Here is a 57671-nt window from a genome sequence, read left to right as displayed (position 1 = left end):
TGGAGCGCGTCCGCCTCGTCAACTCGGGCACCGAGGCGACGATGTCGGCCATCCGATTGGCCCGCGGGTACACCGGCCGGTCCAAGATCATCAAGTTCGCCGGGTGTTATCACGGCCACGTCGACGCACTGCTGGCCGACGCCGGGTCCGGCGTCGCGACCCTGGGTCTGCCGACGTCGCCGGGCGTGACCGGCGCCTCCGCCCACGACACGCTGGTGCTGCCCTACAACGATCTGACGGCCGTCGCGAAGGCCTTTGAGGAGCACGGCGCGGACATCGCCGCCGTCATCACCGAGGCGGCCGCCGGCAACATGGGAGCCATCGCGCCGGTCGACGGTTTCAACGCCGGTCTGCGGGAGATCACCCGACGCCACGGCGCGCTGCTGATCATGGATGAGGTCATGACCGGTTTCCGCGTCAGCCCGTCGGGGTGGTACGGCCTTGAGGGTGTCGCCGGCGACCTCTACACCTTCGGCAAGGTGATGAGCGGCGGACTGCCCGCCGCCGCCTTCGGCGGTCGCCGCGACATCATGGAACGCCTCGCGCCGGTCGGCCCCGTCTATCAGGCCGGCACCCTGTCCGGAAACCCCGTCGCCGTGGCGGCCGGCCTGGCCACGCTGCGTCACGCCGACGCCGCGGTCTACGCCGCACTCGACGCCAACGCCGACCGGCTCGCCGGTCTCATCACCGATGCCCTCACCGTCGAGGGAGTGGGGCACCGGGTGCAGAAGGCGGGCAACCTGATCAGCGTCTTCTTCGTCGATCCGGCCGACGCGGGAACGCCCGTCGTCGACTATGCCGGCGTCAAGGCAACGCAGACCGACCGCTTCGCGCCGTTCTTCCACGCGCTGCTCGAGCGTGGCGTGTATCCGCCACCGAGCGCCTTTGAGGCATGGTTCGTCTCCGCCGCACTCGACGACGACGCCTTCGCACGGATCGCCGACGCCCTGCCCGCCGCGGCCGCGGCTGCTGCAGCCGGAAAGTAAAGGGGGACAAGGACATGCACACGATCGTGCACATGATGCGCCACGGCGAGGTCTACAACCCGGAGGGTGTGCTCTACGGCCGTCTGCCCGGCTATCACCTCTCCGACACCGGAAAGGCGCAGGCGCGCAAGGTCGCCGGCGCACTCGCCGATCACGACATCGTCGCCGTATTCGCCTCGCCGCTGCAGCGCGCACAGGAAACGGCGACCCCGATCGCGGCCGCGCACTCGCTGCCGATCATCACCAACGACGAGCTCATCGAGGCCGACAACATCTTCGAGGGACTCAAGGTATCCGTCGGTGACGGTGCCCTCTCCAAGCCGCGTCACTGGCCCAAGCTGCGCGATCCGTTCACGCCGTCCTGGGGTGAGCCCTACATCCAGCTCGCGCACCGAATGTTGGCCGCCGCCAACACCGCTCGCGACGCCGCGCGTGGCCACGAGGCCATCTGCGTCAGTCATCAGCTGCCCGTCTACACGCTGCGGCGTTTCCTCGAAGGGCAGCGCCTGTGGCACGACCCGCGTCGTCGGCAGTGCTCGCTGGCGTCACTGACCAGCCTCATCTACGACGACGATGCGCTCGTCGACATCGTGTACTCCGAACCGGCCGGCGCCTCCGATCCGCTGGCCACGGGAGCCTGAGCGACACGATCATGGCAGTTCGGAAGGTAAGCAAGGCCGCGGTGGTGGCGAGCGCGCTGATCATTGCGCTCGCCGGTTGCGGTACCGGCGACGACGCGGTCTCGCAGGGCAACACCTTCCAGTTCGTCTCACCCGGCGGCCAGACCGTCATCTCCTACGACGCCGCGGACCGCAAGCCCGTGGCGCCGCTGTCCGGACCGGATCTCGTCACCGATCAGCAACTCTCGCTGGATGATCCGCGGTTCCAGGACAAGGTCGTCGTCGTCAATGTCTGGGGTTCGTGGTGTGGGCCGTGCCGTGGTGAGGCCGCCGCGCTGGAGCAGACCTACGAGAAGACGAAGGCCGACGGCGTCGAGTTCCTCGGCATCAACCTGCGCGACGATCGTGCCAGCGCCAAGGACTTCGTCGCCGACCGTAACGTCGGCTTCCCCTCCATCTACGACTTCGACGGCGCGACCCTGGCCGCCCTGACGACGCCCACCTCGGTCGTCCCGACGACGATCATCCTCGACCGTCAACATCGCCCGGCGGCGGTCTTCCTCAAGGCGATCACCGCCGACGAGCTCACCGCGAAGGTGACGCAGGTGGCCGGCGAGCAGCAGGTCGCCAAGTGAGCTCAGCCGCCCTCGCGCCGTCGGTCGCCACCCTCGCCTCCGTCGGCGACACCTTCCAGAACACGGTGCTCTCCGGTCCGCTGCTGCTCGCGATGGGTGCGTGCCTGGTGGCCGGACTCGTCTCGTTCGCCTCACCCTGTGTCGTCCCCCTGGTGCCGGGATATCTCTCGTATCTCGCCGGGCTCGTCGGTGCGGAAGCGCCCGCGGTCAGCGTCGGCGAATCCCCGAAGAAGGGACGGTCACGCGTCGCTCTCGCGGCGTTCCTGTTCGTCCTCGGCTTCACCGTCGTCTTCGTCGCGGCGGTCGCCACGGTCTTTGGGGTCACCAGCACGGTGACCCTGAATCATCAACTGCTGCAACGGATCGGTGGGGTCGTCACCATCGTGATGGGCCTGGTCTTCATCGGCCTGGTGCCGATGATGCAGCGCGAGGTCCGGTTCGCCCCGATCCGCGTATCCAACCTCGTCGGCGCCCCGCTGCTCGGGGGTGTCTTCGCGTTGGGCTGGACGCCGTGCCTCGGTCCCACCCTCACCGGTGTGATGGCCACCGTCACCGGGACCGAGGGCGCAACCGCGGCCAAGGGCGTCGCGCTGGTGATCGCCTACTGCATCGGGCTGGGCATCCCGTTCATCATTCTCGCGTTCTCCTCGGCGTGGGCGCTGCGCAGCCTCGGCTGGCTGCGACGCAACGCCCGGGTCATCCAGGTCTTCGGCGGCATCATGCTGATCGCCGTCGGCGTCGCGCTGCTCACCGGCCTGTGGGATCAGTTCATCGTGTGGGTCCGCAACGCCTTCATCAGTAACACGGAGTTACCCGTATGACCGACCTGCAGGACGCCCCGGCAAACAACAACGCGAACGACGCCGACGCCGCGTCCGTCCACCGTCAGCACCCGCTGATGCGCTACGTCGTGGCCCCGCTGCGCAATGTGTGGCGCTCGCTGACCTCGATGCGCACCGCGCTGGTCCTGCTGTTCCTGCTCGCCCTGGCCGCCATCCCCGGCGCCCTGCTACCGCAGCGTGAGCTGAACGAGCAGAAGACCCTGCAGTACATCGCCGACAAGGGCACCGTCGGCGAGTGGATGGACAAGCTGCAGATGTTCGACGTCTTCAGCTCCGTGTGGTTCACCGCCATCTACGTCCTGCTGTTCATCTCGCTGGTGGGCTGCCTCACCCCGCGCATGATCGAGCACGCCAAGAGTCTGCGGGCCAAACCCGTTGCCGCGCCGCGTAATCTCAAGCGTCTGCCCCGGCACCGCGAGATCACCGTCGACGGCACGCCCGAGCAGATCGCCGAGCGCATCAGCTCGCGTCTCTCCGGCTGGCGGCGGCGCACCGTCGTCAAGGACAACGGTGTCGTCGAGGTGTCCGCGGAGAAGGGATACCTGCGCGAGTTCGGCAATCTCGTGTTCCACTTCGCGCTGCTCGCGCTGCTCGTCTCGATCGCGGTCGGCAAGCTCTACGGCTACGAGGGCACCCGCAGTCTCGTCGCCGACGGCGAGCAGGGACTGTGCAACAGCTCGACCGCCGTCTACGACTCGTTCCGCGCCGGCAGCATGGTCGACGGCACCGATCTCTCGCCGTTCTGCATCCGCATCGACGACTTCTCGGCCACCTATCTGGCCAACGGTCAGCCCGACATGTACGACGCCACGATGAGCTACGCCGTCGGTGGCCGACCGTCGTCGAACGATGGTTGGCAGACGACGTCGGTCAAGGTCAACGAGCCCCTGCGCGTCGCCGGCGATCGCGTCTATGTCCTGGGCAACGGCTACGCGCCGACGTTCTCGGTGACTTTCCCCAACGGCCAGACCCGCACCCAGACGGCCCTGTTCATCCCCGACGAGATGGCCACCATGCTCTCCTCGGGTGCCGCCCGCTTCGACACGCCCGCGGGCCTCTATCCCGACGAGGACGTGCGCCGTAACAACCAGATCGCCCTCGAGGGACTCTTCGCGCCGACCGCCGAATATCAGGGCACGCTGCTCACGTCGTCGTCGCCGGATGCCAAGCGGCCCGCCGTCGCGATCCGCATCTACAAGGGCGATACCGGCCTGGACACCGGCCTGCCGCAGAACGTCTACCAACTCGACGTCGACCTCATCCATCAGGGCCGCCTCAACCGCGAAGCGCAGGTCAATCTGGAGCAGGGGCAGTCGCATACCCTCGCCGACGGCACGACCGTGCGGTTCGACGGCTACAAGCGCTGGGTATCGGTGCAGGTCAGCCACGATCCCGCGCAGAAGTGGGTGTTGGGCTCGGCGATCGCCATGCTCGCCGGGCTGCTCGTGTCGCTGCTCGTGCGTCGTCGACGGATCTGGGCGCGGCTGGTTCCCGTCACCGGCGGGTCGTCGGCCCCCGGCGCGTCACCCGCCGACAGTGAACGACGTACTGTAGTAGAGATTGCCGGGCTCGCGCGGACCGATCAGGCGGGCTGGGGCGAAGGCTTCGACGAGCAGGCGGCCGCGCTGGTCGACGAGTCCGACGCCCGTCCCGCCACACGACGACTGCGGAGACTGTGAGGAGATTGCGATGAACCCCGAGGGCACCACCGAGGTTGTCGGGCACGTCGACGAGACGCTCGCCCGCTACTCCGACCTGCTGTTCGGCACCGCGATCACGGTGTACGTGCTCGCGATGGCCCTGTTCCTCGCCGCGCTCGCCGGCGCCCGCACCCGTCGGCTGGCCGCGAAGGCCGAGCTCGTCGGCGCCGGCGTCACCGTGTCGTCGGACACCCGCGCACCCGGCAAGATCGACGACGCCCGGCCGCGCCGCACCCTCGGCGAGCGACTCGGCGACATGGCGTACCCGGTGGTCGTCGTCGGACTGCTCGCCCACATCGCGTCGATCGTCACCCGCGGCCTGGCCACCGATCGGGCCCCGTGGGGCAACATGTACGAGTTCATCTCGCTGACCTGCGCCGCCTGCGTCGTCGCCGGTCTCGTGGTGCTGCGCAAGCGTGAGTACCGTCCGCTGCTGGCGTTCGTCCTGCTGCCCGTCACGCTGCTGATGTTCATCGCCGGCCGCTGGCTCTACACGCAGGCCGCGCCCGTGGTGCCCGCCCTGAAGTCGTACTGGCTGGCCATCCACGTATCGATCATCTCGATCAGCTCCGGTGTGCTACTCGTGTCCGGCGTCGCGAGCATCCTCTACCTGATCAAGATGCGGTGGGGTGTCACCTCCACCGCCGTCGACGACGACGCGCAGCGCACCGGTCGGCTGGCGCCGCTCGGGCGCATCGTCGATCACATCCCGAGCGCCGACACCCTTGATCGTCTGGCGTACAAATGCGTCGTCTTCGGGTTCCCGCTGTTCGGTCTGGGCGTGATCTGCGGCGCCATCTGGGCCGAAGCCGCGTGGGGCCGATTCTGGGGCTGGGATCCGAAAGAAACCGTGTCGTTCATCGCGTGGGTGATCTACGCGGCGTACCTGCATGCCCGGGCGACGGCCGGCTGGCGCAACACCTCGGCGGCGTGGATCAACGTCGCCGGATTCGTGGCGCTGCTGTTCAACCTGTTCATCATCAATCTGGTGGTGTCAGGTCTGCATTCCTACGCCGGGCTCTGATTGCGCCGAGCGTCGGTTTTCACCTGCGTCTGTTTTCGCCGGCGTCGGTTTGCACCAGGTTGTCGGTTTGCACTAGGTGTCGGTCGACCTGGCGGCAACCTCGGACTTGATCATCCGTAAGACGTCGATCATGACGTCGATGGTGTCCGGGCACAGCTTCGATACGTCGACGCCGGCGAGTTGACTGCGCGTCTGCGCCACCAGATCGACATAGTCCTGCTGGCGTTGGGCGCGGTCGGAGTCCTCGTCCGGATCGGTGAGGAAGAATGTGACGCTCACCCCGAAAGCGCGGGCGATGGCCTCGACGGTGCGAAACGACGGCGTGCGCGCCTTTCCGGTGCGCAGTTGGGAGATATACGCGTCGCTCAGTGAATAGCCCAGCGAATTGGCGCGTTCGGCAATGCGCTTTCCGGTGTACAGGCCGCCGGTATTGTCCCGGGTGGTCTCGAACAGCTGTCCCAGTTTGGTGGCGAAATCGGCGTCGCCACGAGTGACCGGTGCGCGACCGGAATCAGTTGCCACAGGCAAGATACCCCCGAAATGGAATGACTTACACCGACGCGGATAAGGATAACCCGCGCATTCATTCTGATCAGGGGCGGAGTCGATTCTTCTGCCTCGCGGCTAATTCACGAGCGAAAAGAAAATTGCGTTTCTGACTTTATTTCAGGTCGTCGGTATCGGGACCGTTTGTCCCCGAACCATTGGGACCGCGGGTACGGCGATCGAGATCATGGAGAAATTCCGGATCATCGTCGGGGCCGCGGGGCGCCGCACGGCCACCGGTGCGCGGAGCCGACGGACCGTCGTCGGAATTCAGTGAAGGTCCGAATGCGCGCCAGAGCAGAAAACCGATGGCCACGATGCCGATGAGTGCGAACAGGTACGCCACGACACCCTCCCTTCACGTCACTTCCAGCGTACGTGAGTCCGGCGTTCACGGGGGCGGTGTCGGCTGCTGAGTCGGCCCGATCGGCGTCGACGACCCCGCGGGCCGACGCCGACCTCCGCGATTACGGGGTACGGCGGTTGAGCAGCTCCACGACGTCGCTCTCGCGGAAGCGACGGTGGCCGCCGGGAGTGCGGATCGAGCCGAGCACGCCCGCGCTGGCCCAGCGCGCGACGGTCTTGGGATTCACGTTGAACATCGCCGCGACCTGGCCGGGGGTCAGGGTGTGCTGGCTGGCGATGCCCGGCGTGATGAAACCAGTCGGGGTCTCGAGAGTGGTCACGGTGTGTTCCCTTCGTGAGGTGCGGAGTTTGCGTCTCCGCTACGGGACATGAATACACGCAAATCGCCCAGGTACTCGAACCGTCAGTACTTGGTAAAGGGAGTGCAAAATGCCTCGGGACGTACTCTGGAGACCGTGAACGACGAGCAGAAACAGCCCGCTGACCAGACTCCGGAGACCCCCGCCCGTGCGGGCAGTGCGGCCGGGCTGACCGGAGCGCTGGCGATCTACACCATTGCGCGCCTTGCGCTTGTGGCGCTAATCACACTTTTGATCATGTTCGTGCCTCGAATCTTCGGTGTCGAGCCCCCGCTGATCGTCGCGCTGGCCTTCGGTGTGCTCATCGCGATGCCGCTGGGCATGTTCCTGTTCAAGTCCATGCGCAACCGCGTCAACGACCAGATCACCGCCGTCGACGACGAGCGTCGCCGCAAGCACGACGACCTGCAGTCCCGGCTCCGCGGCAACAACTCCTGACCCGATGACTCACTCCACATCGAGTTGGCCGGGCGCGGCCGATGTCGATCACCGCTCCGACCGTGCCTGGTCGGAGAACGCGGTCCGCATCATCGAGGCCGACGCCCGGCGCAGCGCCGATACCCACCTGCTGCGCTTCGAACTCCCCGACTGGGCACGCTGGACGGATTCCTCCGGTGCCGAGACCGGCGTCGAGCTGTATTTGAAGGACGAGAGCACCCATCCCACCGGGTCACTGAAGCATCGGTTGGCGCGGTCGTTGTTCCTGTACGCGATCTGCAACGGGTGGGTGCGCGAGGGGACGACCGTCATCGAGGCGTCGTCGGGGTCCACGGCGGTCAGCGAGGCGTACTTCGCGAACCTCATCGGGGTGCCCTTCATCGCGGTGATGACGAGGTCCACCTCACCGTCGAAGACGGCGTTGATCGAGCGGCAGGGCGGCCGCTGCCACTTCGTGGATCGGCCGGCTGATGTCTATGACGAGGCGCTCCGGCTGGAAGCCGAACTCGGCGGGCACTTCATCGATCAGTTCACCATGGCCGAGCGGGCCACCGACTGGCGCGGCAACAACAACATCGCCGAGTCGATCTTCGCCCAGATGGGCGCCGAGGAGCATCCGATCCCGACCTGGATCGTCGTCGGCGCGGGCACCGGCGGCACGTCGGCAACGCTCGGCCGGTATCTGCGCTACCGACGTCACCCCACCTGGCTGGCCGTCGTCGATCCGGAGAACTCGGTCTTCCTCCCCGCCTACGAATCCGGGGACGGCACAATCACTTCCGCGGTCGGCTCGCGGATCGAGGGCATCGGCCGACCCCGCGTCGAGCCGTCGTTCGTGTCGCAGGTCATCGACCGCATGATCGGCGTTCCCGACGTCGCCTCCATCGCCACGGCACGGTGTGTGTCGGAGCGATTGGGCCGCCCCGTCGGCGGCTCCACCGGCACCAACATGTGGGGCGCACTGCAACTGGTCGCCGAGATGGTCGACCAGCGCCGGGCCGGCAGCCTCGTCACCCTCCTGTGCGATTCCGGCGAGCGCTACGCCGGAACCTACTTCTCCGACGACTGGGTGGTGGCCCAGGGCTTCGACCTCACCCCGGCCACCGAGGTGCTTGACGGGTTCTTCGAGTCGGGGGTGTGGGGCGAATAGAACTGCGGTGAATAGTGCTCGCCGCGTCAATTATTGACGTCGTGATCGCTATAGACCGCAGTTCTTCCGGTACCCCCCGGAACTACAGGTCGTCAAGCTCAGGGACGGCCGTCAGCTCGGTTGGCTGCAGCTTCTTGAGGTGCTCGCGTCGGCCGATCAGCTCGAGGATCTTCTTCTCGACCACATCCCAGCCGTACACGACCTGGTCATAGGTGATGCGCACCACGATGTACCCGAGACGCACCAACTCCAGATCGCGCTCGCGGTCCCTGCGGTAGTTCTCTTCTCCGGTGTGATGCGCTTTGCTGTCCACTTCGATCACCAGTCTGCGTCCGACCAGGAAGTCCACGCGCCCCACCCCCGCGATCGTGACCTGTGGCTCGAGCTTGACGCCCTTGGCTCGCAGGCGCAGGCGAACCATCGTCTCTGTACCCGATTCTGCTCGCGCACAACGACATATCAGCCGGCGGATACGGCGGGGTGCGGCCGACAGGGCCTCCTTGATCTCGGTGATGGTCATGAGCTTGTGGTGCTGAAGTGAATCCAGCACCACCACAATGCCTTCGGGGTCCAGGCACCGCACCGCATGGCGCAGAGCGATGGGGAGTTCGTCGACGGCGGCCCCTTCCGCCTCGGGATCGCCGTGCTGACGGCAGAACTCGAAGTTGCCGCGCCGGTGGGCGGATTCATTCCCGCGCACATGGACCCGCTCAGCGGTGCGCAGCTCTCGGATCCACCGCGTAGCGCCGCCCTTGAGCTTCTTCGTCTTCCACTGGTAGGTCGTAGACGGTGTCCACACGCCGCGCCATTTCAGGGCGGAGACGCAACTCAAGACGCCGCCGGCTTTGACTGCCGACACCACGTCCCGATCGGCCGAGCCCGTCGCGTACCAGCCGCGCCGGAGGCGCAGCAGGTCCCCGGCAGCGACGAGCTTGTCCGCCTGCCGCGGCGTGACGCCGAATTCCTGCAGGTCAGCCCAGCGGTACACCCCGGATTTTGTGGTCATGGCAGTCAGGGTTACCCAGATCCGGGTAGTCGCCGGATTTCTGTCCACAGGGGAAGAAGTGCGGTGAATAGTGCTCGCCGCGTCAATAATTGACGCGGCGGTTGCTATAGACCGCACTTCTTCCCTGACCCGGTCCGTGAGCTGAGACGTCCTGAGCTATCCGTCTCATTCTCGGTCCGATACGATCCGACCGTGGGAGACAACACGACGGCGCTGGTCGTCGCACAGGATCTGGTCCGTGAGTATCGGATGGGGGATCAGACGGTCCGGGCCCTCGACGGCCTGAACCTGACGATCGACGGCGGCCAGTTCGCCTCGGTTGTCGGGCCGTCGGGGGCAGGCAAGTCCACCCTCCTGCACGTCCTCGGGGCGCTCGATACCCCGACCTCGGGCACCATCACCGTCGACGGCTCCGACATCGGCAACCTCGACGACCGCGCCGCCTCCGAGTTCCGCCGCACCAAGGTCGGCTTCATCTTCCAGTTCTTCAACCTCGTCCCGACCATGTCGGCGTGGGAAAATGTCGCTCTGCCAAGGCTTCTCGACAATCAGTCGCTGCGCAAGGCGAAACCCCGCGCCATCGAACTGCTCGAGCGGGTCGGCCTCGGCGGCCGAGTCGATCACCGACCATCGGAACTGTCCGGCGGCCAGATGCAGCGCGTCGCGATCGCGCGTTCCCTCATCATGAACCCGACGATCCTCCTGGCCGACGAACCCACCGGTAACCTCGATTCGAAGACCGGGCAGTCGGTCCTCGAACTGCTCGCCGAGGTCGCCCACGACGCCCCGGACCGGCTCGTCGTCATGGTCACCCACGATCCCAATGCCGCGGCCTTCGCCGACACCACCATCACGGTGCGTGACGGGAAGGTTGCCTGAGCGATGCGCTCCTTCCTGTCCGGCCTGACTCGGATCCGCATCCTGAACCTGCGGGAGATCCGCACCCACCGCCTGCGCATCCTCACGTCGCTCTCGGTGGTCATCGTGTCGTCGGCGTTGCTGATCGCCGTCCTCGGCACCTACGGATCGATGACGGAATCGGTGCGCGCGTTCAACGCCGCCATCACCGGGGCCGCGCAGATCGAGGTCGCCGCCATCGCGGATTCCGGCCTCGACGACGGCCTCGCCGGGCAACTCCGCGCAGGACTGCCCGACGCCAAGTCCGTCGTGCCGATGGTCCGCACCGCAGTCATGGTCGACGGAAAGCCGGTGCCGCTCATCGGCTCCGACTATCGCGTCACCTCCCTCTCCAGCGGCCTACGCGACGCCGTCAACAGCACCAGCGACACCGGCGACAACACCACCGGCAACAACGACGCCGGTCTCACCCGGGAAGATCTCACCGACGGCGTGATCGCGGGTGCCGCAACCGGACTCACCGCCGGGCAGCAGGTCACGATCAACAACATCCCGGTGCGCGTCCTGCGGGTCGTCGACGACGCGGACGGTGGTGCCCTCAACAACGGGCGCTTCCTCTTCGCGTATCTCGATCTGGCGCAGCGACTTTCCTCGCAGGAGGGAAAGCTCGACTCGATTCTCATCGTGGCGAAACCCGGTGCCGATCTCGACGCCCTGCGCGCCGAGACGGCCCGGCTCGTCGACGGGCGCGCCGTCGTGGTGAATCCCGATTTCCGGGCCAAGCAGGCCGAGGTCTCGACGTCGGTCACGCGCGACGCCACGCTGTTGGTGTCGTTGATCTCGTTGGTCATCGCCGGCTTCCTGGTGTTCAACACCATGAACATGGCCGTCGCCTCCCGCCGCCAGTCATTGGCGATGCTGCGTGCGCTCGGGGCCCGGCGCGGCTATCTCGTCGGTGATCTCCTCGGTGAGGCCGCGATCTTCGGTCTGGTGGGCGGACTCATCGGCATCCCGTTGGGCATCGTCGCGGGTCGCTGGGCGATCGGCCGGATTCCGGAGGCCTCCCAAGACACCTTCGCCATCGACTATCACCTGCCCGGCTATGCGCCGGTCGTCGCGGTCATCGCCTGCGTGATCGCCTGTGTCGCAGCCACATCACTGGCCGCGCGATCGGTGTTCGCGGTGTCACCGGTCGAGGCGATGGCGCCCGGCGAGGTCGCCGACGGACGGTCCCGCCGTGGAGCGGTGGTGATCGTGGCCGCGATCGTCGGGATCATCCTGATGATCGCCGCGTACCTCGTCGCGACGCGCATCCCGGACCGCCCGGCAATCGCCGCGGGCGCCATCTATGCCGTCGGTATTCTGCTGTTCTGCTTCGCGCTGACCGGCCCGCTCGTGTGGATCGTGGTGCGTGTCGCCCGGCTCTTCGGCGGGCCGGGGCAGCTCGCCGCCGTCAACACCGACCGCGCGCCGCGTCGCGCGTGGGCCACCCTGATGACCGTCGCCGTCGCCATCTCGGTGGGCATGGGGACCTCCGGCGCACTCAGCAACCTCGTCGACTCGATCTCCGATTCCCTTGACGGACTGGGTGATCCGGACTTCTACGTCTCCTCGCAACCCAACGGTCAGGTGCCGACCGCACCGCTGTTGGCTCCCACCATCGCCGACGACGCCGCGCGGGTACCGGGCGTCGCGAGTGTCGTACCGGGCCAGTGGGCGTCGGTGAACGTGGGGGAGGCGCGCATCCTGCTGCAGGGACTCACCGACCGCTCGATGGCACCGTTCACGAAGAAGGCGAGCCCGGAGGCATTACGAGAAATGCTCGCGGGCAACGGGATTCTGCTGTCGAATGTGCTCGCCCGCACCATCGGTGTCCAGACCGGGGACACGCTCCGGCTGGCCACTCCGACCGGTTTTCACGACGCCAAGATCCTCGACACCGTCGACTATGTCGCCATCGACTCGGGTACCGCCGCGATCTCGTTGCCGGTGCTCGAGGACTGGTTCGACCGTCACGGTGCGACCTACCTGCAGATCACGCTCGATCCCGGCGCCGACCCCGCGCAGGTGCGTTCCGAACTCACCGCCATCGTCGAGCGCACTCCGCTGCCCGGCGGCCGGACCGGCGATGTGCACAGCGGCGCCGAAGCGCTGAAATCCGCTCAGGCACTTGCCGAACAGTCGGGCGCGTTCACCGTCGCGATCCAATGGATCGTCGCGGGGGCGGCCGCGATCGCCCTGCTCAACACGTTGCTGCTGTCGGTGATCGAGCGTCGTCGAGAGCTCGGCGTGCTCCGCGCCATGGGTGCGTCGCGGCGCTTCATCTCCCGCATGGTGCTCGCCGAGGCCGCGGCCGTCGCCATCGTCGGATCGGTCGTCGGCGTGATCATCGGTGGTGTCCTGCATTGGCTGAGCGACAAGATCCTCACCGCGACGACGTCGGTGCAGGTGGAGTTCGCGATGCAGTGGAACACCCTGATCTTCGTCGTCGTGGCGTGCGGCCTGTGTCTGGTGGGCGCGCTCGTTCCCGCCGTGCGCGCGGCCCGCATGAACATCAGCGAGTCGATCCTGACCGAATAGCCGATGGCCCTACTGCGCCCCTACTGCGCCGCAGGCCGCGGCTCGTCGGGCGTATCCGGCGTCGACGCGGGGCGGTTGTCCCGCCGCACGAACGGAATGGCCGCGGGAATCTCGTCGACGACCCGATCGCGCTGCCACCATCGTCGTGCCGCATATCGGGGGCAGCCGCACAGGGCGCAGTCGGTGCCGCTGCGATGATGCTCGTGCGCACGCCGTGTGTGCTGGCAATGCCGACATCCGCGATCCCGCATACCGCGGAGTCTAGCCGCTGATAACCGAGGAAACGAGCGATTGCGACCGGTTCATCCGTGAGGCGCGACCGCCGATTCCGGTGCCGCGGACTCGGTACGGCAGGTTCCGTCGGCGAGGAACTCGACGCGTGTGGGTATCGCGTCGGTCGGGTCGATGACGACGGTGGCTGTCAGGCTGCGATCCGGCGGCAGGACGCGCACGACGATCGACCCGCCGGTCGTGGCGTCGAGGCATTGGGCGAGCCCGTCGAGCACGTGCTCGCAGACCTCGGGTGCGGCGTCGTCCAGCGCATGCCCGTCGACCATGATCACCTCCACCCCCCGATCGCGCGCCCGGGCAGCGGCGTCGGCGGTGATGCGGGTGCCGGCCAGGATCGGCGCACGCAGCGAATCTCGGAGTTGCGCTTCGAGTTTGCGGCATTCATCGCGCTCGTCGTCGGTGAGCGGGGTGCTCTGCGCGATCCGCTCGAGGGTCGGCCGCACCAGCGTGTTGAGACGGTCGATCTGTACGTCGCGCTCCTGCAGCGCGGCGACGGCGGCCGCCCGCGAGGCGTTCTGATCCACCGACCGCTGCCTGATCTGATAGATGTTCTTGGCCGCCGGGCGGATGCTGGCCGCGAACAGCGTCGACATCAGCAGTGGTCCGAGATTGACCGAGCTCCTGGCAAACCCGACGAGTGGACCCTGCCCGGTCTGCGTTGCCCACAGCATCGTGGCGCCGATGATCAGCACCATGGCGGCCCACGCCCACCCGACGCGCCCGCGCACGCACATATACGTGCACACCATCGTGTACCCGCCGTAGAACCACATCTGTCCGGCCGACGGTTCCTGACCCGGAGCCGCGTGCAGGCCGCCGAACACCGCCAGGGGCATGGCGACGACCATCGCGATGGTCACGCCGAGCGGCAACGGGTCGGGGCTGACGGTGAGCAGCGCAAAACCGCACAGCGCCAACAGAATCAGTCCGAGGATGCCCGGCCACAGCGACGTGAGCCCGGCGCTGGACATGGCGAACTGCGTCGTCTGGGCGATGATGAAGAACGCCACCAACGCGTAGGCGATGCGGGTGTTCATGCCCAGCAGCGAGCGGACGTCGCCGGTTTCCTGGTTCAACCGGAAGTCGAGGAATCGGCTCATGACGACACCGTCCAGCGCAATTCGATTGTGGTGCCCTGTCCCGGCGTCGACGTCGCACTGGCCCAACCGCCGGGCAGTGATCGCACCCGCGAGAGGATGCTGACGGCCAATCCGAGGCGGTGCGGTGGGACGGCGGCGATGTCGAAACCGACTCCGTCATCGGCGATCGTGATGTCGATGGCGTCCGCGGTGACAGCTATCGCAACGGTGCGCGTGGCGGCGTCACCGGCGTGGAGCAGGCTGTTGCGCAGGGCCTCGGAGATCGCGGCGTCGAGGACATCGATCGCCTCGACGGGGAACCGGACGTCGGCGGCGTCGTCGGACATCGACGACGACACGGGCTGTGTCACGTCGACGGCGAGCACCGCGGCACGCAGCCGGGTCAATGCGGATGCCGCCGACATCGTCGTGATCTCCGGTGGCGGGGAGTCGAGCTTGTCCATTGTCGTGAGTGCCTGTTGCTGAACGGTTTCCGTATTTCCCTGCCGGGCGGCGGCGAGCAGGGTGGAGATCACCCAGTCGTGGAGCAGCGCGTCGATGTGGCTGCGCTGGCTGCGTCGGGCATCGACCTCGGCGGCGGCCGCGGCGTCGGCGTAGGCGTCGGCCTGGGTGGCGTCGAGCAGGCGGCCCGTCCGCATCGCCATCAGCGCCGCCCCGACATACAGGATGATGAAGGCAAGGGCGAACAGGATGGCGGGCAGGAGATGCTCGTAGTACGACGAGGGCGGCCGCGCGATCTGCACGGCCAGCACCGCCACGACCATGACGGCGAGCGTGGCGCGCGTGGACATCGTGATGGCGGCGGCGAGCGCGGCGAGCCCGGGGATGATGCTGAACCAGATGGCGTTGCGGCCGGGGAGCGGATCACCGGTCCAGGCCGGCCACCAGGTCACCGCGGCGATGATGAACCCGAAAGCGCATGCGCGCGTTGCCCACCGCATGATTCGTCGTCGACGTGCCAGCGCTGCCACCATGAGCACGGCGGCAGGGCCGAAGATCAGCAGCAACGACCCGTAACTCCACCACGCCGCGGTGAGTTCCCACTGCTCGGCAATCGTCGGTTCCAGGACGAAGGCGTAGCCGATGTACCCCGCGGCGACGAAGATCGAGAACAGACGCTCGATGCGGATCTCGGCGCTGTTCTCGCTGATCGTCGCGTGGGCGGGCGACGACGGTGACGTCAGTGACGCTTGCGCCGGGGAAAGGGTAGCCATCCGTCTTCCAATGCTCGTTGGTAGAGATCGGTCTTGGTGGGTGCGGGTCGCCCGGATTCCGCGTACTTCTGCCGGATACGGGCGAGATAGGCGTTGACGGTGTCGGTGGACAGATGCGACAGCGACGCCACGCGCGCCGCCGATTCGCCCGACGCATAAAGACTGAGGACCTCGCGCTGCCGCGGACTCAGGTGGACCGCGGCGAAATCGGGGTCACTGTCGATGGCGATGGCCCAATCCATCGTGCCGACCATGCCGCCGCCCAGCGCCGTGCGAATGGCGTCGACGACGACGACGTCGTGCTCGGATTTGCGGACCACCCCGAGTACACCGGCCTTGGCCGCGGTCCGGACGAGGTAGGGCTCCTCGCCGGAGGTGAACACCAGGATGTTCGCGATACCTGCCGCCTGCAGGTCGGCGACATTCGCGGCCGGCGACGACCCGTCGGGAAGCCGCAGGTCCAGGATCGCGAGGTCGAGATCAGACGTGATCGCGAGCAATTCGGCGACGGTGGGCGCCGCGGCGACGATCTCCACGTCGGGATGTGGCTCGAGTATGCCGCGCAGCCCGACGATCGTCACCGCATGGTCCTCCACGATCCCGATCCGGCTGGGGACGCTCACGTTTGGCCTTCCTGTCGCAGGTCAGGAGATCAGAATAGGTCACACCCCCGACATCCGGAGAGGTTGGTCCGACGAGTTTGTCAATTTTTCTTGACCATGATTCGTCAACATAACCTGACAACATGCACGACGACCAGAAGCCCACAGACACCGAGGCCACCGGCGATGAGCTCGCCCGAGAGGCAGCCGCCGACGACCCGGCCCGTGGACTGGCCGCAGTGCGTGCGTTGCGAACACTGGCCGACCGACTCGAGGAGGTCCAGGTCGCCAACGCGCGCACCAAGGGCTGGAGCTGGCAGGCGATCGCAGACGTATTGCAGATCAGCCGGCAGGCCGTGCATCAGAAGCATTCACCACGTGAGACCCGATGATTCGGGTCAGAAGGAGAAGAACTCATGTTTGAGCGATTCGCACGCGAAGACCGCACACTGCTCGTCTTCGCCACACAGGAAGCAGCCGATCTCGGACACCGACGACTCGGCAACGATCATCTGGTCCTCGGGATGCTGTGCAACGCACGCACTCCGATCTTCACCCTCCTGGGTGAGAACGGGCTGAAGCTGGACACCGCACGCGCCGCCGCGGCCGCCTATCACGACGAGCACGCCGACGATGTCGACGCCGACGTCGAGGAGAGTGCGGCCGCACGGTACGAGGAGGATCGAGAAGCATTGCGCAGCATCGGCATCGACCTGGACAAGGTCCGAGCAGCCGTGCACGACCGGTTCGGCGACGACCTCTCCGAGGGATGGGGCGATCGCCCCGGACCTCGGCGCGGTGGCCGCGACTGCGGCCCCGAGGGGCGCGCCGCGCGTGGCCGGGGACGCGGGCATGGCCGCAGTGGTCATGGGCGTGGCCGCGGTCGCGGGTTCGGTCCCGAAGGATTCGGACCCGAAGGATTCGGACCCGAAGGATTCGGACCCGGCGGCCCCGGTTCGTGGGGCGAGCGCGGCGAGGGTCCGTGGGAGCAGGGTCGCGGCCGACGCGGCCCGCGCGGGCGAGGCACCAAGCCGCGCTTCGCATCCGACACCCGCGACGCCCTCGGCACCGCGGTCGAGATCGCGCGCGAGCGCGGTGACCGCCAGCTGCGCCCCGAGTATCTCCTGCTGGGGATCATCGAGGTGGCCGACGACGCGTCGACGGCGGTCCTGGCCTCCGGCACGGCGTCGATCGATGACCTGAAGGCAGCAGTCCTCGCCTCGCTCCCCGAGATCGAGGTCGAAGCCTAGGCTGCCGGTGTCATCCCGACGCGGCGTCGGCCGGCGCCACGATCGGGTGCGGGAACGGCAACCCGAACCGTTCCCGCAGGGTCGGGGCCGGGTACCCGCGATGAAACAGACCGCGGTCCTGCAGGATGGGTACGACGAGGCGCGCGAAGTTCTCGAGGTCGACCGACGTGTCGGCGGGCATGATCGTGAAGCCGTCGGCCGTACCCGCCTCGAACCACGCCTGCAGGTCGTCGGCGATCTGCTCCGGTGAACCAACCAGCAGCCGATGCCCCGATCCACCCGCACCCCGCTGCACCAATTCTCTTGGTGTACGCGGGGTTTCGGCTATCAGTGCCCGGGTGGAGACGCTGAATCCGGTGGAGAAGGCGGTGCCGGGAATGACGTCGGGAAGGTCGTCGGCAGAAATCGGATCATCCGGGCCGAACGATCCGGGCGCCAGACCGAGGTTCGTCACCAACTCGGCGGTGAGCCGCTCGATGGGGAGCGTCGCATACAGCGCCTCGGCGCGGGCCACCGTATCGGCCTCATCCCGTCCGACCAGCACGACGACGCCGAGCGAGATCTTCACATGATCGGGATGGCGACCCGCGACGGCGGCCCGTCGTCGGATCTCGTCACGGAAAGCGATTGCCTTGGACTGGGTTTGGGCAACCGTGAACACGACGTCGGCGAAATCGCCGGCCAGCTTCAGGCCCCCCTCCGAACCGCCCGCCTGCACGATGATCGGGCGGCCCTGGGGGCCGGGTGCCACCGGGAGTGGTCCGGCGACGGAGAAGAACTCGCCGTCATGATCGATCGACTCGATCCGTGCCGGATCGGCGTAGCGCCCGGACGTCTTGTCCGCGATGAGCCACCCCGGCCGCCAGCTGTCCCACAGCCGGGTGACGACGTCGAGAAACTCCCACGCGCGGCGATACCGTGACTCCTTGTCGGGGTGCGCGGGCAGCCCGAAATTGGCTGCGGCAGCGGGTGTTCCCGTGGTCACGATGTTGACCGCCGCGCGGCCCTTCGTCACATGATCCAGCGCCTGGAATCGGCGGGCGAGGTTATAGGGCGAGTTGTAGGTCGTGGAACTCGTGATCACGATCCCCAGGTTGTCGGTGATCGCCGCGATGTTGCCCAGCAGCACCGCCGGATCCAGCCCGGTTCCGGGAGCCTCCTCGATCTCGCCGCGCAGCGCCGGGCCGTCGCCCAGGAACACGGCGTCGATGGAGGCCTCCTCGGCGATCCGCGCCAACCGCTGGAAGTAGTCGATGTCGAGGTAGGCGAGCGGATCGGCGTGCGGTAACCGCCACGCCTGCCGGAAGTGGCCAGGCGTCATCAGGGACAGATTCAGGTGAAAACTGGTCATCATCAACTTCTTTCGTGCGGGCGCCACCCCAGCAGTGGTGCCAACTGCTGCGCGGTCGATTCGAGTAGACGGATGTGCTCGTCGAGATCCGGGACTCCAGGGACGAAGCTGACGAGCAGATCGGTTGCCAATCCGACGGCCGGATCGGCGGACAACTGTTCGGCGATGAGTTCGGCAGGCCCGAGTAATGCGCGGTCCGCGGCGAGATATTCCTCGACACTCTCGATGGGTTTCGGAGCGCCCGATGTGCTCCAAGTACGCCACCGATGCACACCCGGCGTCACCAGGCGGACCGCTTCGGCCCGATCCGGATGCGGATACACCGCGCGCGACACCTGAACGCGTGGAGGCCGTTGCGTGTCCTGCCAGGCCGCGAGGTACGACTCGATCCACGACGCCTGCGCGGCCTGCGCATCGTCGACGGTGCCGCCGCCCCACACATTCGCCCGCGACAACTGCAGTCCGTCACCCGCCAGCGCCGCCGCGGCAGCGGAGGCATGTGCGAAGTCGGGATTGCTGGTCGTCGCCTGCCATAGTCGACGACGCACCCCGGCACCCGATGGATGCAGGGATTCGCCGCCGGAGTTCAGCGGGCCGCCGTCGAGCACCTCGTGGAGTCGTGTGACCGCTTCACCGAAGATCCGTTGCCGGTCGGTGAGATCTTTCCCGAACGCCTCCCAGGCGCCCGGGAAGGGACCCGACCCGACCCCCAGCTCCAGGCGGCCACCGCTGAGCGCATCGACGGTGGCCGCATCCTCGGCGACCCGCAACGGATCCTCCAGCGGCAGCACCAGTACTCCGGTACCCAACCCGATGCGGGTGGTGTGCTGGGCGATCGCCGCCAGCACCGGCAACGGCGAGGACACATGCTCCCTGCCCTGCCGGAAATGCCGCTGGATCACCCACCCCGAGTCATAACCCAGATCCTCGGCGACTCGGAACAACTCGATGGCGTCGGAGTAGGCCTGCTCGACCGGCTGATCGCGGTCGAGGTGGAGCAGGAAGTTCAGCCGTGGCGGACTCGGAGACCCGGGGTGAGATCCGCTCATCTCAGAGATTCAGCCCGGTGCCGTGCACGCCGTGCTCGTCGATGAGCGCCAACTCGTCGGCGGTGAAATCCGGGAACTGCAGTGCCTGCACGTTGTGATCGAGCTGCCAGGTGGAGCTCGCACCGATCAGCGCCGAACTCACGGCCGGCTGCCGCAGCACCCACTGCAACGCCAACTGCGCCAACGACTGCCCCCGCGCCTCCGCCAGCTTGTTGAGCTCGTTGGCGCGCTGACGGTAGGTCTCGTCGATGACGTCCGGTGACAGGAACGTGCTGTTCACGGCACGTGCGCCGTCCGGGATCGACTCCAGGTACTTGTTCGTCAACAAGCCTTGCGCCAGAGGTGAATACACGATCAATCCGAAGCCATCCTGCTCGGCGAGATCGAGCAGCCCGTTCTGCTCCACCCGTCGATCGAAGATCGAGTAGCGCGGCTGATGGATGAGCAGCGGAACGCCGGCCTCACGCAGCAACTCGGCGATCTGATGGGCGCGGTCCGGCTGATAATTCGAGATGCCGACGTACAGCGCCTTGCCCTGCTGCACAGCGGAGGCGAGTCCGCTGACGGTCTCCTCGAGCGGCGTCGACTCATCCGGGCTGTGGTGATAGAAGATGTCGACGTAGTCGGTGTCGAGGTCCCGCAGACTGTGCTCGAGCGACGCCAACAGCGACTTGCGCGAACCGCCCTTCTGGTAGGGGCTCGGGCCGATCGCGTTGCCCGCCTTGGTCGACAGGATGATCTCGTCGCGGTAGGGCGCGAGGTCCTTGGCCAACACCCGACCGAAATTCTTCTGCGCGGCGCGGTGCGGCGGACCGTAGCGGTCGGCGTTGTCGAAGTGGGTGATCCCCAGATCGAAGGCGTGCAGGATGATGTCGCGCTGCGTCTCGAACGGGTAATCGGTGCCGAACTTCTGCCAGAGCCCGAAGGAGAACGACGGCAGGTCCAGTCCGGAGCGGCCGGTGCGGCGATAGGGGAGCTTCTCGTAGCGCGACGGCTCCGCGGTGTAGGTGAGTTCGGTGGGTCCATAGTTTGCCATGGGGGACAGCGCCTTTCGGTAGGAGATCGAAGATCGGTGAGTGGATGAGGGGGTGAAAGCAGAAGACCTACGACGCCCGACGCAGCGCCGCGGGCTGCAGTGACGGGGTATCACGACCGGTATCGCGGTCGTGGAATTGCGTTCCGGGTTCGACGATGCCGTCGATCCGATCGAGGATGGCATCGTCGAGACGTACGTCGACGGCCTTGAGGTAGGTCTCCAGGTGCTCCTGCGTGCGCGGGCCGATGATCACCGAGCTGACCGCGGGATGATCAGCGCGAACGCGATCGAGAGCTCGATCAACGACAGGCCGTTCTCCTCGGCCAGCGCGGCCAGGGCATCCGCCGCCTGCAGCTTGCGCTGATTCTGCGCCGCCGCGACGTCGAACCGACCCGGGATGAGATCGGCACGCGCCGACGCCGGCTGATCGCCGCCGACCCGATACTTCCCGGACAGCCACCCCGCGGCCAACGGTCCGTAGGAGAGCACTCCGACGCCGTAACGCCGGACGACCGGGAACACCTCGCGCTCGACCCCGCGCACCAACAGCGAGTACGGCAGTTGCTCGGTGTGCGGCGCGATCAATCCGTGCTTCTCGGCCAGCCAGTGCGCTTCCACCTGCTGATGCGCGGGGAAGACCGAGGTGCCGTAGTACAGGATCTTGCCCTGCGTGATCAGACCGTTGAGCGTCTGAAGTGTTTCCAGCAGTGACGTGTGCGGGTCCGGCCGGTGGGCCTGATACAGATCGATCCGGTCTGTGCCGAGGCGCCGCAGACTGTCGTCGACGGCCCGGGTGATCCAGCGTCGGGAGTTGCCCGCCCGGCGCGGGTCGTCGCCGATCTGCCCGTGGAACTTGGTCGCGAGGAACACCTCGTCGCGGCGTCCCGCGAGCGCCTTCCCGACGATCTCCTCGGAGGTGCCCTGCGCGTAGACGTCGGCGGTGTCGACGGAGGTTATGCCGGCGTCGAGCGCGGCATGGATGATTCGGATGCTCTCATCCTCCTGCTGCCACCGCCCGAAGTTCATGGTGCCCAACGTCAATGGGGTGATGGGCACTCCGGTGCGCCCCAGGGTGCGGGTGACCTCGATGGTCATGACTTCCTCTCGATGGTGCCACGGGTCCCGATGGGACCGGGATAGGTCGGGTTCAGAACAGCCCACTCGTGGGTGGTTCCTCGCCGGTGAGGTGATACGCCCCGGCGACCGCGGCCTTCCACTGCCGCGGATTGTGATTGGCCGCGGTCCGGGCGTTGCGCCAGTGCCGATCGAATCCGAGATCACGGTTGGTGATGGACCCGCCACCCACGTCGAACAGCAATTCCGATGCGCGCAAGGCGGATTCGATCGCGACGACCCCGGCCTGAGCGACCACGACGGCGGCCTCCGCACCCGCCCGCCGAGCGTCGTCACCGGTCAGCCCGCGCACCGTCTGCAATGCCTCCGCACCGAGCAACACGACGGCCCGTGCCGCCTGCGCCCGCGCGGCGATCTCCCCGACGGTCTGGCGGACATACGGATCGTCGACGCTGCTCTGCGCGCTGCTGTGCTTGATCGGTCGCGCCTTCTCCCGGGTGAACCACACCGCGTCGTCGAGAGCCCGCGCCGCGATACCCGCCTGCACCGCGGCCAGATACAGCTGCGCGAACGATCCGAGCCAAGGGTTGTCCGGGGTGGCCTCGCCGACGATCACGACCTCGTCGTCGGAGACCCGCACATCGGTCAGCCGCGTCGAACCGCTCTGCGTGAGCCGTTGACCGATGGCGTCGAAATCATCGAGCCGTTCGACGCCGCTGCGATCGGTGGGGAGGGTGAAGCGGATCGTCGTGCCGTCGTCGGTGATGGCCTGCGCCGAGAAGTACGACGCGTAGAGCCCGCCCGTCGAATAGTACTTGCGGCCGTTGATCACATATCCGCCGTCGATCCGACGCGCCGTCGTGGACACACTGCCGCTCGCACCGCCATTGCGTTCGTTACCGGTGCCCGCGAACAGTGCCCCGGTACGCAGGCGCGCCAGGTTGATCTCACGCAGCGGCAGATCCGAGCGCCCCGCGATCTGGTTGGCCAGCAAGAATGACGCGCGAAGAGACTGTGCCACATTGGAATCCGCGCGTGCGATGTCGATGATCACCTCCACCACGTCGCGGATGCTGCCGCCCGCACCACCGTCGTCGACGGCGATCCCGGTCAGCACGACACCGGACGCGCCGAGCGAGCGGACATCGTCGAAGGCGTAATCCCGGCTGTCTTCCCGTACGCGGGCCGATGCGGCGATCCGCTCCAGTGCCGGGGCGATCGCTGATCGTATTCCGTTGACGGACAGAATGGTTGGTGTGTCGATGTCGACTGCGGTCATCGCAGTACCTCCTCGTGGCGGGGAAGGCCAGGGGCCTCGTCGGGAACGCGCAGACCCAATGCCTGCCGCAGATGCCGGGGTGTCTCGCGCCCGATGCGGGTCACGATGTTGCGGAGCACCGCGATGGTGTCCTCGGGCCGATCGCGATGCACGAGGACGACGCCGTCGACGGTCGTCGAGGCCAGCGCCTGCAGGAGTGGATCGGCGTCGTCCACATCGAGACGAGCCAGCAACGCGACCTCTCGGCGGTGACGTCCGATTCGGTCCAGCGCCGCCGACAGCGCGACATCCGCGCCGTCGATCTCGGTGTGATCGACGATCACCGCATCCGCGATGGCCGCCGGCCGATCCCAGTGAAGTGTCGGTACATCGGTCGCGACGAGCACCGGCCGGCCCTGCGGCGATGACGGTCCATCGAGAGGTCCTGCGACGGAATAGAATTCACCGACATGATCGATCGGCTGGATGAGCGCGTCATCGGCCACGATCGCCGCGTCCTGATCGCCGAGGAGCGCCTGGACCGGGAACGACTCCCACAACTCGGTGAGGACACCGGCATACTCCGACCACCTGCGCGCCGACGCCGAGTCGGAGTCGGCCCCGCCGCCGTCCGAGCCGACCTCGCCGGTGACCTCATCGCCCGCCCCGGGACGCAGGGCGAGCCCGACGAAGCCGCCGGTGGCCCGGTGGAAAGACAGGATGCGGCGCGCCAGGTTGAACGGCGCGTTACCAGTGGTGGGTACGTCGACGATGTAGCCGATCCCGCCGTATGCGCCGGCGAGATACGCGCCGACCGTCGACGGATCGAGGGTGGGCGGGTGTCCGGGTCCGCGGTCGACGAGGCGGATCGCGGTCACCCCTGCGTCGCGGGCGGCATCGACGAGGCGTTCGGCGTCGGTCACGGTCACCTGATCCGGCGAATCACCCACGGCCAGTTCGAGAACAACGGTCATGTACAGGGTTCCTTAGCGTGCGCTGACGAGGGTTGCGGCCGGTGTGGAACGCAGCTGCGGCACCGGGAGTCCCAGATGGCCGCGCAGCGTCGTGCCGTCGTAGTCGGTGCGGAACAATCCGCGCCGCTGGAGTTCGGGGACGAGCTGCTCGGCGAAGTCGTCGAAGCCGGAGGGCAGCACGTCGGGCATCACGTTGAAGCCGTCGGCCGCCTCCGCGCGGAACCAGCGTTCGATGTCGTCGGCAACCTGCTCCGGCGTACCCACGACGATCCGGTGCCCACCGCCCCCGGACAGCTTCTTGAGCAGCTGCCCGAGTGTCGGATTCTCGCGGTCGATGATCTCGCGCACCACCCGGTAGAAGGTCTGCGATCCGCCCGCCTCGTCGGGATCGACGAGAAGGTCACGCGGCAGCGGCTCGGCATCGTCGAGGCCGTCGAGGGAGAAGCCGAGTTGTCCGGAGAGTCGTTGTCGGGCATAGGCATCGGGTAGTAGCGCGTCGAGCTGCTCGCGCCGCTCCCACGCTTGCGCCTCCGTACTGCCGAGCACCGTCGACAATCCGGGCAGCACCACGATCTCATCCGGATCGCGCCCGAACGACGCCGCGCCGTCGCGTAGTTCGGTGCGGAACGCGCGGGCGCGGTCGAGCTCCTGATCCGCGGAGAAGATCACCTCGCCGACTCGTGCGGCAAGTCTCTTGCCGTCGCTGGAGCCGCCGGCCTGCACCACCACCGGGCGGCCCTGTGGCGAGATATGCGACGTCCGCGCATCCCAGGACGCGACGACGCGGTCGACGAGATCGGCGGCTCGCCGGTAGCGCAGGGCGTGATCGGGTTCGCGGTCGCGGCCGAAGTTCCGGGCGGCGATCGGCCCGGCGGTCGTCACCACATTCCACCCGAAGCGGCCGCCGCTCAGATAGTCGAGATCGCCGAGGCGGCGGGCGAGTTCGTCGGGATCGTTGTACGACGAGGACAACGTGCCGATCAGCCCGATGTTCTCCGTCTGCGCGGCGATCCGGGCCAGCACCGACGTCGGCTCGAGATTGTTCCCGGTCCGGTGGCGGATGCTCGGGTCGAGGAGCGGCCCGTCGGCGAGGAACACCGCGTCGAGGCGAGCCTGCTCGGCCTTGCGCGCGATCGACGTGTAGTGCTCGATGCGATAGCTCGCCAGCCCGTCGGTCCCGGGGAACCGCCACGATCCACCGAACACCCCGGCGTTGAGGATGTTGACGTTGAGATGCAGCTGCCGGCTCATCGCGTGATCCCCTCGGCATCGACCCCGCCGGCATCGGCCCCGCCGGCCCCGACCGACGGCTTCCCGGCGTAATACCCGGACTCCGGGCCGACGCCGTTGACCACGTAATCGCCGACGACGCGTGGCTTGTAGATCACCGGATTGTGGGAGGCCAACGTCCGCGCGTTGCGCCAATGCCGGTCGAGGTGAACACCGTTGCGGGCCGTCGACGATCCGCCCGCGTCGAACGCGGCGCTCGCCGCGTCGAGAACGGCGTCGATCACCGCGATCTGCGCCGCCGACGTCGTGATGTAGGCGTCGACGAAATCCTCCTCGGTGCCCGCCGCGTGTGCACCCTGCAGTGCCGTCGCCGCGGTGCGCAGCAACGATTCCGCAGTGACCGCCCGAGCCTGCAACCGGCCGATCACCGCCAGCACGTCCGGATCGGTGCTCGCGTCCTGGGTCAGCGCGTGACGACTGGTGCGGGTGCGCCCCCGGACGATCGCGGTGGTCTCGGCGACGATCGAGCGCGCGATGCCGGTGAGGTTGGCCAGATGCACGATCTGCACGAACGAGTCCAGGCCGCGCAGCGACTCGCGGTAGGCGCCCACGTCGCCGAACGGTTCCACCGGCACATCGGTGAGGACGGTTGTTCCACTGCCGGTCTGCCGTTGCCCGATCCCGTCCCAGTCGTCGACGTGCTCCACGCCGGGATGCCGGGCGGGCAGCACCGCGAAACCGCGGGTGCCGTCGTCGTCGAGGACGGCGGTGCGGATGTAATCGGCGAAGCGCGATCCCGTCGAGTAGAACTTGGTTCCCGAGACGACGCGGACACTGTCGTCGTCGAGCCGGATGCGCGTCGTGATGGTGCCCCAACCGGCGCCGTCGCCGACGCCGGCGACCTGTGCCGACGGCTCGGACTGCGCGTTGCCGAACACGGCTCCTGCGGCGACCTTTGTCAGCCAGTGGCGTCGGATCTCCGGATCGGCCTCCTGACGCAGGATCTCGGTGGTGGTGAAGTGACCCCGCCAGATCTGCGGCACATTCGAATCCGCCTGTCCCGCTTCGGCAAGCAGGTCGAACAGGGTGGGCAGATCGACGTCGAATCCACCGAACTCGCGGGGTACGCGCAGCGTGCCGAAGCCTGCGTCGGCCAGTTTCCGGATCAACGCGTCGGGGTGCTCGTGATGCAGATCGCGCTCGCCGGCACCGACGGCCAACTCGGCGAACACCTCCCGGATGCGCACCAGCGCGTCGTCGAATGTGGCGGGGTGTGCGGTCATGACGGGGACCTTCCATCGAGGGCGACCAGATCGCGTCCGGCGATCGCGGAGAGGAGTCCGACGGTGTAGTCGTCGGTGGGGGAGGAGAAGACCTGATCGACGCTGCCCTGCTCGACGATGCGTCCCTGCCGCATGACGACGACCCGGTCGGAGATCGCGGCCACCGCGGACAGATCGTGCGAGATGAACACGTACGTCAGGCCGCGCTCACGCTGCAGCCGCTCCAGCAGTTCGAGGATCTGTGCGGCCACCGAGACGTCGAGCGCGGAGATCGGCTCATCGAGCACCAGTACCCGTGGCTCCACGACCAGTGCCCGCGCGATCGCGACCCGCTGGCGTTGCCCGCCGGAGAGTTCCCGCGGGTGTCGATCGATGAAGTCGGCGGGGAGAGCGGCGGATTCGAGTGCGGCGACGACGCGCTCACGCAACGCACGACGCCGCGCGCGCTTGGAGAAGCGACCGATCCAGGGCATCCCGTCGTCGAAGGCGACAAGGGGTTCGGCGACGACGTCGAACACGTCGAACCGCGGATCGAACGACGAGTACGGATTCTGATAGACGATCTGCACGTCGCGACGCAGTGGGCGAAAGCCGCGACGCCCAAGTCCGGTGATCTCGTTGTCCAACAAGGTTACTCGGCCGGCGGTCGCCGAGGTCAGGCCGGTGAGGATGCGCGCCGTCGTCGTCTTTCCGCTGCCCGATTCGCCGACGATCGACAGCGTCTCGCCCGCCCGGACGGAGAACGAGATGCCGTCGACGGCGGGGAATTCGCCGTACTCCTTGCGCAGATCGGTCACCTCGATGACCGGCGGTGCGTCCGCGGGCGGCGCCGGCCGATCGTTGCGCAGCGTGCGCGACGGCACAGCGGCGAGGAGGCGTCGGGTGTATTCGTGCTGTGGTGCGGCGATGACCTCGGCGGTCGCGCCGATCTCCACCAGCCTGCCCTGCTGCATCACCCCGATCACGTCCGAGCGATCCGCTGCGACACCGAGATCGTGGGTGACGAGCACGATGCTCGTCGATAACCGTTCCCGCAGGCTGTCGATGAGATCGAGGACCTGCTTCTGCACCGTCACATCGAGGCCCGACGTCGGCTCGTCGGCGATGATCAGATCGGGATCGCCGGCCACCGCCGCGGCGATCAGCACCCGTTGACGCATCCCGCCGGAGAGCTCATGTGGATACTGGCGGAACCGGCGTTGCACATCGGTGAAGCCGACGAGCTCGAACAGTTCGTACACGCGCTCGCGGCGGGCGTCGGCGTCGAGATCGGTGTGCAGGCGCAGCACGTCCTCCACCTGATGTCCCACCCGCCGAACGGGATCCAGCGAGACCGTCGGGTCCTGCGGGATCAGCGCGATCGATCGGCCGCGCAGATCCCGCCACTGCTTGCCGGTGTACGTGGTGAGGTCCTCGCCGCGGAAGGAGATCGATCCCCCGGTGACGGCGCCGTTGCCGGGCAGCAACCCGAGGATGGCGTGACCGGTCGTCGTCTTGCCCGAGCCGGACTCGCCGACGAGGGCGAGGACCTGGCCGGGCTCGACGTCGAAGGAGATGTCGTGCACGACGTCGCGGTGCTGATGTTTGACGCGATAGCCGACGGTCAGCCCGCGGACGGAGAGCACCGGGGATGAAGCAGTCATGATGCACTCCGTCGGGTGAGGTGTCGCGAGATGTGATTGGTGGACAGCACCACCGCGACGATGGCCAGCGCGGGGTACAGGGTGAGCCAGCCACGGGTGGCGATGTACTTACGGCCATCGGAGACGAGCAGTCCCCACTCCGGATTCGGCGGCTGCGCCCCGAGTCCGAGGAAGCTCAGCGACGCGATCCAGATGATCGCGATCCCGAGTTGCACGGTGATCAGGGAGATGGTGGGCGCCAACGAGTTCGGCAGCACATGCCGGAGCAGGATCGCCGGGGAGGTGGCGCCACTGGTGATGGCGGCCTCCACGTAGTTGCTGGTGCGGACCTTGAGGACCTCGGCGCGGATCAGCCGGGCGAACGTGGCCGCCGACGTCAGTCCGACGGCGAGCGCGGCCGGCACGAGTCCGGTGTGACCGGTCTGCGCGGAGTAGAGCACGACGATGGTGATCGCCAGCAGGAACCCCGGGATGGACAGCACCACGTCGATGATGCGCATCGCCACCGAGTCCGCGAACCCGCCGAACCAACCGGCGACCGCGCCGAACAGCGACCCGACGAGCACGGCCACCGCAACCGCGAGGCTCGCCCCGAGGAGTGATGCACGGGCACCGTAGACGGTGCGCGCGTACAGATCCCGACCCAGCAGGTCGGTGCCGAACCAGTGCTCCGCCGACGGCGGTTGCAGCTTGCTGGCATAGTCGACGGCTATCGGGTCGTAGCCGGTGAAGAGTCCCGGAACCAGCGCCCACGCCACCGCGAGTGAGAACACCGCGATCGCGAGCACCAATCCCCAGTGCCCGCGCACCCATCGTCGAATCACCCGAATCCGACTGTCCCCCTGGGGAAGAACCGAGGTCGACGACCCTGTCGGGGACGCGGACGGGTCCGGTGAGCCCGACGCACCTGTCGATCGGGCTGGGGTGAGGGTCGTCGAACCCCGGCGTCGGGTGCGTGCTTGATCCAGGATCGTCATGGTGTGGCCACCTCCGCCGGCAGCGCCGGACGTGTGGCGCCGGGCAGTGCGGTGGAGGTGGCCGTCCCTCCGCGTACTACCCTGGCGCGCTTGGATTTCTCGTCGACCAGGATGCGCGGGTCGATGAACGGATATGCGATGTCGACGAGCAGGTTGACCGCCACGTAGATGGCCGCGGCCAGGATCACCACGCCGGAGACGACGGGCAGATCCTGCGTGCTCACCGCGGCCACCGTGAGCTGCCCGATGCCGGGCCGGGCGAAGACGGCTTCTGTCACCACCGACCCGGCGATCAGCTCACCGCAGGCGAGGCCGAGGAGCGTCAGCACCGGCAGCGACGAATTACGCAGCACGCCCCGGCCGAAGATGTAGCGCTCGCCGGCGCCCCGCGCGGTGAGCACGTGCACGAACGGCTGCGACCGCGTGGAGCCGATCGACGACGCGAACACCTGCGAGAGTGGCGCCGCCACAAGGATTCCCAGGGTGATCGCCGGAGCGATCACCGCGAGGAAGCTGCCGTCGTCGGATGCCGGGATCAGGTGCAGCCGGAACGAGAAGAACTGCAGCAGCAGGATGCCGATCACAAAGGTCGGCACCGACGCGAACAGCGGTGGCACCGCCTGCAGCGCGCTGCGCAGCCCCGGGGACGGCACATAGTTGATGCCGAGGGCGACCGCCGCCGAGATCACCAGACCGAACAGCAGTGCCAGCCCCGTCAGTGCCAGCGTCGACGGCAGTGCGTCGGCCAGCATCTGCCGGACGGGGGTGCCCGTCGTCAACGAGTACCCGAAGTCGCCGTGCAGCACCCCGGACAGACCGCTGAGGTACTGCTGCCACAGCGGCCGGTCCAGGCCGTAGTACTCGAGCAGCGTCTGGGCGGCCTCCGGCGAGATCTGCGCCTCCGGATCCTGGATGCGGTTGTTCACCGAATCCCCGGGCAGCGCACTGAGCAAGATGAACGCCAGGGTGTAGGCGGCCAGCAGGACCAGTGCGGCCTGCCCGATTCTGCGTGCGATGTAGTGACGCATGTCAGTTCCTTCAGTTCCTTCGGTTCCCGGGGCGGCGGTGTGCGCCTACTGGGTGACCCAGGTGTCGTAGAGCCAGGAGCGGCCGGTGGATTCGGTGGTGAATCCGTGCACGCCCGATGCGAGACCGAAGACTTGCGTCTCGTCGTAGAGCGGGATGGAGTAGCCCTCGGTGAAGATGTGATCCTCGATCGCCTGGATCGCGGCCTTACGCTTCTCCGGATCGAACTCCGCGGCCTGCGCGTCGAGCAGCTGATTGAGCTTCTCGTCGGGTCGGTAGTTCTCGGTGACGTTCTGTCGGTCGGTCTGGTACGCCGTCCGCAGCACACCCGGATCGGCCGTCGACGTCTGGCCCTGGGTGAAGTACCAGTCCTTCCCCGACGCCAACTGCGCCTGATAGTCCGTGAGCGACGGGTTCGTCAGCGTGATCTCCACGCCGGCCTTCTTCCACTGCGACTGGACCACCTCGAGCACCGACTGCGACACCTGATAGAACGGCGCGATGCGGATCGGAAAGCTCAGGCGCTGAACGTCTTTCACGCGGATGCCGTCGGCCCCGGGCTTCCAGCCCGCCTGATCGAGGAGCTGCTTGGCCTTGTCCAGGTCATAACCGAGATACGACGACGCGTCGCCGCGCAGCGGAGTGCCCTTCACGAGTGCGCCCGTCGGGATCGGATAGTTCGACGACAGGGCCGTCTTGTTGATCTCGGCGCGGTCGGTGGCCGCCTGCAACGCGAGGCGGACGTTGCGGTCCTGGGTCGGCGCCTTGGGGTCGGCCAGGTAGACGGTCAGGTCATTGGTCTCGCCCTGCACCGGGATCGCGATGAGTTTCCCACCACCGCCGCTGACGGTCTCCTCGTCGTACGGAGCGATGTTCCGGGCGATCTGCGCCTCACCGGATTGCAGTGCGCCCACGCGGGTTCCGGCCTCGGGGACCGTCTTGAACACCAGCTTCTCCAGGTAGGCCTTGCCACTGTGTGCGGAGCCCTCGGCTGCCCAGTTGTAGTCGTCGCGGCGTTTGAGGGTGATGCCGGTGGTGCCGTCGACCGAGTCGACGGTGAACGGTCCGGTGCCGACGATGTTGGAGGCGTCGCCCTGACCGTTGAGATCCTTCTCCAGATAGGACTTCCCCAGGATCGAGCTGGCCCGGTAGTTGGAGAGGATCTGGATGAAGCCGGCGTTCGGCTTGGACAGCTTCACCGTCACCGTCTTCGGATCGACGACATCGGTGCCCACATAGTCCGACCAGAACGGATCCTTGGTGATCCCGAGCGCTTCGTCGCCGTTGCCGTGCTGATCGAAGTTGGCCTTCACGATCGCCGCGTCGAACGGCGTGCCGTCACTGAAGGTGACCCCGTCGCGCAGATGGAACGTGTAGGCGAGGTGATCGTCGCTGATCTCCCACTTGGTGGCCAGCCAGGGCTTGTAGTCGCCGGTGGACGGGTCCTGCCAGATGAGGCGTTCGGTGAGGTTGTTCGTCACCTGGCTGTTGGACCAGATGGAGTTGGACGAGGTCCACGCGTCGTACTGCACCGGATCGAAGAAGGTGAGGGTCCCGCCGAACACCGGGGTGCCGCCGTCGTCGGAACCCGACGATCCGCCGCCGCAGGCGGCCAGCGCCGTCACCGCGACTGCCGCCACCGCCGACGCCGTCAGTGCACGTCGAAATCGTTTGGTGCTCAATGGATGTGGTCCTCTCCGGGGATGCAGGTCATGCGAAGGAATGGCGCAGCGTCCGGTGATCCGGGCTGCGACCGAGTCCCCGAGAGCCAACCATCCCGACGCTCGCCGAGTCATCTTTTTGATTCAGGCTGAGCGCAAACGGAGCTTGTGGCGCTGTGCCGCAGTAGTTTTCGCAGGGAAGAGAATTCAGGTGAGAGGACGTCTGCCATGGCGGTCAGTGTTGCCGCGTACCCATCCGCGGCGCCGGAGGTCGATGCCGCCGATGAAATCCCGGTGGTCGCAAAGGTTGCCGAGTACGCGGATGCGGTGTTGTTGCCCGACGCCCTGCGCGCCGACCGTGAGGGTGTCTCGCCGGATCGGGTGGGCGAGTTCGCCTCGGTCAATCTCTTGAATCACGGTGCGCCGAAGGCCTTCGGAGGTGCGGACGCCTCGCGCGCCGCTGATCGTCGTATCCACGAGATCCTGTCCGGTGCCTGCTTCAACACCTGGCTGATCTGGGCTCAGCACGGGCCGGTCGTCGGCAAGCTCGCCACCGAGTACGCCGCCGGCGCGGACCTGTCCGAGCGTGCCCTCGACGTACTGCATGGCAGGTTGCTCGTCGGCGCCGCGATCAGTGACGTCCGGAGATTCCCGGACCGCTTCGTCGAGGCCACCCGCGTGCCCGGCGGGTGGCGCCTGGACGGCACCGTCTCCTGGTTCAGCGGGTGGGGACTCAACTCGGCGATCTTCATCGCCGCCGTCGAACGGGCAACACAGACGGTGGTGACCTCCCTGGTGCCCATCGACGAGCACGTCACCGCCACGCCGCTCGCGCTGAGCGCGCTCGGCGGCAGCCGCACGCAACGCGTGCGGGTCGACGGCCTCGTCGTCGACGACGCCGATGTCATCAGCAGACAGTCCCTCGACGACTGGCGGCGCGACGATGTCGACACCGTCAGCGATGCGCGCCCACAGCATTTCGGGCTCGCGCACCGTGTTCTCGCCGAGTTGGCCGCAGAACGTGAGCCCGCCGCCCGTGCGGTCGCGCAGCGGTGGGCGCCGCGTGTCGCGCAGATCCGCGCCGACGCCTACGGACTCGCCGACGAGGCCAAGAAGGTCGACGGCCCGTACCGTACCGCCGACCGTCTCGCGGTGAAAACCGCCAGCGGAGAGGCACTTTCGACGCTGACGCGGGCACTGGTCATCGCACGCTCCGGACACGGCATCGATCTTCATGACACAGCCCAGCTCCACGCCCGCTCCGCCCTCTTCGTCCTCGTCCAGGGGCAGAACGCCGATGTCCGCCGAGCGCAACTCGAGCACCTCGCCTGAACCGCACAGAGTCTGAAACGTACAGAGCCAGAAACGCACAGAAGAGATCCATGAGCAGCGAATTCCTTTGGTACATACCGAATCAGATCGATCCCGGCCATCGGGGCGACGCCACCGTCGACGGGCACAACAGTCTGGACATGTTGACCGAGCACGCCCAGGCGCTCGAGGCGAGCGGGTGGACCGGTGCGCTCCTCGGTACCGGGTGGGGGCGGCCGGATACGTTCACCGTTGCCACCGCGCTGGCAGCGCGCACCACCACTTTCGAGCCGCTCATCGCGGTCCGCCCGGGATACTGGCGGCCGGCCAACTTCGCGACGGCCGCGGCGACTCTCGATCACCTGACGGGTGGCCGTGTCCGCGTCAACATCGTGTCCGGCAAGGATGACCTCGCCGCGTATGGCGACGCCGACGGCGATCAGGCCGACCGGTACGCGCGGACCCGCGAGTTCATCGCGTTGGTCCGCAAACTCTGGACCGAGGAGAACGTCACCTACCGTGGCGAGTACTTCGGCGTGGAGAACTCCACCGTTGTCCCGCGCATCACCCCGCGGGAGGGGCGCACGCATCCGACGCTGTACTTCGGGGGTGCCTCGGAGGCGGCGGAGCGGGTGGCGGCCGCCGAGGCCGATGTCCAGCTGTTCTGGGGTGAACCGCTCGACGGTGTGGCCGAACGCATTGCCCGGCTCAAGGAACTCTCGGAAGAGGTGGGTCGCGAGCACGAGCCCCTCGAATTCGGTTTGCGCATCACCACTTTCGTACGCGACACCACCGAGCAGGCGTGGGCCGAGGCCGAGGAGAAGGTCAGGGGCTTCGCCGATCGCGGGGCCTATGGTCAGAATCCGCACCGCAAGGTGGCTGTCGGCCAGCAGCGATTGTTCGAACTCGCCTCTCGCGGTGAGGTTCTCGACGACAATTTGTACACCACTCCCGGCCGCTACGGCGGTGGTGGCGCCGCGACGACCTGGCTGGTGGGCTCCCCGGACGATGTCGCGAAGTCGTTGCGGAAGTATCAGGATCTGGGGATCACGCATTTCGTGCTCTCCGATACCCCGTATCTGCGCGAGATCGATCGCCAGGGCCGGCAGTTGTTGCCGTTGCTCCGGGGATGACCGCCGAGCAGACCCTTCCTCTCCTCGCTTCCCCTCGCTCTGATGTCGTCAATCGGCATCTGCTGGCCGCGGTCTTCGCTGTCTCCAACACCACCGCTTATGTCGCGCTGATCCAGATCCTGCCGGTCGTCATCGACGCGATGGCGGCCGATCTGGGTGTGTCGCGGACGGCGGTGGCCGGTGCGCAGACGGTGTCGACCCTCATGGGTGCTCTCGCCGCATTCCCCATCGGGCGGTTGATGGATCGACATGGCGGGCGCGTGTTGATGACGGCCGGATCGCTCATCGGTGTTGTCGCCGTGGTGATCTGGTCGCAGGCCTCGTCGTTGGTGATGCTCTACGGGGCGTTCACACTCGTCGGCCTGGCGATCGCGATGTCCACTTACGAGGCCGCGTTCGCGGTCATCGTCGTGGCCACCGAGTCGACCCACCGTGACCGCACGATCCTCACCGTCACCATGATCGCCGGACTCTCCACCTACCTCGTCTATCCGTTGCTCGGCTGGATGAACGGCGAGTGGGGCTGGCGCACAACACTCCTCGTCCTGGCCGGAGTCCTCGCGGCGACCGCGGTTCCCGGCCATCTCTGGGTCATCCCGTCGCGGGCGGTGCACCGCGGTCGTGTGACGTTGCAGGCAGGTGTCCCGATCGGCGCCGCGCTGCGTCAGCCACGCTTCTGGTATCTGCTGGTGGCGTTTGTGGGGCAGGCGGGCTCCGTCGCGGCGTTCTTGCTGTTGGTGATCTCGTATCTGCTGTCCGTCGGCCATTCGGTGCTGGTGGCGACCTCGATCCCCATCTCCATCGGCGCCATGCAGATCCTGTCACGGTTGGCACTGGTCACGGTGTTGCGGCGTGTGCCGATCACCCCGATCACCTGCGGAGCGTTCGCCCTCCAGGGCGCCGGATTGTTGACGCTCCCGTTGGTCGGCCTTTCGGTTCCGCTCACCGTGCTCTGCGTGTCGGCGGTCGGGATCGGCCAGGGGATCGGCGTGATCGCCCGGCCCTCCATCGTCGCCGATCACTTCGGCGTCGCACACTTCGCCACCGTCCTCGCGGCGATCACCGTCCCCATGGCGCTCGCCCGAGCCGGTTCGCCCCTCCTCGGCGCATGGCTCGGCGACTGGCGATTTCTGGTGATCTGCGGGATCGTCGCGCTGATCGCATCGGCGGCTCTGCTCCCGATGGTTCGGACCTCCCCGGTTCCGGCCCCGCATGGTTAGTGATTGTCCGCTCTGTGCGACAGATTCCTGAGCCGTCGGCTTTGCTGTCTATCCACTCCTTGCGACAGATCTCGGCTGCCGCGACAGGTGTCGCACAGAGCGGACACTTGCCTACGTCGTGGTGTCGACAGTGTCGCAACGAGTGGACATCTGGGTACCGCGCCGACCCACGCCACGAAGTTCCGGAGTCGACCGGCGACGCGAGTTCGTCTGCGCGCCCATTGAGATCGCGTGGCACACGCCGTGCTCGAGCCAGTCGGTCCAGATCGCCGACGTCGTGGCGGCGTGGTGGAATCCGATCGTCATGGTGATCACCTCCTGCGGTGGAGCATGATCTGAGGGTGCGCCTGCATTCGCGCGCGGGCACGCGTAGTGCGCTACCCGAAAGTCAGCGCATCACGCCGTCACAGCACCAGTGGTCTACGCAGGAATCCGGTGATGGCGACGGTGTCGGCGTCGGAGACGTGATCGGAGCCGTCGGGAGTGTCGCGCAGGAAGTAGCAGGGGCTGGTGAGGGTGGCGCGCACCTGCTCGGGCGCACCGGTGACGTCCACACCGAACACGTCGCTCGTGCCGCCCTCCTGGACGAGGTTCCACTGGATGGGCAGATCGTCGAGTGCTGCGCGGGCGTCCTTGGCGGTGAGGGTGGCCGACGTGTCGAACGGGAGGTCGGCGACGTAGCTCACGCCGTTGAACTTCGCGCGCGGTCTCAGGTAGAAACTCTTGGCGACGCACGGCTCCCACGCCTCGGTGCCGTCGTCGTCGGGAGTTGCTGTGCGCGTGGCCAATTTGTTGGCGATCGAGGTCATCAGCGCGTGGCCGGCGGTGCGTACCTCGGTGGCCTGGGTGGCAGTCAGGGGTGCGCTGTCGTCGACGATGGCGGAGTAGCCGGGGGTGGGGGAGTCGACGGCACGCGAGCAGCCCGCCAGTAGCGCCGACACCACCACCAGCACCGGGATGAACACGAGCACCCCGGCATGCGTGCGCGAGAACATGGAGCGAGTCTAGGCGACCGTCGTCCGCTGTCCCGGCGTCTCGGGAGTCCGGCCGTTTCGCCGCGTGCGTGACGTCGGCGGGGATACGCTGAGCGCACCCGAGACTCCGCGGAAGGACCCGCCATGATCGTGAGCGTCAACAAATCCGGTGGCGTCGCGGGCGTCTTCGAGGACCTCGCGTCCTACGATGTCGCGGAGATGTCCGAGGATCAGCGCGCCGAACTGCAGAAGTTGCTCGGCGACGTCGACTTCTTCGGATTGCCTGCCGATGTCGGTGGCATGCACCCGATTGTCGACGACTTCGCCTACACCGTACGGATCGTCGACGGCGATGTGGCGCACCGTGTTTCGTGGGACAGAACGACGAATGACCCGCCGCTGGAGAAGTTGCGGGCCATCACCCAGCTCATCGTCGACTCCGCGCCCGGTGCCGCGCAGGAGTAGGACTCGGGCGTTCGTGACGGCGTAGGCGCGCCACCGTCCAGAGCGCGATCGCGTAGCCGATGATCGCGAGGATGTCGGAGACGGTAAAACCGTTCGTCGGCGTGAACACGATGAGAGTCGCGCCCTCGATGGATCTTGCTGTCGGCGTGTGCTGTGTCACCTGTGTCCGCGCGTACGGCGAGCTCGCGGGGAGAGTCTGAAGCCCTTTGGCGCGGTGGGCAGGCGCCAGTGGAAGAGCAGGCCGACCAGGCGGAACACCGTCGCCACAATGCTGCCGACCAGCAGGAACACCCAGTTGGGCGCATCGGAGATGTCCTGGCCGACGACGTAGATGGTGGCACCGAGCATTGCCGGGACCGCGTAGAAGTCGGCGGGTTGGAGGAGCAGCGGGACCTCGTTGGCGAGGATGTCACGGAGGATGCCGCCGCCGACTGCGGTCAGTGTGCCGACGACGACGGCCGCGAACATCGACGCGTGGACGTCGATGGCGATGCTCGCCCCGACCGTTGCGAACAGCCCCATGCCGAACGCGTCGAGGACCAGAATCGTGCGCCGCAGCTCGGAGAACGCCGGGTGGAAGAAGAACACCACGAGGCTCGCCACGATCGCGGCGGCGATGTTCCGCCAGTTCTCGATCGACGTCGGCGGGGTGATCCCGAGCAACAGGTCACGCAGAATCCCGCCGCCGACGCCGGTCAACGCGCCGACGGTGATGATGCCCCAGAGATCGAAATCCTTGCGCACACCGAGCAGCGCTCCCGACGCCGCGAACACCGCGATGCCCGCATAGTTCAGGATCTGCAACACCATCACGGTCACCAGTCTGACAGAGCGTGTCACACAACAACATTGACCATCGCGGATTCCGTGTCGACCTCGATTTGTGACGTTGACCCCTCGCTGATCATGCGTCCGCACGGACAGGTAGATTCACTCGCGGTGTCATCTGTTCGGGCGACGCCGGTGGAGGGGTCAACGTCGTGAGTCGATCGCAGGTCAGTGTGTCCGGCGTGGGCATCACGGTGGGTGCTGTGCTCTGTGTGCTGGTGGGTGGCATGGGTGGGGCGACTCTGGGCAAGGGTGATGCGACGGTCGTCTATTCACCACCGACGACGACCACCGTCACCTCGACGCTGACCGAACGCGTCGCGATCTTCACCGACAACACCACCGAAGTCCAGACCGTCACGGTCACCGCCGAACCGGCAGACACGACGGCACGCTGAGGTAGCTATCCCGCGGGTTGTCTATCGCGCGGTTACCTATCCGCGCGGTCATCTAGCCGGCGAACACCAGCGCGATCGCGGTGAGCACGGCCCACGCGAGCATTGCGATCCCGGTCGACGCGAGGGACGGAATCAGCGCGGGACCAGACGCTTTGGCACGAACGGGCGCGATTGCCCGGAGCATCAGCGGCGCCGCCAGCAGGCCGATCAGCGCAACCGGTGTCGCGAGGCACAGCACCACCGAGATCAGCAGTGGCACGAGGACGAGCACCATGAACAGCGTCCGCGTCCGCGTATCGCCGAGGCGCACCGCCAGTGTGACCTTGCCGGACTCCGTGTCGGTGGGAATGTCGCGGAGGTTGTTCACGACAAGCACTGCCGACGAGATCGACCCCACCGCGATCGCGCAGCACAACCCGACCCAGTCGACGCGGCCGGCGGTCACGTACTGCGTTCCGAGGACGGCGACGAGGCCGAAGAACACGAACACCGCGACCTCACCGAGTCCCGCGTATCCGTAGGGGCGTGTGCCACCGGTGTAGAACCACGCGCCCGCGATGCAGATCGCACCCACCAGCACCAGCCACCACGCGGTCGTCAGCGCGAGCACCAGGCCGCACACCCCCGCGATCCCGAAACAGATGAACGCCGCCCGCTTCACGGCTGCGGGGCTGGCCGCGCCGGACCCGACGAGCCGCATCGGACCGACCCGCTCGTCGTCGGTGCCCCGGATGCCGTCGGAGTAGTCGTTGGCGTAGTTCACACCGATGATCAGCGCCAACGACACGATCAACGCCAGCGCGGCCTTCCACCACGAGATATCGCCGAGCCACAACCCGGCCCCCACTCCCGCGACCACCGGAGCGATCGCATTCGGCAGCGTGCGCGGTCGCCCGCCCTCGATCCATTCCTTGGTGCTAGCCACCTGACGATCCTGTCATGGGCCCCGCGATCCCAGATGGTCGAGACGCCATCGCGGACAAGACCCGGGTCACCGTGCGCTGTGACGGATCCGGCGGGGCGAACCCTTCGTCTTCCTCGAAGCCAACCCTTTCAACCCAAGGGACGATAGCGACCTGCATAATTGCGTCGTACGCTGTACTCACGCTTGAGACTCGATGACCGACAAGGCGCGTGTTTCTGCGCGCCGTCGGGGCCGATCAACTGAACTGTAGGGAGCGACGATGCGCGTCTCGAACCGCGCACGTATGCGGCTGCTGGCAGGTGTGGCAGCCCTCGCTGTCCTCGTCTTCCCTGGCAGTCATGCGCGAGCCGCTCCCGACGATCCCGTCGGCGACGCGCCGATCATCGAGTTCAACACGCCCTACGACGCCGACCCTTCCGAGGAACCGTCCGACGAATCGTCGGAGGCCCCGTCTTCCCCGGACCCCTCACCGGAACCGAGTCCAGCGCCGCCGGCGGACCCCACGATCACGTCAGCAGCGACTGCGACGGCAACCGAAACAGCGACAGCGACCGCAACGCCGACGGCAACCGCCACCGCGACTGCAACCGCAGACGCGCCGACCAGCAGCTCGGACCCCGCCGCTGCCGCAGCCGTCGAGCCGGAGGCCACGGACCCCCCGCCCCTGGCGATCGCCGAGGTCCCGACTGCCGGTCTGATCGGGGTGCAGACCCCCGAACAGGCGATCGCACACGGCATTACTGAGCCGGCCGCGTCGGGCTACGTCTCCGACAAGTACATCTTCGGCGCCGGGGCCAAGTCGATGACCGCGGTCCCGACGGCGTTCGTGAGCGAGCCGTCGGGCAGCACGTCATCCACCGGCACCACCACCACGCGGACCGCTCCGTCGGCTCCGGTCACCGAACACGGTCCGCTCGGATTCCTCGCGCTCCTCGGCCTGCCACTTCTGGGGGGCAGTGGCGCGGCCGGCACTCTGAGCCCCGCACCCTGGACGCTGCTGTGGTGGGTACGGCGCAGTAACTCGTTCGCCGTTGATGGCGTGTCCCCGGCTCGTGGATCGGTCACCACGGGACTCCTCGACGGTCCGTTCCCCCCGACGTGGGCCGACGATTCCGACGCCATCGACCCCGACGCCGACGCCATCGACTCAGACGTCATCTCCTTCGCTGTCGACGACGCCGGATCGCTCATCGAGGTGGGCAACCGATTCCTGACGACCGCCTCGACCGACACGACGACGATCCTCACGATCCGCGACCTCGCGGGCTCCGTCACCACTACGCACGAACTGCCCGGCGCGGCGTTCGGTGACACCACCGTCGACCAGGCGAGCCGCCTTGTCTACGTGATCACCCATGTCGCCGGCTCAGGCTTGACGCGAGTGACCGTCGTCGATCCGCGTACGGATGCCGAACCTGCCGCGGTCGATGTCCTCGGTGCCCCGGATGCCTTCCGGCTCGGGCCCGAAGGTACCGCCTATGTCCTCGCCACCAGCGCGACGGACGGGAGCAGGTACCTCACCGTTCTCAACGCCGAAAACCCCAGACGCACAACGACTATCCCCATCGACGGTGATTACGCCGACCCCGATAGCTTCGTCGCCACCGCGAACGGCGCCTACCTCATCACGTACACGCCGGTCGGAGGCGCCGCGCATCGCCGCGACATCCGCTTCATCGACACCGCAGGAGCGGTCCACACGCCGGTCCGCCCAAGCTCGGTGTCCCCGTTCTTCGGCGACGATCCCGATGCGCGCTTCGTCGTCACCGACAACGGCGATCTCGTCATCGTCGACGAGGTCGCCGTGACCCTCGTGCGTTCCACCGATCCCGGCACCGCGATCATCATCGATGAGTCCGATGGCTCCTGGACCGTCGAGGGCGATACATACCTGCGCACCGACATCGAGCCCGATGGACACGGCAACTCCATCACCGTGCTCACGATCATGGATCTCACCAATCCCGAAGAGCCGCAGGAGATCGCGGTGCAGGGCGAGCCGGTGCAGCGCGTCGTCGCCGACGACGACACCATCTTCCAGGCCACCGAGGCCAAGGATTCCGAGGGCACCGTCGTGTCGACGACGATCTATGCGATCGACCCATCCGACACCAGCGCGGTGCGGGCCGCCACCTTCGACGGTGCGATCGTCCGCCGGATCGCCCTCAACCCGGAGACCGGCGACCTCCACGTGTGGAACAAGCCTGACGCGCGGGCATCGTCGGCGACACTCCGCGTCGTCGACGACGAACTCGGCCCCCGCGGCGCGTACGCGTTCAACGAAGGCAGCGGAACAGTCCTGACCGCCGACGACGGCACGACATATGTTGTGACCCAGGTGAATCTCGGATCGAGCGCGTGCTTCTCCCAGGTCTGCGTGCTTGATGCCGACGGTGACTTCGTCGCGGCCACCGACATCGCGGGCACGGCGTGGACGGGCGCCGTCGGACCCGACGGGTCGGTGTATCTGCTCGTCGCCGACCCCGCCGACGGCGACGTCCAGCACTCGGTGGTGGCCGTCGACAGTGACGGCTGGAGCCGTACTCAGGAGATCCCCGGCTGGGCCGAATCCTCCGGCGCCGCCTGGGAGTACGTCCGCTTCTCCGAGAGCGGCCGCCCCTTCGTCGTCGCCCACGACCGAGAAGCCGGCGCCACAGTCGTCACCCTCCCCGTCCCGCACTCCCACCCCCAACCAGCGGGCGCCCTCCAACACTGAGCGGGCACGCTCCAGCATCGACCGGGCACGCTCTAGCATCGAGCGGGCACGCTCTAGCGTCGAGCGGGCACGCTCTAGCATCGATCGGGCACGCTCCAGCATCGAGCGGGCACAAACCCGACCTCCGCGACGCGGGCTGCCGCTAATCTCGAAGCGTCCGGAAGGAGTTCGACCATGGCGACATCCCCCGACGTGACCTTCGGCCCGCCCGGTCGGGTCGAGCGCCTCGATCCTGCGACCATGGCCGACCCCACACTGTCGCGGGCGCGCTCCTCCGCGGCGGACGCGGCGTCGACCTTCGCGGATCGTCCGGGGTGGGAACTCGTGGAGAGCACGGCCGTCGGCGTGGACGGGCCCGCCGCGCATGTGACTGTTCGCGCGGGGCGGCACGAGGACGCGATCGTCCTGATCGTCGACGATGGCGGCTATCGGTGGATCACCGGACAGCGCGCATCGGTTCGTCCTCTCATCGCTTCTGCGTCAGAAGCATCAAGCGACACAATCACTTTCGATCTGGCAATCAACCCTCCACCAACCGAGACACTCGACGGCGTCGCGACGGTAAGCAGCGTGCGGACGATCCTGAACACCGTGGTGTTCCGCTTCGAGCGGCTCGCCGTCAACGCGTTGATCAGGCTCCTCGAGCTTCCAATCACCACCGGGCTCGTACTCCCGCAACTGCGCGGGCACTCGAACGGCGACTTCGCCCTCGAGTGTCCGCCGCTGCACCCCGGCACGACGCCCTGGGGAGACTCCGACGCAGCCGGCACCAAACGCATCCTCCTCTTGATGCACGGCATCTTCGTCACGACGAGATTCACCTTCACCGCGCTGACCGCGTCGGCCGAGGGACGTGAGCTGCTGTCCAGGACGGGGAACGGAGAGGACGATTACGACGCGATACTGGGCTTCGATCACCGCACGCTGAGTCGAGATCCGGAGCAGAACGCCGCGGAGTTGCTCGCCGCGTTGCAGGGGCTGGGGTCGGGACTCGTGATCGACGTCGTCGCGCATAGTCGGGGGAGTCTGGTGACGCGAAGCCTCGCCGAACTGATTACCCGCCCGCAGAACATCACGATCGACAAGGTCGTGATGGCGGGCGCCCCGAACGCCGGATCGAGCATCGCGGACCCCGACAACTGGTGGCGACTGCTCACCGTGTTCACGAACCTCTCGATCGCGATGTCGCGCCAACTGTCGCCCGACGACGAGCCGTCGTTCGGCGCCGCCCTCGGAGAGGTGGCCGACCCGCTCAGCGCCTTCGCACGTATCGTCGCCCAGCCGGACGTTGACCCCGAACTCGTACCCGGACTGGACGCCATGAAGCCGGGCAGTCGCTTCCTTGACCGCCTGAACCAGGAAACAACCAACCCCCACTATTGTTTCATCACAACCAATTTCGACGCGGACGAGGTCGTTCCGAAAGGCTCATTGCTCAAACAGGTGGAGCGGGCCGCGCTCGAGGTCAGCAACCCCGTCTTCGACGGCGAGCCCAACGACATCGCGGTGGATCAGCGCTTCATGACGCTCGTCGATCGTACGCGGCCCCCGGATGACAGCGCCACGGTTTTCGACGTGCCGTCGACCACCGGTGTGCACCACCTGTCGTATTTCGCGAACATCTCGGTGGTGAGCAGGGTGTCGCAGTGGTTGTCGGAAAAGCGCGAATCTCGCCGTAGCGACTGACTCGCGGGTACTCGTCCCGTCGACCCCCATCACCCTCCGAACTCGGGTAGTGCACTACCCAAGACCTCAGTGCGTGCGACTGGAAGTGTTCGTGTCACAGCCAGGGCAGATCGGAGAATCATGACCGGAACACTGCACTCCGCCGACGTCGAGAAGCTTGACTTTGTCGACGTGGAAACCCCCGTCACCGAGGCCGGGGGCACCTCAGCCAGCACCACCGCGAAGACCGAACCCGCCGACCACCCCATCGATCCCGCCGCTGCCCGACGCCGCCTCAATCTGCTTGCGCAGACGGCGGTGCCGATGACCGTGTTAGCGCAGGATCCGCTGGTCTTGGAGAACGGCGAGCCGGTCCTCGCCACGGTGCAGGTGCCGGCGAGCCGGTTGCAGCGCGGACCGCGCAGCCATCGCTTCCACGTCGTCGATATCGCCGTGGGAACCAACAAGGCGGAGAAGCCAATAGCGCTCCATGCGCGCAACGAACCGTGGCGGTATGTCGACAGCTTTGCCAACAAGCCGAATCAGACCACCGACGACCTCGTCGCGAACCCGAAGTTTCGCGCGCAGAACCTCTTTGCGGTGGCATCCTCCACCCTCGCGCTCGTCGAACAGCACCTCGGGCGCCCCGTGCCCTGGTACTCCGGATATCCGCAACTGTTCCTGATCCCGCAGGCCCGCATCGAGGCCAATGCCTTCTACTCGCGTGCCCACAACGCGGTGCTGTTCGGCTGGCTGCCGGCGCTGCAGGGGCGAGCACCGGTGTACACGGCGCTGTCCTACGACGTGATCGCCCACGAGGTCAGCCACGCGATCCTCGACGGACTCCGCCCCCGCTACACCGAGCCCGGCCTACCCGATCAGTTGGCTTTCCACGAGGCGCTCGCCGATCTGATCGCCCTGCTCTCCGTCTTCACCCTGGACGGCGCGGCCGAGCGACTGCTCGAGCCGACCGACGGCAAGGTCGAGTTCCCGGCCGATGCCAACGCCACCGCCGACGACCCGAAGAAGCGCTCGGAGCAACTGTGGAAAGGCCGCGCCGACCACCTGAAAGCATCGCCACTGGTGCGTCTCGCGGAGCAGATCGGTGCGGTGCGCAATCGCAGCGAGGCGTCGACGCCGGGTCACTATCCGGCCCTTCGACGATCCGTCGATCTCCCCGCGAACGCGAACTGGAAATCCGATCCGGCTTACGAGGAGCCGCATCGACGCGCGGAAGTCCTTGTCGCGGCGTTCCTTCAGACGCTCGTCAGCATGTGGGCCCAGCGCCTCGATCCACTGCACAGCGAGAAGGGCTGGCTCGACGCCGACCGCGTCGCCGAGGAGGGCACGAAGTCCGCCCGCCACCTCCTGGGCATGATCCTGCGCTCCCTCGACTATCTGCCGCCAGTCGAACTCGAGTTCGCCGACGTCATCGACTCGGTCATCACCGCGGATCGACGACTCGTCCCCGACGACGAGCACAACTACCGCGACGCCCTCAAGAAGACCTTCGCGGACTTCGGCATCACGCCGCCGGAGCACCAGATCCTCGACGAGGACGGGCTCGATGCACCGAAACCCAGCCGTATCACGCAGCCGATCAATAGCGTTGCGCTACAGTCGAACCCGTCGTCGGACTACGATGATCCCGACGCCTCACCGCTTGCCATCCGCTACGAGCATCTCAACCTCGTCGCGCTGCGCTCCTCCCCGGAGGAGGTCTATCAGTTCATCTGGAACAACTCGGCCGCACTCGAGATCGACGTGCGGTTCACGACCCGGGTCACCCGCGTGCTGAGCAGCTCGCGCGTCGGCGTCGACGGCACGCTGGTCACCGAGATTCTCGCCGATTACGTGCAGACCCTGCGCACCACCGCCGGCAATCTCCCGCCCGGCATCTTCACCCCCGAGGGCATGCCGCCGGACGCGATCGTCGAACTGCTCGGCGGAGGAGTCCTCGTCTTCGACCAGTTCGCGCGCTTCCGGTTGCATCAACGCAAACTTCTTCTCGACGCCGATCGTCAGACCCGACGCCTGCGCTATCTCTTCGAGCACGGCATCCGCGACGCCGACGGCGCCTACGGGACCTCCGACGGCGAGGGTGACACTAAACGCTTCGCGCTGCTGCACAACGACGTCTCCGAGGACTCGTGGTGACCGCCCGGCCGAGCCGAATTCGGCTGCGCGCATACAAGGTCGGGTTCGGCGACTGCCTGCTCCTCACCGTGACCTACAGTGGTGCGCTGGGTGACGGCCGCACCGAGCGGCACATGCTGATCGACTGCGGGACTATGCGTGCGGCCGACGACGGTCCCAGCCTCGGGGACGTCGGCGACCTGGTCCGCGATCACTCCGGTGGCAAACTCGACGCCGTCGTCGTGACACATCGGCACAAGGATCACATCGGTGGCTTCGGCGACGCCACGGCCCGCAAAGCCCTCGACGAACTGAATCCGAGTGTCGTCATCCGCCCCTGGACCGACGTCCCGGAAAAGGAACGCGCAGAGCACGGACTCGACGCCCGACATCAACGATTCCTCGCCGGCCTCGACACGCTCCCGCAGCAGGCGAACCGGCTGGCGGAGTTGGCCTTTGATCGCGAGCGGATCGCGGCGCGCGCCAAGGAGCTCGCAGATCTGAGTATCGCGAACGGCAAAGCCATTGCGCTGCTGGAGGAATGGGGAGAGCGGGGCCGAGCCGAGTACGTCCGAGCCGGCGACACTCTCGACCTCTCCGACGAGTTCCCCGGAGTCGACGTCCAGGTTCTCGGGCCGCCCACTCTGGATCAGGCTCCGGCGTTGACCCGCTACGCCCAACAGTCCGAGGAGTACTGGTTCGCCCTCGCCGCCGACGATGATCTCGTGTCGCGGGTCGCGCCGTCGAACTCATCGTCGAGCGCGGCGAGGGCGACACAGACCCTGGCACCACCCCATAGCATGGGTGCCGCGGAATGGCTTGTGCGCGAACTCAACAGCCGGACCGTCTCGCAGGGGATGGAGACATCGATGCCCTCGACGACGCGCTCAACAACACGAGCGTCATCCTGCTGATTGCCGTCGGCAAACGTCGGCTGCTGTTGCCCGGGGATGCGCAGTTGGAGAACTGGTCCTACTCGCTGGATCAGTCACTGGCGCGGGATGAGACCGCCGCAGGCAAGGCCCTCGCCAAGGCGTTGGCAAAGGTGGATCTGTACAAGGTCGGGCATCACGGCAGCCGCAACGCCACACCCAAGAAGCTGCTCAAACACTGGACGACGTCGTCGGGAACGAAGCGTCGAATTGTCTCCGTGCTGACCACCAAGGCCGGCGTCTACGGCAAGGAGGACGGCGAGGGCGAGGTACCGAAGGACACGCTGATCGCCGGTCTCAGCGCCTTCGGTCCCGTCGCCAGCACCGACGATCTCCCCGCGGATGTCTGGTGGATGGATGTCGAGGCCTCCGCGAGCGGTGCCGAGGGATTCAGCGTGCAGGACACCACGCCACACCCCTGATGCCGAGCGGGCACGGTCTGGCGTCGAGCGGGCACGGTCTGGCGTCGAGCGGGCATGGTCTAGCGTCGAGCGGGCGCGGTCTGGCGTCGAGCGGGCACCGTCTGGCGTCGAGCGGGCACCGTCTAGCGTCGAGCGGGCACCGTCTAGCGTCGAGCGGGCACGCTATCTGCCATCCAGGCCGGCGATTGCGGCCAATACGCCCACCGCCACGAGAACGAACACCGTCGTCGCCCGGCGCGGATCGTGATGTGGACATCGACGCCGCTCGTACCACGCCAACCCGGTCAGCGTCACGACGACAGGGACGCTGTGCCCTGCCGCGACCATCACCATCATCACTGGCGCACAACTGATTCCGCAGTTCCACCCGAGGGAAACGCCATATCGGCGAGACGCTCGACGGGCTGCGGGAAGTGCGAGTGGCGGCGCCACAGTCGCGTGACACCGGGCCAGTCCGACGCGCTTCTGCGGAGTCCACTGCCACGCGATCGCGCACGCCGTCGTCGCCAGGATGAGCGCGAACCCCGACACAAAGCGTTGGAGTATCACGACAGCCACAGCCGGCGCGATCAGCAGCGGAAGCCACCCGACGCTCCAGCCCGTCAGCACCCAGCCCGGTACGCGCGAGCGGTACGACGACGGCGCCCGCAGCGCCGCATACCGCGCGTTCCAAGTGATCAGCGGAGTCATCACGGCGAGCATCCCGAGGAGGCCCAGGGCGTGCGTCGTGATCGGCATGGGGGTGTGCGCGCCGTGATCGTGCATGGTGTGGCCGAATCCGCCGACGCCGCCATCCAGCGCGATGAGAACAACCCACCCCATCACGGCGAGCGCGTACAACGGCCACTGCGGTTGACGGCCGGCACGCAGTTCGGCGAGCAATCTCCAGGTGCGGCCGTGGGGGACCGGCCGTAGTTGAGCGAGGACGCCAACACCAGCGGTCACGCGAACTCCAGCGACAGGCGTGCGACGGTCAATCCCACAGCCTCCTCGTCGCGGCCGCTGTCGATCGGTACGAGGCGCACCTGGGTGTCGAGGGGTGCCAACGAGTCCGATTGCGCTCGAACCTGTTGCGTCGCATCAAGGATGCGTCGTTGGCCATTCCCGGCACCAGCATCGCCGGCACCGTCATCACGGCTCGCCTCGAACACGCCGAACAACGACAGCGGACCGACATAGTGTGTCGTGTCCGACGGGTCCGCGGCGGCGTCGGCGTCAAGGCCGAGATAGACCTCATACGACGTGACGGCTGGGCGCTGCGTCGTGATGCCCTCGAATCGCAGAATCCACCGCGCAGTCTCGGGGAATGCGGCCACTGCGACGTCGGCGTCGTCGGCACCCCCGGCAGCGACAGGGACGTGGGTCGTCGACGCGACGGTGAACGATTCGGATGCGGAGATCGGTTCGGGCACTGCGACATCGAGGCCGAAGGGCCCCACCTCGGCTCCCGGCGGTGGAGGGGGAGCGGGTGGGAGCGGCGGCGGGGTCGTCGAGTCGTATTGATAGCCGAGGGATTCGACGTCGAGGACCTCGGGTGCGGTCCACGTCGCCAGCGATCCATCGCCGCGCAGGAACCGGAATTGCCGGTTCACCCACGAAGTGTGGGCGGAGGTTCCGGTGCCGGCGCCGTTGGCGAACGGGTAGTCGTGGCCGAGATCATGGGCATACGTCTCCCAAAGACGGTCGACGTTGCAGTGATGGATCCAGAACACGGGATCCAGGCCGACGGCCTCGAAGATCGACATCGCGCCGCCGACATGCATGTGCACGGTGCCATGCGGCGAGGCGTCGAGTAATCCCATTTCCCTTGCACGACTGTGGAACTGCTCGTCGTTGCCCGGATCGTTGAGCACGCCTCCGCCGAAGGAGATGAGCCCGGTGTCCTCCTCGTTGGCGAAGTGCGGCCGCTGGAGAGCCATGCGCGCGTCCGCCCACGAGGTGTCACCAGGATTCGGATCACCCTGATTGTCCCGCACCGGACTGAACAGCGGATTGGGCAACGTGCCGTCGGCGAGTGCGTCGACGCCGGGTACGACGACGCCGTCGGGCAGCGTCGCCCCACGCAAGGGGAGCGGTAGTCCGAGGTTGGCGTCGTCGACGATCTCGTCGGAATAGTTCCAGTACGGCAGACCCCACTCGTTCGCCGGACCACCCAAATCGCTGATGTGTTGCCGTGCAACGGCTTCGAACTCAGCGAGATACGCGCGATGCCAGGGCAGGAAGAACCAATGGTTGTGCGCGCACTCCTGCCACAGCGCCTTCTGCCCGCCGACGCTCGGCCACGCTGACGGTCGCGCGTAGGACGCGTGCACCTGCGACTGATAGCCCAATCCGAGCGGATCATCCCAGCCGATCGCGATCTGCGCGAGCTGCGGACGGAGGTCTCCCCCGCCGCCCAGGAACTGCGCGACGAGCTGTAGGTACCTGTCGATGCCCGGCGTCCGGAGCTTCATCTGATGGATCGCCGCGGCGTACCAGATCAGATCCTCATGCCAGCCGTCCTCGGCGCCCTCGCGCCACGCGGCTCGTCGTGTTGCGGTCATGACATCCTCGTCTCTTGTTGTCGATCGGGCGCGTTCTCACGCTGAGCGGGCACGTTCTGGACTCGAGCGGGCACGTTCTCACGCTGAGCGGGCACAGTCTGGCCTCGATCGGGCGTCGGCGTCCCATCACGCACCAACGCCACCGGTCGACGCAACCGCCGCGCGCCGGGCACGCTGAGTTTCCGGGTGCGCCGCGTGACGTCGAATCCTTCGACTGACAGGGCGACGTCGGCAGTGCATGTGCCGCTGCGTATCTCGACCAGGTGTCCGCTGTTGACCACCAACGTCATCGCTGACATGGCGAGCGCTCCGGTGAGTTCGACGGCGATGGTCCCGGCCGACATCCCATTGAGGTACACCTCGATCGTGGGGCGCTGCGCGATTGTGATCCGGTGCGGCACCACCCCGACGATCTCCTCGCTCCGGTTGGCAGCTGTGCGTCGTGCTGCCGACGTGATCGCGTCATACTTGCGCCAGGCAGTCGCAGCGAAGTCGATGAGGTTCATGTCCAGAAGCCCGTTCGCTGTCTTGACCAGTTCGTCACGAACCGTGCCGATCGCGTTCGGCCCGCAGCGGACGCGTGTCTCGACCGTTCGCCGTTGCTGTAACACGTTGTGTAGCTGGGTGTTTGACTCATCGAGGTCGTCGCCGAACAGGATGGTTCGGATCGTCCCGTCAGTCATGTCGAGGGTTGACATCGGGTACCTCCTCGAGGGTGGTCACTGCGGGTGTCCAGTGGGTGCGGACGTGGACGGCAGCTCGTTTCCCCGGGTGCGGCGTCGTCGTGGATAGTGCTGTGGGGTAACGGATCTGCGTGGATCGCCGTCTCCACGGGCGGCTGTGGCGAGTTGGAGTGTGAGCGGTTGTGGGCTCGTCGCCACAACCGCGCGGCTCCGGCTGTAGCGGCGGCACAGAGTGCCAGTACCGCGGTGATCAGAATCAGGACGACATGATTCGATCCTCTCGCCGATGCGGCGGTGGTCGTCGTCGGAGTGGTGGTGACGGCGGGGGACGGTGTTGGAGGAGGCGGTGGTGGCGGCACGATCTCACCACCGCCCGCATCGCCGGGTTCGACGTCGAAGGTGGTGCCGGCGAAGTCGACAGGCGTGCCCACAACAGTGCAACCGACTGTCAGGAGATGTGTACCGGCCCGCGCGCCGTCGGGCACGACGAAGCTCGCTTGGCTCCCAGTGAAGCCGGCGATGTCGGTGCCATCCCACCTGAGCTGCTCGGACCCCAGGCATCGCCCGATGCTGGCGCCCCGGAGTCGCCTGTTCAGAGAGACCGTGACCGTCGTCCCGGGTTGACCGGCGGTGGGGTCGAGCAGGAGGTCGTAACGGTATTGCGTGACCCCGCCACCGGACTCCCCGTCATCGGGAACCGATTCGCCCGACGGCACAACCGACCCCGACACAACCGACCCCGACACGGGCGAAGGGTCTCCGGGATCAGCACCCGCGACACCCGGAACCCACAGCACCATCAGCGCGCACCCCACGATCACCGCACGGATCGTGCGGAGCAGGGCGGCCGCGGTGCGAGGCATAGATCAAGGATCGGCCCGATTCAGGCGAGAAACACGAGTAGTCGACTACTTGTTTCGGAAAAAGCCCGAAGGCCCCGCCCACGTTGGGCGGGGCCTCCGGCGGCAGCTGACACGGCCCGTCGGGGTGTGAGCGAAGCGCTGCTCTGCGGGTGGTTTGGTGGGAGGTGCTTATGCCGAGGCTTTCAGGAGGTGGGTAGGCGGATGGCGCAGACTCGTTTCGTCCACTACTTGCGACAGTTTCCTGGGCTGCGAGACGCAATGGTCGCAGTGCGGCCAAGCGGTCGGGTCTGCAGGCCGTGAATCGCAACAATCAACCACCTGTGTCAGACCCGTTGGCTACAGTCGCACCTGGTCGGCGTCGCGCCGGCGACGGCGAGGAGACAGCGGGTGTCGGGAGAACAAGCGCGTTTACTGAAGGATGTTGCGGCTGTCAGAGATCGCGTCGATCTGCTGAGACTCCTACTGGCCGTCTGCAGGAAGCACCCTGATCAGTTGAGGACGATGAATGGGGATCGAGAGCAACGATCCGTAACCACCGCCCGCACCCGCGAAGCGCGTGCGCACTTCGCAAGTGCGCTGGTCAACCGTTCGGCGCGTGATTACTTACACCAGCAATTGAGTGCGGACGACTACCCGCAGGCCGCACGAATTGTGGCGGTCGCGATCGATCAGGTTGTTCAGTCGCAGGACCCGCGAAAGTATCGGACGATGTGCGCCAAGTACGGAGTGCGCATTCTTGAGGATCTCGACCCGATCCCGACACCCGTTTTTCCTGTGACGGAGACATTCGGCAAGGGCGGATTGTCGACGGCCCCACGTCAGAGTCCGTGGGCGGTTGATCGTGTCGTCGGATTGGCGCTATGGGATAGCTCCGCGCACGGATCGTTACAGGTGATCTACGACCCCATCGCCGGGGAAGCGCTCGACAATGCGCTGCACGGCGAGATAGAAGCACTCACCGTCACTCCGAATCGGAGTCTTGCGACGGAGTTCACGCCAGGATCATCAACCCCGACGGGGTTCTTCGGAATTCATGTCATCGATGTCGAGAAGCAGAACGCGGCCTTTCGCGCGAGCCTGCGGTACTGCAGCGAACACGAGATCGACATCCTCGTCCTGCCGGAACTCGCAGGGACAGAGGACTTCCCGGCTATCCTCACACAGTCGACCGATAGCCATCCACGCGTCGTGATCGCCGGGAGTCGCCATATGACCGACGACGGCCTGCGTGTGAACAGGCAGACCGTGTGGTACCGACACACGAATCACTTGGTATGCCATGACAAGAGCGGGCGCTTCTTTGCCGGCGCGCCCGCCGTGGAGTCTGACGGCGTCAGTGAACCCAACTCCGCCGCAATGGAAGACATCGACTACGGTCAGACGATCCGTTTGCACGCGGGGACCGACTGGTCGATGGCGCCCCTCGTGTGCGCAGACTTCTTGGACGAGAACGTCGTGAGAGCCGTTGCGGACCTCCATCCACGGTTGGTCGTGGTGTCGGCGATGAGTCCCAAGACATCGCCTTTCGAGTTGTCCTCGGCAACTGTGATAGCGGCCTGTCAGGCGACGGTGATCGTTGCCAACGGACCGCTCGACTTACGCTCAGCAGCGCACGCGCAGACCTCGCCACTGACCGACGCCGACTGCGCGACTGTCGCGATCTTTGCGTTGCCCTTGAGTGATCCCGACCAGGCGACGATTCGTGTGCGGCCGACGGCGAGCGCGTCTGCGCCGCACCTGGTTCATTTTCGGTCGGAACGGCGTACGGCCGAACTGCTCTCGGGAATCCGTATCTAGTCAAGTACTTGTCATGTACTATTGGCGTCTGGTCAACGTCGGGGGTTGGAGGTCGCATGGGTACGTCTGTAGCGTCGTTGCTCGAGCTGATTGAGGAGGGCTCGGCGGCTGACGATGCGCAGTTCGCGCACTTGCTCGGTCAGCTCGTCGCCGAGGTCGTAGTCATGCCTCCGAGCGCTGAGGATGTCAAAGAAATCACTTCTGGCCTGCAGTTTTCATCGACGATGACGGACGGCTCTGTCGATCCACCAGGGCTCCACCTCGCCTATACGGTGCTGTTGGGCATGTTCCAAGCATTGTATGTCGAGTTATCCAGCCAACCGGAGCGCGCAGGTCAAGCAAGTGTCAAGGAACGGATCTTGTTTGCGCTGGCAGAGTCGTCGGCTGGTCCAACCGAGATTGCTGAGCGGGTCGGATGCGCAACAGAGGTGGCTTCGCGGACGTTGCGTATGCTGCGCGAGGAAAAACTGGTTCAACGCGCGGAGACCACTGGACCGTCGGACCGGCGCTATCACATCCAAGAGCTCGCGCCAGAAGGAGAAGCCTTCGTCGACCGGCGTCTGTCTGGCGACTTCGCGCCCCTACCGGATGAATCGCTTCCCGCCGACGACGCAATCTCGGCACCTGAATCCGCGACCGCGGAACTACGCGGAGTGGTTGATCTAGCGCGACACCTGAACGCGCGTGACCCTCGCCGGGCGGCGAGCCTTGGACCCACACTCGAACGACTCAAGAGCCAGGTCGATGATCGTCTGTTGCGTGCCGAGGCGATCGGTGAACTGTGCGTGACCGCGCGATCAGTCAAGGGCACCTACGACCGCAACGATCTCGAGCGCTGGTACAACGAGCTGCTGGACATGGCCGACGTCGATCCGCGTATCGCTGCACGCGGGTACTACGAGCGCTCACGGTGGAAGACAATGTATGAGTCACCCGGCGGACTCTTCGACAAGGCACTGAAAGACCTCGCCCGCGCGAGGGAGGTTGCGGAACGGCTTCAGGGTGACGACAAGCATCATCGCCTGGGTTGGTGTGCCTACCAGGAGGCCGCCGCCGCTCTTTATGAAGACGATTTCCCGTTGGCACTGCAGCGCGCCGAGGAAGCTCAGCGAAACTTCGACGAGGTCACTTCGGCCGATCTGAAACCAGAGCATGGCACCTACGCGAGCGAATTGATCCGAGTACGCGCGCTCCACGGGTCCGGCAAGGCGGCGGAAGCCGTCCGCGACCTCCGGGCGCTCGCGCTCTCGGCAGATCAGGCCGGTTACCTTCGCCAATCGGCAGACGCTCAAATGTGGCTGGGTCGTTGGGAGGCCAGCGCCGGAGAGGCTGCCGATGAGCGTGTCGCAGCTGCGCTCCGAACCTACGAAGAGCTGGGCAATACGGAGCTCGCCGTCGAAGCGAAGGCAGTGAAGAGTGCGCTGCAGTTCTTTGACAGTGATGGATCGACGCCTCACGCCGTCGTGCTGCAGTCGCAGCTGGCGGAACTGTTGACCAAGCTGCAGAGCGACGCCGGGAGACTGTATCCACGGGCGCATTATTGGCGGACCGCGACGCTGTGGCGAAAGTTAGGTGTCGTCGCGGCGCAGGCAGGTGCGTACGACGAATCAGACAATGCTTTCCGGACCTCATTGCAGACCTACGTCGAGACAGGAAATGTTGTAGGACAGGAGGATACGCTTGTCTGCTGGTGGATCACCCGGCACCAGGGTGAGAGTGTATCGCCGACTGCCGTCGAGGAATGGGCTGTCGAGGTTGGCGCAAAGTTGTTGTCGTCCACAGTGATCTCCACTGTCGCCGACCGACTCGAACACAGCCCCTCGGATGTGGTCGTCGACTCTGATAGCAGGGCGCACGTTCTGCGTTCGACTCTGCTCGGCTGAACCGACGAGTATGACGGACCGCCGCGATGAGATCAGCGACATGGAATCCAAGTGGCGGGGGATCGGGTAAGGCGGGATCGGCCAGCGCCGCTACATCATCACTCGCCGCAGCTGCCGATTGGCGGCGGCGACATCAAACGCGGTGGCGTCCAAAGCCGCGCCATCCCGGAGTCCTGCCCACTGTCGTAATGCCTTGTGCCGCGGGTGTTGTGGACTGTTGACCGCCACCACAAAGTCGTCCCACCCGGGTGGCCCGCCGACGTCCTCGAGTGGCGCCATGCCTTCACCATCGAGGACGATGGCGGCGGGCAGGTCGGGGTCGGTGATAGGGGAGGCCGCGCGCACGGTGATCAGGTGCTCCCAGCCATCACCGAAGTCGTATTCGTAGACCATCGAGTCTCCGATGGCACTGAGAAGTTCACCAACCGTGACATCTTCTTCCGGGCCGGCGTCGAAGTCACCGACTGCCAGCGCACGATCCGGCATATACACCACGCCGCCCGCCGTGAACGAGTGCAGATGTGAGTTCTCCCAGTCGAAGATCACCTGCAAGGCATCATGGAGTTCGTCCAGAGTGATGGCGGCATCGACGTCGATCTCCCGCCACACCGGCGGTGCCACGTGCTTCAAGCGAATGTGCAGTGTCAGAACAGCATCGAGGTTGGGTGCCACCGCGTGACCAGACCCCGGTAGCGGGAGCCCGGACACCACGGCCTGATGCAGCGGCGCGGGGACGACGTAGGCGTCGCCGACCATTGCCAGCCAGCCTTCCTCGATGAACGTGTCGAGGCGGCGTCGGATCGCGTCGATGGTGTACGTGCTCAGTCCCAGTTTGGGCTCCCACGCGACGACTTCGTCGATGGTGTTCGGGGAATCGGTCATGCCACTGACGACGACGCTCATCAACGACGATCCGAAGTCGGGCTCGACTTCGATCTCAGCGGGGAATCCGGACCGTACCCATATCGCCAGTGCCTGCCGCAGGAGCTCGATCGGCGTGTGTCCGGACGACCACACCGCGGCCGCGCGGCCGGGCGTCGCGCGTGACGTGTTGGCGTCGACGAGGCCGAGTACCTGCGCGTGCTCCCAGAGGTGACGCAGCGGATAGAAGGTGCTCATGCTGCGGAACCCGGGCGGCACGTCCATCCCGAGGCTCTCGGCAAGGTCACGAGCATCGTTGGGCTTCAGCCAACGGCTCTGCGTCGTCGGGCGCTCGGCCCCGAGCCATTCCAGCAGTGTGATCAACCGGCGCACCGGTGTCGTCGCCACGAGCGCGGCCCGCTCGGTCTCTTCATCGACATCGGGCAGCGAGGTGGTGCGGCACTCGAGGCCGACCATCTCGGAGAGTCGCAGAAGCGCATCGTTTGCGGCGTCATCTGTGCCTGTCCATCGTTTGCTCGCCATGAGAAAGCTGTGGAAGGCATGGAGGGCGTAGGCGATGCTGACAGCGAGTTCGGGCGACGTCGAGGGGTTGTTCTTGAAAAACTCGACGTAGTCAGCCATGGCGTCGATATCGCCGCCGGTCCACGCGGTGCGATCGAACCCTGGACGGACCTGGGCGATGCCATCCAACGCAGTGAGGGCGTAGGCGGCCATCCCATTGGCCGACGCGGGATCATCCGGATAGATCTCTGCGGACGCCCAACTGCGGAACTCGGCGTCGAGAGAATGAGGCGTCGGAGCACCGAAGAGCGGTACGACGTTGGAGCCGTCACGCTTCTTCTGCTGGCGCTTTGCCCGACGCTTCTTCTTGTCCGCGGAGTTCTTGGCCATCACACCGGTCACGATACTGTGCGGCGCAGTGTCAGATCGAGTGCTCACGGGACCGCGTCGCCCACGCGCGGGCCAGTGCGATCGTCGCGGCCAGGACCCCGACGACGACGCACACCACCACCGCAAAGGTCGAGAACACCGTCGAGAACCCGAGCATCCACGCCGCCAACACCCCACCTGCGGTTGCGAGCGCAGCGCCGATAGGCAGAGCCACCGCCGTTGCCCGTGTCGTTGATTCAGCACGGTCATCGTCGGACAAGCGCAGTGTCAGATAGACGACCACCAGTGCCAGCGCGTACGCGAACACCGCGTTGGCGCCGTAGAGCCACAGCGGAGAGAGGTCATAGTCGATGGGTCCGTAGATAGCGAGCAGCACAGGGGTGAGGCCGAGCGCGATGGCGAGTAACCCGGCGATCACGGTACGCCCGACTCCGCGTTCGCTCACAAGTCGAATTTGCGCTGACCACAACATAATTCCCGCCACTACACCGACCGCCGCCCCGATTGCCGCGATCACCAGGATCCTGTTCCGCGCATCAAGGAGCACGTCCCCGGTGAAGGGTGAGTCGCCGGCATAGGCGAAGAAGACCTCGCCGTTCGGGCGGGCGAACCCGTCCATGAGTGCGGCACTCAGGAATGCGAAGTACGCGCCGAACAGTCCGAAGCCGATTGTTTGTCGGCTCTTCCTGAATGACGGTGCGTAGAACAGGTTCTTGCGACCACAAGATGTGGGGTGAGCAAGATCGCGGGGTGTGGGCGGTGAGCCTGTAGATGTAGGCGCGGAACTTGTCAAGGGGTTTGAGACCAGTGAGTGTTAGGCGGCTGCCGGATTCGCCGGTTGTTGCTCCTCTGGTTCGGGTTTGTTGATCCAGGCG

51 protein-coding genes and 1 pseudogene (1 of these 52 running past the window's edge) are annotated in these 57671 nt (G+C 66.7%); 24 read left to right on the top strand and 28 right to left on the bottom strand.

Annotated features, from left to right (window positions below; translation table 11 throughout):
* The 6 genes in view from hemL to ccsB are tightly spaced (at most 14 nt apart) and all read left to right on the top strand, a layout consistent with a single transcriptional unit that may run on beyond the window.
* Positions 1-986, top strand: partial view of a glutamate-1-semialdehyde 2,1-aminomutase gene (gene hemL, locus ACZ4TW_RS15135; RefSeq protein WP_465543800.1) — the 3' portion only. 337 nt of this gene lie to the left of the window's left edge; the window shows 986 of its 1323 coding nt (coding positions 338-1323); the start codon falls outside the window, past its left edge; its stop codon occupies positions 984-986.
* A 14-nt stretch (positions 987-1000) separates the two neighbouring features.
* Entirely contained in the window at positions 1001-1627 is a 627-nt protein-coding gene (locus ACZ4TW_RS15130) for a histidine phosphatase family protein (RefSeq protein ID WP_465543798.1), read from the top strand.
* Between the two features lie 11 nt (positions 1628-1638).
* Positions 1639-2241: a TlpA family protein disulfide reductase gene (locus ACZ4TW_RS15125; protein ID WP_465543796.1), complete on the top strand. Its 603-nt coding sequence runs from the start codon at positions 1639-1641 to the stop codon at positions 2239-2241.
* Positions 2238-3062 (top strand): cytochrome c biogenesis CcdA family protein, encoded by an 825-nt coding sequence (locus ACZ4TW_RS15120; protein ID WP_465543794.1) that lies wholly within the window; start codon positions 2238-2240, stop codon positions 3060-3062. Before ACZ4TW_RS15125 ends, ACZ4TW_RS15120 begins: the two co-directional genes overlap by 4 nt.
* On the top strand, positions 3059-4762 hold the full coding sequence (resB, locus tag ACZ4TW_RS15115) for a cytochrome c biogenesis protein ResB (RefSeq protein ID WP_465543792.1): 1704 nt from the start codon (positions 3059-3061) through the stop codon (positions 4760-4762). The genes ACZ4TW_RS15120 and resB overlap by 4 nt, the downstream gene beginning before the upstream one ends.
* Positions 4763-4772: 10 nt before the next feature.
* Positions 4773-5807 (top strand): c-type cytochrome biogenesis protein CcsB, encoded by a 1035-nt coding sequence (gene ccsB, locus ACZ4TW_RS15110; RefSeq protein ID WP_465543790.1) that lies wholly within the window; start codon positions 4773-4775, stop codon positions 5805-5807.
* Positions 5808-5879: 72 nt separating this feature from the next.
* Here ccsB and ACZ4TW_RS15105 read toward each other — a convergent pair whose 3' ends face one another.
* The 3 genes from ACZ4TW_RS15105 to ACZ4TW_RS15095 form a co-directional block, all read right to left on the bottom strand.
* Positions 5880-6329, bottom strand: a complete 450-nt coding sequence (locus tag ACZ4TW_RS15105) for a helix-turn-helix domain-containing protein (protein WP_465543788.1) — start codon at positions 6327-6329, stop codon at positions 5880-5882.
* A gap of 139 nt (positions 6330-6468) precedes the next feature.
* Entirely contained in the window at positions 6469-6699 is a 231-nt protein-coding gene (locus ACZ4TW_RS15100) for a hypothetical protein (RefSeq protein WP_465543786.1), read from the bottom strand.
* Between the two features lie 121 nt (positions 6700-6820).
* On the bottom strand, positions 6821-7039 hold the full coding sequence (locus tag ACZ4TW_RS15095; RefSeq protein WP_465543784.1) for a BldC family transcriptional regulator: 219 nt from the start codon (positions 7037-7039) through the stop codon (positions 6821-6823).
* A gap of 135 nt (positions 7040-7174) precedes the next feature.
* On the opposite strand from ACZ4TW_RS15095, the gene ACZ4TW_RS15090 reads away from it, so the two are divergent.
* Positions 7175-7516, top strand: a complete 342-nt coding sequence (locus ACZ4TW_RS15090; RefSeq protein ID WP_465543782.1) for a DUF4229 domain-containing protein — start codon at positions 7175-7177, stop codon at positions 7514-7516.
* 4 nt (positions 7517-7520) lie between these two features.
* Positions 7521-8666 carry an L-cysteine desulfhydrase Cds1 gene (gene cds1, locus ACZ4TW_RS15085; protein ID WP_465543780.1) on the top strand — a complete coding sequence of 382 codons (1146 nt, stop codon included), beginning with the start codon at positions 7521-7523 and terminating at the stop codon, positions 8664-8666.
* A gap of 82 nt (positions 8667-8748) precedes the next feature.
* Here cds1 and ACZ4TW_RS15080 read toward each other — a convergent pair whose 3' ends face one another.
* Positions 8749-9672, bottom strand: coding sequence for a DUF559 domain-containing protein (locus tag ACZ4TW_RS15080; RefSeq protein WP_465543778.1), 924 nt, complete (start codon positions 9670-9672; stop codon positions 8749-8751).
* A 192-nt stretch (positions 9673-9864) separates the two neighbouring features.
* Between ACZ4TW_RS15080 and ACZ4TW_RS15075 the strand changes: the two genes are divergently transcribed.
* Complete coding sequence (locus ACZ4TW_RS15075; protein ID WP_465543776.1) at positions 9865-10551, top strand: ABC transporter ATP-binding protein; 687 nt, start codon at positions 9865-9867, stop codon at positions 10549-10551.
* A 3-nt stretch (positions 10552-10554) separates the two neighbouring features.
* Entirely contained in the window at positions 10555-13110 is a 2556-nt protein-coding gene (locus ACZ4TW_RS15070) for an FtsX-like permease family protein (protein ID WP_465543774.1), read from the top strand.
* A gap of 302 nt (positions 13111-13412) precedes the next feature.
* On the opposite strand, the gene ACZ4TW_RS15065 is transcribed toward ACZ4TW_RS15070, so the two are convergent.
* Genes ACZ4TW_RS15065 through ACZ4TW_RS15055 form a run of 3 tightly spaced genes read right to left on the bottom strand, consistent with a single transcriptional unit; the run spans position 13413 to position 16338 of the window.
* The gene (locus ACZ4TW_RS15065) at positions 13413-14501 is read right to left on the bottom strand and encodes a hypothetical protein (protein WP_465543773.1); all 1089 of its coding nucleotides are present in this window, start codon (positions 14499-14501) and stop codon (positions 13413-13415) included.
* Positions 14498-15715 carry a sensor histidine kinase gene (locus ACZ4TW_RS15060; protein ID WP_465543771.1) on the bottom strand — a complete coding sequence of 406 codons (1218 nt, stop codon included), beginning with the start codon at positions 15713-15715 and terminating at the stop codon, positions 14498-14500. Before ACZ4TW_RS15060 ends, ACZ4TW_RS15065 begins: the two co-directional genes overlap by 4 nt.
* Positions 15682-16338 (bottom strand): response regulator transcription factor, encoded by a 657-nt coding sequence (locus ACZ4TW_RS15055; RefSeq protein WP_465543769.1) that lies wholly within the window; start codon positions 16336-16338, stop codon positions 15682-15684. Before ACZ4TW_RS15055 ends, ACZ4TW_RS15060 begins: the two co-directional genes overlap by 34 nt.
* A gap of 122 nt (positions 16339-16460) precedes the next feature.
* Between ACZ4TW_RS15055 and ACZ4TW_RS15050 the strand changes: the two genes are divergently transcribed.
* Together ACZ4TW_RS15050 and ACZ4TW_RS15045 are read left to right on the top strand one after the other, a co-directional pair.
* Positions 16461-16709, top strand: coding sequence for an RNA polymerase subunit sigma-70 (locus ACZ4TW_RS15050; protein ID WP_465543767.1), 249 nt, complete (start codon positions 16461-16463; stop codon positions 16707-16709).
* A 24-nt stretch (positions 16710-16733) separates the two neighbouring features.
* On the top strand, positions 16734-17567 hold the full coding sequence (locus ACZ4TW_RS15045; RefSeq protein ID WP_465543765.1) for a Clp protease N-terminal domain-containing protein: 834 nt from the start codon (positions 16734-16736) through the stop codon (positions 17565-17567).
* Between the two features lie 10 nt (positions 17568-17577).
* Here the strand turns inward: ACZ4TW_RS15045 and ACZ4TW_RS15040 are convergent, their stop codons facing one another.
* The 12 genes and pseudogenes from ACZ4TW_RS15040 to ACZ4TW_RS14985 form a co-directional block, all read right to left on the bottom strand.
* The gene (locus tag ACZ4TW_RS15040; RefSeq protein WP_465543763.1) at positions 17578-18918 is read right to left on the bottom strand and encodes an NtaA/DmoA family FMN-dependent monooxygenase; all 1341 of its coding nucleotides are present in this window, start codon (positions 18916-18918) and stop codon (positions 17578-17580) included.
* A gap of 2 nt (positions 18919-18920) precedes the next feature.
* On the bottom strand, positions 18921-19967 hold the full coding sequence (locus ACZ4TW_RS15035) for an LLM class flavin-dependent oxidoreductase (protein ID WP_465543761.1): 1047 nt from the start codon (positions 19965-19967) through the stop codon (positions 18921-18923).
* A 1-nt stretch (position 19968) separates the two neighbouring features.
* Positions 19969-21003 carry an aldo/keto reductase gene (locus ACZ4TW_RS15030; RefSeq protein ID WP_465543759.1) on the bottom strand — a complete coding sequence of 345 codons (1035 nt, stop codon included), beginning with the start codon at positions 21001-21003 and terminating at the stop codon, positions 19969-19971.
* Between the two features lie 67 nt (positions 21004-21070).
* Positions 21071-22098 (bottom strand): annotated as a pseudogene (locus tag ACZ4TW_RS15025) (aldo/keto reductase).
* 52 nt (positions 22099-22150) lie between these two features.
* A complete protein-coding gene (locus ACZ4TW_RS15020) occupies positions 22151-23356 on the bottom strand; it encodes an acyl-CoA dehydrogenase family protein (RefSeq protein ID WP_465543757.1) in 1206 nt (401 codons plus the stop codon).
* Positions 23353-24309 (bottom strand): LLM class oxidoreductase, encoded by a 957-nt coding sequence (locus tag ACZ4TW_RS15015; RefSeq protein ID WP_465543755.1) that lies wholly within the window; start codon positions 24307-24309, stop codon positions 23353-23355. Before ACZ4TW_RS15015 ends, ACZ4TW_RS15020 begins: the two co-directional genes overlap by 4 nt.
* Before the next feature lie 12 nt (positions 24310-24321).
* Positions 24322-25560: an LLM class flavin-dependent oxidoreductase gene (locus tag ACZ4TW_RS15010; RefSeq protein ID WP_465543753.1), complete on the bottom strand. Its 1239-nt coding sequence runs from the start codon at positions 25558-25560 to the stop codon at positions 24322-24324.
* Positions 25557-26822, bottom strand: coding sequence for an acyl-CoA dehydrogenase family protein (locus tag ACZ4TW_RS15005; protein WP_465543751.1), 1266 nt, complete (start codon positions 26820-26822; stop codon positions 25557-25559). The genes ACZ4TW_RS15010 and ACZ4TW_RS15005 overlap by 4 nt, the downstream gene beginning before the upstream one ends.
* A complete protein-coding gene (locus ACZ4TW_RS15000; protein ID WP_465543749.1) occupies positions 26819-28465 on the bottom strand; it encodes a dipeptide ABC transporter ATP-binding protein in 1647 nt (548 codons plus the stop codon). Before ACZ4TW_RS15000 ends, ACZ4TW_RS15005 begins: the two co-directional genes overlap by 4 nt.
* The gene (locus ACZ4TW_RS14995; RefSeq protein WP_465543747.1) at positions 28462-29289 is read right to left on the bottom strand and encodes an ABC transporter permease; all 828 of its coding nucleotides are present in this window, start codon (positions 29287-29289) and stop codon (positions 28462-28464) included. Before ACZ4TW_RS14995 ends, ACZ4TW_RS15000 begins: the two co-directional genes overlap by 4 nt.
* A gap of 149 nt (positions 29290-29438) precedes the next feature.
* Positions 29439-30470, bottom strand: a complete 1032-nt coding sequence (locus tag ACZ4TW_RS14990; RefSeq protein WP_465543743.1) for an ABC transporter permease — start codon at positions 30468-30470, stop codon at positions 29439-29441.
* Positions 30471-30515: 45 nt separating this feature from the next.
* On the bottom strand, positions 30516-32150 hold the full coding sequence (locus ACZ4TW_RS14985) for an ABC transporter substrate-binding protein (RefSeq protein ID WP_465543741.1): 1635 nt from the start codon (positions 32148-32150) through the stop codon (positions 30516-30518).
* A 207-nt stretch (positions 32151-32357) separates the two neighbouring features.
* On the opposite strand from ACZ4TW_RS14985, the gene ACZ4TW_RS14980 reads away from it, so the two are divergent.
* From ACZ4TW_RS14980 to ACZ4TW_RS14970, 3 genes are read left to right on the top strand one after another with little or no spacing between them, the layout of a single operon-like run.
* Complete coding sequence (locus ACZ4TW_RS14980) at positions 32358-33461, top strand: acyl-CoA dehydrogenase family protein (RefSeq protein ID WP_465543739.1); 1104 nt, start codon at positions 32358-32360, stop codon at positions 33459-33461.
* A 50-nt stretch (positions 33462-33511) separates the two neighbouring features.
* Positions 33512-34573, top strand: coding sequence for an LLM class flavin-dependent oxidoreductase (locus ACZ4TW_RS14975; RefSeq protein WP_465543737.1), 1062 nt, complete (start codon positions 33512-33514; stop codon positions 34571-34573).
* A complete protein-coding gene (locus tag ACZ4TW_RS14970; RefSeq protein WP_465543735.1) occupies positions 34570-35793 on the top strand; it encodes an MFS transporter in 1224 nt (407 codons plus the stop codon). Before ACZ4TW_RS14975 ends, ACZ4TW_RS14970 begins: the two co-directional genes overlap by 4 nt.
* Before the next feature lie 111 nt (positions 35794-35904).
* On the opposite strand, the gene ACZ4TW_RS14965 is transcribed toward ACZ4TW_RS14970, so the two are convergent.
* Both ACZ4TW_RS14965 and ACZ4TW_RS14960 read right to left on the bottom strand, forming a co-directional pair.
* On the bottom strand, positions 35905-36099 hold the full coding sequence (locus ACZ4TW_RS14965; RefSeq protein ID WP_465543733.1) for a hypothetical protein: 195 nt from the start codon (positions 36097-36099) through the stop codon (positions 35905-35907).
* A gap of 98 nt (positions 36100-36197) precedes the next feature.
* Entirely contained in the window at positions 36198-36788 is a 591-nt protein-coding gene (locus tag ACZ4TW_RS14960) for a hypothetical protein (RefSeq protein ID WP_465543732.1), read from the bottom strand.
* A gap of 123 nt (positions 36789-36911) precedes the next feature.
* On the opposite strand from ACZ4TW_RS14960, the gene ACZ4TW_RS14955 reads away from it, so the two are divergent.
* The gene (locus tag ACZ4TW_RS14955; RefSeq protein WP_465543730.1) at positions 36912-37232 is read left to right on the top strand and encodes a protealysin inhibitor emfourin; all 321 of its coding nucleotides are present in this window, start codon (positions 36912-36914) and stop codon (positions 37230-37232) included.
* A 156-nt stretch (positions 37233-37388) separates the two neighbouring features.
* On the opposite strand, the gene ACZ4TW_RS14950 is transcribed toward ACZ4TW_RS14955, so the two are convergent.
* Positions 37389-38042, bottom strand: coding sequence for a trimeric intracellular cation channel family protein (locus ACZ4TW_RS14950; RefSeq protein WP_465543972.1), 654 nt, complete (start codon positions 38040-38042; stop codon positions 37389-37391).
* A 200-nt stretch (positions 38043-38242) separates the two neighbouring features.
* On the opposite strand from ACZ4TW_RS14950, the gene ACZ4TW_RS14945 reads away from it, so the two are divergent.
* Positions 38243-38458, top strand: coding sequence for a hypothetical protein (locus tag ACZ4TW_RS14945; RefSeq protein ID WP_465543728.1), 216 nt, complete (start codon positions 38243-38245; stop codon positions 38456-38458).
* A 52-nt stretch (positions 38459-38510) separates the two neighbouring features.
* Here the strand turns inward: ACZ4TW_RS14945 and ACZ4TW_RS14940 are convergent, their stop codons facing one another.
* Positions 38511-39383: a 1,4-dihydroxy-2-naphthoate polyprenyltransferase gene (locus ACZ4TW_RS14940; protein WP_465543726.1), complete on the bottom strand. Its 873-nt coding sequence runs from the start codon at positions 39381-39383 to the stop codon at positions 38511-38513.
* 703 nt (positions 39384-40086) lie between these two features.
* Here ACZ4TW_RS14940 and ACZ4TW_RS14935 point away from each other — a divergent pair.
* The 5 genes from ACZ4TW_RS14935 (at position 40087) to ACZ4TW_RS14915 (ending at position 47254) form a co-directional block, all read left to right on the top strand.
* Entirely contained in the window at positions 40087-42099 is a 2013-nt protein-coding gene (locus ACZ4TW_RS14935; RefSeq protein WP_465543724.1) for a hypothetical protein, read from the top strand.
* A gap of 174 nt (positions 42100-42273) precedes the next feature.
* On the top strand, positions 42274-43785 hold the full coding sequence (locus ACZ4TW_RS14930) for an esterase/lipase family protein (RefSeq protein ID WP_465543723.1): 1512 nt from the start codon (positions 42274-42276) through the stop codon (positions 43783-43785).
* A gap of 120 nt (positions 43786-43905) precedes the next feature.
* Positions 43906-45921, top strand: coding sequence for a gluzincin family metallopeptidase (locus tag ACZ4TW_RS14925; protein ID WP_465543722.1), 2016 nt, complete (start codon positions 43906-43908; stop codon positions 45919-45921).
* Positions 45918-46814: an MBL fold metallo-hydrolase gene (locus ACZ4TW_RS14920; protein ID WP_465543720.1), complete on the top strand. Its 897-nt coding sequence runs from the start codon at positions 45918-45920 to the stop codon at positions 46812-46814. The genes ACZ4TW_RS14925 and ACZ4TW_RS14920 overlap by 4 nt, the downstream gene beginning before the upstream one ends.
* The gene (locus ACZ4TW_RS14915; RefSeq protein ID WP_465543976.1) at positions 46715-47254 is read left to right on the top strand and encodes a hypothetical protein; all 540 of its coding nucleotides are present in this window, start codon (positions 46715-46717) and stop codon (positions 47252-47254) included. Before ACZ4TW_RS14920 ends, ACZ4TW_RS14915 begins: the two co-directional genes overlap by 100 nt.
* A gap of 162 nt (positions 47255-47416) precedes the next feature.
* Here ACZ4TW_RS14915 and ACZ4TW_RS14910 read toward each other — a convergent pair whose 3' ends face one another.
* From ACZ4TW_RS14910 to ACZ4TW_RS14900, 3 genes are read right to left on the bottom strand one after another with little or no spacing between them, the layout of a single operon-like run.
* Entirely contained in the window at positions 47417-48136 is a 720-nt protein-coding gene (locus ACZ4TW_RS14910; RefSeq protein WP_465543719.1) for a copper chaperone, read from the bottom strand.
* 59 nt (positions 48137-48195) lie between these two features.
* A complete protein-coding gene (locus ACZ4TW_RS14905) occupies positions 48196-49797 on the bottom strand; it encodes a tyrosinase family protein (protein ID WP_465543717.1) in 1602 nt (533 codons plus the stop codon).
* Positions 49794-50495, bottom strand: a complete 702-nt coding sequence (locus ACZ4TW_RS14900; RefSeq protein ID WP_465543715.1) for a hypothetical protein — start codon at positions 50493-50495, stop codon at positions 49794-49796. The genes ACZ4TW_RS14905 and ACZ4TW_RS14900 overlap by 4 nt, the downstream gene beginning before the upstream one ends.
* A 1235-nt stretch (positions 50496-51730) precedes the next feature.
* Here ACZ4TW_RS14900 and ACZ4TW_RS14895 point away from each other — a divergent pair.
* Positions 51731-53140 (top strand): hypothetical protein, encoded by a 1410-nt coding sequence (locus tag ACZ4TW_RS14895; protein ID WP_465543713.1) that lies wholly within the window; start codon positions 51731-51733, stop codon positions 53138-53140.
* A 56-nt stretch (positions 53141-53196) separates the two neighbouring features.
* Positions 53197-55023, top strand: coding sequence for a hypothetical protein (locus tag ACZ4TW_RS14890; protein ID WP_465543711.1), 1827 nt, complete (start codon positions 53197-53199; stop codon positions 55021-55023).
* A gap of 90 nt (positions 55024-55113) precedes the next feature.
* On the opposite strand, the gene ACZ4TW_RS14885 is transcribed toward ACZ4TW_RS14890, so the two are convergent.
* Positions 55114-56796 (bottom strand): plasmid pRiA4b ORF-3 family protein, encoded by a 1683-nt coding sequence (locus tag ACZ4TW_RS14885; protein WP_465543970.1) that lies wholly within the window; start codon positions 56794-56796, stop codon positions 55114-55116.
* Positions 56797-56827: 31 nt separating this feature from the next.
* Positions 56828-57415 carry a hypothetical protein gene (locus tag ACZ4TW_RS14880; protein WP_465543709.1) on the bottom strand — a complete coding sequence of 196 codons (588 nt, stop codon included), beginning with the start codon at positions 57413-57415 and terminating at the stop codon, positions 56828-56830.
* Positions 57416-57671: the final 256 nt, after the last annotated feature.

The organism is Agromyces sp. NPDC029043 (assembly GCF_055564615.1).
The sequence above is the reverse complement of the archived record's forward strand: the minus strand, read 5'-3'. Positions and strand labels throughout refer to the sequence as shown.

Bases quoted from the DNA above. Each gene is read 5' to 3' on its own strand.
- ACZ4TW_RS14975 (WP_465543737.1), top strand. From the start codon at position 33,512: ATGAGCAGCGAATTCCTTTGGTACATACCGAATCAGATCGATCCCGGC.
- ACZ4TW_RS14980 (WP_465543739.1), top strand. From the start codon at position 32,358: ATGGCGGTCAGTGTTGCCGCGTACCCATCCGCGGCGCCGGAGGTCGAT.
- ACZ4TW_RS15080 (WP_465543778.1), bottom strand. From the start codon at position 9,672: ATGACCACAAAATCCGGGGTGTACCGCTGGGCTGACCTGCAGGAATTC.
- ACZ4TW_RS15125 (WP_465543796.1), top strand. From the start codon at position 1,639: ATGGCAGTTCGGAAGGTAAGCAAGGCCGCGGTGGTGGCGAGCGCGCTG.
- ACZ4TW_RS14970 (WP_465543735.1), top strand. From the start codon at position 34,570: ATGACCGCCGAGCAGACCCTTCCTCTCCTCGCTTCCCCTCGCTCTGAT.
- ACZ4TW_RS14925 (WP_465543722.1), top strand. From the start codon at position 43,906: ATGACCGGAACACTGCACTCCGCCGACGTCGAGAAGCTTGACTTTGTC.
- ACZ4TW_RS14965 (WP_465543733.1), bottom strand. From the start codon at position 36,099: ATGACGATCGGATTCCACCACGCCGCCACGACGTCGGCGATCTGGACC.
- ACZ4TW_RS15035 (WP_465543761.1), bottom strand. From the start codon at position 19,967: ATGAGCGGATCTCACCCCGGGTCTCCGAGTCCGCCACGGCTGAACTTC.
- ACZ4TW_RS15000 (WP_465543749.1), bottom strand. From the start codon at position 28,465: ATGACTGCTTCATCCCCGGTGCTCTCCGTCCGCGGGCTGACCGTCGGC.
- ACZ4TW_RS15010 (WP_465543753.1), bottom strand. From the start codon at position 25,560: ATGAGCCGGCAGCTGCATCTCAACGTCAACATCCTCAACGCCGGGGTG.
- ccsB (WP_465543790.1), top strand. From the start codon at position 4,773: ATGAACCCCGAGGGCACCACCGAGGTTGTCGGGCACGTCGACGAGACG.
- ACZ4TW_RS14960 (WP_465543732.1), bottom strand. From the start codon at position 36,788: ATGTTCTCGCGCACGCATGCCGGGGTGCTCGTGTTCATCCCGGTGCTG.
- ACZ4TW_RS15060 (WP_465543771.1), bottom strand. From the start codon at position 15,715: ATGGCTACCCTTTCCCCGGCGCAAGCGTCACTGACGTCACCGTCGTCG.
- ACZ4TW_RS14950 (WP_465543972.1), bottom strand. From the start codon at position 38,042: ATGGTGTTGCAGATCCTGAACTATGCGGGCATCGCGGTGTTCGCGGCG.
- ACZ4TW_RS14880 (WP_465543709.1), bottom strand. From the start codon at position 57,415: ATGGACGGGTTCGCCCGCCCGAACGGCGAGGTCTTCTTCGCCTATGCC.
- ACZ4TW_RS14900 (WP_465543715.1), bottom strand. From the start codon at position 50,495: ATGTCAACCCTCGACATGACTGACGGGACGATCCGAACCATCCTGTTC.
- ACZ4TW_RS14885 (WP_465543970.1), bottom strand. From the start codon at position 56,796: ATGGCCAAGAACTCCGCGGACAAGAAGAAGCGTCGGGCAAAGCGCCAG.
- ACZ4TW_RS15015 (WP_465543755.1), bottom strand. From the start codon at position 24,309: ATGACCGTTGTTCTCGAACTGGCCGTGGGTGATTCGCCGGATCAGGTG.
- ACZ4TW_RS15040 (WP_465543763.1), bottom strand. From the start codon at position 18,918: ATGACCAGTTTTCACCTGAATCTGTCCCTGATGACGCCTGGCCACTTC.
- ACZ4TW_RS14930 (WP_465543723.1), top strand. From the start codon at position 42,274: ATGGCGACATCCCCCGACGTGACCTTCGGCCCGCCCGGTCGGGTCGAG.
- ACZ4TW_RS15130 (WP_465543798.1), top strand. From the start codon at position 1,001: ATGCACACGATCGTGCACATGATGCGCCACGGCGAGGTCTACAACCCG.
- ACZ4TW_RS14890 (WP_465543711.1), top strand. From the start codon at position 53,197: ATGGGTACGTCTGTAGCGTCGTTGCTCGAGCTGATTGAGGAGGGCTCG.
- ACZ4TW_RS15065 (WP_465543773.1), bottom strand. From the start codon at position 14,501: ATGAGCCGATTCCTCGACTTCCGGTTGAACCAGGAAACCGGCGACGTC.
- ACZ4TW_RS14990 (WP_465543743.1), bottom strand. From the start codon at position 30,470: ATGCGTCACTACATCGCACGCAGAATCGGGCAGGCCGCACTGGTCCTG.
- ACZ4TW_RS15070 (WP_465543774.1), top strand. From the start codon at position 10,555: ATGCGCTCCTTCCTGTCCGGCCTGACTCGGATCCGCATCCTGAACCTG.
- ACZ4TW_RS15030 (WP_465543759.1), bottom strand. From the start codon at position 21,003: ATGGCAAACTATGGACCCACCGAACTCACCTACACCGCGGAGCCGTCG.
- ACZ4TW_RS14955 (WP_465543730.1), top strand. From the start codon at position 36,912: ATGATCGTGAGCGTCAACAAATCCGGTGGCGTCGCGGGCGTCTTCGAG.
- resB (WP_465543792.1), top strand. From the start codon at position 3,059: ATGACCGACCTGCAGGACGCCCCGGCAAACAACAACGCGAACGACGCC.
- ACZ4TW_RS14905 (WP_465543717.1), bottom strand. From the start codon at position 49,797: ATGACCGCAACACGACGAGCCGCGTGGCGCGAGGGCGCCGAGGACGGC.
- ACZ4TW_RS15050 (WP_465543767.1), top strand. From the start codon at position 16,461: ATGCACGACGACCAGAAGCCCACAGACACCGAGGCCACCGGCGATGAG.
- ACZ4TW_RS15005 (WP_465543751.1), bottom strand. From the start codon at position 26,822: ATGACCGCACACCCCGCCACATTCGACGACGCGCTGGTGCGCATCCGG.
- cds1 (WP_465543780.1), top strand. From the start codon at position 7,521: ATGACTCACTCCACATCGAGTTGGCCGGGCGCGGCCGATGTCGATCAC.
- ACZ4TW_RS15020 (WP_465543757.1), bottom strand. From the start codon at position 23,356: ATGACCGCAGTCGACATCGACACACCAACCATTCTGTCCGTCAACGGA.
- ACZ4TW_RS14915 (WP_465543976.1), top strand. From the start codon at position 46,715: ATGGCTTGTGCGCGAACTCAACAGCCGGACCGTCTCGCAGGGGATGGA.
- ACZ4TW_RS15045 (WP_465543765.1), top strand. From the start codon at position 16,734: ATGTTTGAGCGATTCGCACGCGAAGACCGCACACTGCTCGTCTTCGCC.